This is a genomic window from Paraburkholderia panacisoli, assembly GCF_008369935.1.
GTDB lineage: Bacteria > Pseudomonadota > Gammaproteobacteria > Burkholderiales > Burkholderiaceae > Paraburkholderia > Paraburkholderia panacisoli.
On the sequence record NZ_VTUZ01000058.1, the window covers coordinates 1 to 48,206 of the forward strand.

General features: G+C 59.9%; 40 protein-coding genes and 7 pseudogenes. 21 read left to right on the forward strand and 26 right to left on the reverse strand.

Features of this window, described 5'->3' with window-relative positions:
• Positions 1 to 618: Kelch repeat-containing protein (locus tag FVF58_RS44445; RefSeq protein WP_281291357.1), on the forward strand; the 618-nt coding region annotated here is incomplete at its 5' end.
• Between the two features lie 1,558 nt (positions 619 to 2,176).
• Here the strand turns inward: FVF58_RS44445 and FVF58_RS44450 are convergent.
• Positions 2,177 to 2,317: pseudogene (locus FVF58_RS44450) on the reverse strand (IS110 family transposase); the annotation flags it as partial.
• Positions 2,318 to 2,499: 182 nt separating this feature from the next.
• On the opposite strand from FVF58_RS44450, the gene FVF58_RS44455 reads away from it, so the two are divergent.
• The 5 genes and pseudogenes from FVF58_RS44455 to FVF58_RS44475 all read left to right on the forward strand — a co-directional run.
• Positions 2,500 to 2,832, forward strand: coding sequence for a GntR family transcriptional regulator (locus FVF58_RS44455; RefSeq protein WP_149675949.1), 333 nt, complete (start codon positions 2,500 to 2,502; stop codon positions 2,830 to 2,832).
• Between the two features lie 125 nt (positions 2,833 to 2,957).
• The gene (mtnK, locus tag FVF58_RS44460) at positions 2,958 to 4,223 is read left to right on the forward strand and encodes an S-methyl-5-thioribose kinase (protein WP_149675950.1); all 1,266 of its coding nucleotides are present in this window, start codon (positions 2,958 to 2,960) and stop codon (positions 4,221 to 4,223) included.
• Positions 4,224 to 4,296: 73 nt separating this feature from the next.
• Positions 4,297 to 5,373, forward strand: a complete 1,077-nt coding sequence (mtnA, locus tag FVF58_RS44465) for an S-methyl-5-thioribose-1-phosphate isomerase (RefSeq protein ID WP_149675951.1) — start codon at positions 4,297 to 4,299, stop codon at positions 5,371 to 5,373.
• Positions 5,370 to 6,089, forward strand: a complete 720-nt coding sequence (locus tag FVF58_RS44470; protein ID WP_149675952.1) for a class II aldolase/adducin family protein — start codon at positions 5,370 to 5,372, stop codon at positions 6,087 to 6,089. Before mtnA ends, FVF58_RS44470 begins: the two co-directional genes overlap by 4 nt.
• Positions 6,090 to 6,531: 442 nt before the next feature.
• Positions 6,532 to 7,139 (forward strand): annotated as a pseudogene (locus FVF58_RS44475) (AMP-binding protein); the annotation flags it as partial.
• Positions 7,140 to 7,333: 194 nt separating this feature from the next.
• Here FVF58_RS44475 and FVF58_RS44480 read toward each other — a convergent pair.
• The 4 genes from FVF58_RS44480 to FVF58_RS52370 form a co-directional block, all read right to left on the reverse strand.
• A complete protein-coding gene (locus FVF58_RS44480; protein WP_149675953.1) occupies positions 7,334 to 7,561 on the reverse strand; it encodes a DUF4224 domain-containing protein in 228 nt (75 codons plus the stop codon).
• Positions 7,562 to 8,063: 502 nt separating this feature from the next.
• Entirely contained in the window at positions 8,064 to 8,231 is a 168-nt protein-coding gene (locus FVF58_RS44485) for a DUF1643 domain-containing protein (RefSeq protein ID WP_342802444.1), read from the reverse strand.
• A 56-nt stretch (positions 8,232 to 8,287) separates the two neighbouring features.
• Entirely contained in the window at positions 8,288 to 8,458 is a 171-nt protein-coding gene (locus FVF58_RS52020) for a hypothetical protein (protein WP_188131150.1), read from the reverse strand.
• A 216-nt stretch (positions 8,459 to 8,674) separates the two neighbouring features.
• Positions 8,675 to 8,806, reverse strand: a complete 132-nt coding sequence (locus FVF58_RS52370; RefSeq protein WP_223191221.1) for a Lar family restriction alleviation protein — start codon at positions 8,804 to 8,806, stop codon at positions 8,675 to 8,677.
• 387 nt (positions 8,807 to 9,193) lie between these two features.
• On the opposite strand from FVF58_RS52370, the gene FVF58_RS44490 reads away from it, so the two are divergent.
• Positions 9,194 to 9,685, forward strand: a complete 492-nt coding sequence (locus tag FVF58_RS44490; protein ID WP_188131151.1) for an SET domain-containing protein — start codon at positions 9,194 to 9,196, stop codon at positions 9,683 to 9,685.
• 337 nt (positions 9,686 to 10,022) lie between these two features.
• On the opposite strand, the gene acnB is transcribed toward FVF58_RS44490, so the two are convergent.
• On the reverse strand, positions 10,023 to 12,608 hold the full coding sequence (gene acnB, locus FVF58_RS44495) for a bifunctional aconitate hydratase 2/2-methylisocitrate dehydratase (RefSeq protein WP_149675954.1): 2,586 nt from the start codon (positions 12,606 to 12,608) through the stop codon (positions 10,023 to 10,025).
• A gap of 273 nt (positions 12,609 to 12,881) precedes the next feature.
• Here acnB and FVF58_RS44500 point away from each other — a divergent pair.
• The 3 genes and pseudogenes from FVF58_RS44500 to FVF58_RS44505 all read left to right on the forward strand — a co-directional run.
• Positions 12,882 to 13,040, forward strand: a pseudogene (locus FVF58_RS44500) (IS6 family transposase); the annotation flags it as partial.
• On the forward strand, positions 12,988 to 13,173 hold the full coding sequence (locus FVF58_RS52025; RefSeq protein WP_188131152.1) for a hypothetical protein: 186 nt from the start codon (positions 12,988 to 12,990) through the stop codon (positions 13,171 to 13,173). The pseudogene FVF58_RS44500 and the gene FVF58_RS52025, both read left to right, overlap by 53 nt.
• A 202-nt stretch (positions 13,174 to 13,375) precedes the next feature.
• Positions 13,376 to 15,613: an NADP-dependent isocitrate dehydrogenase gene (locus tag FVF58_RS44505; RefSeq protein ID WP_149675955.1), complete on the forward strand. Its 2,238-nt coding sequence runs from the start codon at positions 13,376 to 13,378 to the stop codon at positions 15,611 to 15,613.
• 169 nt (positions 15,614 to 15,782) lie between these two features.
• Here the strand turns inward: FVF58_RS44505 and FVF58_RS44510 are convergent, their stop codons facing one another.
• The gene (locus tag FVF58_RS44510; RefSeq protein ID WP_149675956.1) at positions 15,783 to 16,052 is read right to left on the reverse strand and encodes a hypothetical protein; all 270 of its coding nucleotides are present in this window, start codon (positions 16,050 to 16,052) and stop codon (positions 15,783 to 15,785) included.
• Between FVF58_RS44510 and FVF58_RS55060 the strand changes: the two are divergent.
• Positions 16,017 to 16,260: pseudogene (locus FVF58_RS55060) on the forward strand (IS6 family transposase); the annotation flags it as partial. The gene FVF58_RS44510 and the pseudogene FVF58_RS55060 sit on opposite strands and share 36 nt — an antisense overlap.
• Positions 16,261 to 16,578: 318 nt before the next feature.
• Here the strand turns inward: FVF58_RS55060 and FVF58_RS44520 are convergent.
• The 12 genes from FVF58_RS44520 to FVF58_RS44575 form a co-directional block, all read right to left on the reverse strand.
• Positions 16,579 to 17,007, reverse strand: coding sequence for a hypothetical protein (locus FVF58_RS44520; protein WP_149675957.1), 429 nt, complete (start codon positions 17,005 to 17,007; stop codon positions 16,579 to 16,581).
• A gap of 101 nt (positions 17,008 to 17,108) precedes the next feature.
• Positions 17,109 to 17,498 (reverse strand): hypothetical protein, encoded by a 390-nt coding sequence (locus FVF58_RS44525; protein WP_149675958.1) that lies wholly within the window; start codon positions 17,496 to 17,498, stop codon positions 17,109 to 17,111.
• Positions 17,499 to 17,520: 22 nt separating this feature from the next.
• Positions 17,521 to 17,853: a hypothetical protein gene (locus FVF58_RS44530; protein WP_149675959.1), complete on the reverse strand. Its 333-nt coding sequence runs from the start codon at positions 17,851 to 17,853 to the stop codon at positions 17,521 to 17,523.
• Positions 17,854 to 17,882: 29 nt separating this feature from the next.
• The gene (locus FVF58_RS44535) at positions 17,883 to 19,511 is read right to left on the reverse strand and encodes a hypothetical protein (protein WP_149675960.1); all 1,629 of its coding nucleotides are present in this window, start codon (positions 19,509 to 19,511) and stop codon (positions 17,883 to 17,885) included.
• A gap of 10 nt (positions 19,512 to 19,521) precedes the next feature.
• Positions 19,522 to 20,547, reverse strand: a complete 1,026-nt coding sequence (locus tag FVF58_RS44540) for a hypothetical protein (protein WP_149675961.1) — start codon at positions 20,545 to 20,547, stop codon at positions 19,522 to 19,524.
• Positions 20,548 to 20,573: 26 nt separating this feature from the next.
• Positions 20,574 to 22,751, reverse strand: a complete 2,178-nt coding sequence (locus tag FVF58_RS44545) for a hypothetical protein (protein ID WP_149675962.1) — start codon at positions 22,749 to 22,751, stop codon at positions 20,574 to 20,576.
• A 27-nt stretch (positions 22,752 to 22,778) separates the two neighbouring features.
• Positions 22,779 to 24,560: a hypothetical protein gene (locus FVF58_RS44550; protein ID WP_149675963.1), complete on the reverse strand. Its 1,782-nt coding sequence runs from the start codon at positions 24,558 to 24,560 to the stop codon at positions 22,779 to 22,781.
• 33 nt (positions 24,561 to 24,593) lie between these two features.
• Complete coding sequence (locus FVF58_RS44555) at positions 24,594 to 26,642, reverse strand: hypothetical protein (RefSeq protein ID WP_149675964.1); 2,049 nt, start codon at positions 26,640 to 26,642, stop codon at positions 24,594 to 24,596.
• 176 nt (positions 26,643 to 26,818) lie between these two features.
• On the reverse strand, positions 26,819 to 27,766 hold the full coding sequence (locus FVF58_RS44560; protein WP_149675965.1) for a hypothetical protein: 948 nt from the start codon (positions 27,764 to 27,766) through the stop codon (positions 26,819 to 26,821).
• Entirely contained in the window at positions 27,763 to 29,592 is a 1,830-nt protein-coding gene (locus tag FVF58_RS44565; RefSeq protein WP_149675966.1) for a hypothetical protein, read from the reverse strand. Before FVF58_RS44565 ends, FVF58_RS44560 begins: the two co-directional genes overlap by 4 nt.
• Before the next feature lie 452 nt (positions 29,593 to 30,044).
• The gene (locus tag FVF58_RS44570) at positions 30,045 to 30,488 is read right to left on the reverse strand and encodes a response regulator transcription factor (RefSeq protein ID WP_149675967.1); all 444 of its coding nucleotides are present in this window, start codon (positions 30,486 to 30,488) and stop codon (positions 30,045 to 30,047) included.
• 946 nt (positions 30,489 to 31,434) lie between these two features.
• Positions 31,435 to 32,070, reverse strand: a complete 636-nt coding sequence (locus FVF58_RS44575) for a glycoside hydrolase family 19 protein (RefSeq protein ID WP_149675968.1) — start codon at positions 32,068 to 32,070, stop codon at positions 31,435 to 31,437.
• Between the two features lie 583 nt (positions 32,071 to 32,653).
• On the opposite strand from FVF58_RS44575, the gene FVF58_RS44580 reads away from it, so the two are divergent.
• Together FVF58_RS44580 and FVF58_RS44585 are read left to right on the forward strand one after the other, a co-directional pair.
• Positions 32,654 to 33,853 carry a hypothetical protein gene (locus FVF58_RS44580; protein WP_149675969.1) on the forward strand — a complete coding sequence of 400 codons (1,200 nt, stop codon included), beginning with the start codon at positions 32,654 to 32,656 and terminating at the stop codon, positions 33,851 to 33,853.
• Positions 33,854 to 34,036: 183 nt separating this feature from the next.
• Positions 34,037 to 34,240 (forward strand): annotated as a pseudogene (locus tag FVF58_RS44585) (IS110 family transposase); the annotation flags it as partial.
• 466 nt (positions 34,241 to 34,706) lie between these two features.
• Here the strand turns inward: FVF58_RS44585 and FVF58_RS44590 are convergent.
• From FVF58_RS44590 to FVF58_RS44620, 7 genes are all read right to left on the reverse strand, one after another.
• Entirely contained in the window at positions 34,707 to 35,339 is a 633-nt protein-coding gene (locus FVF58_RS44590; protein ID WP_149675970.1) for a LysE family translocator, read from the reverse strand.
• Between the two features lie 336 nt (positions 35,340 to 35,675).
• Entirely contained in the window at positions 35,676 to 37,028 is a 1,353-nt protein-coding gene (locus FVF58_RS44595; protein ID WP_149675971.1) for an epoxide hydrolase, read from the reverse strand.
• Between the two features lie 22 nt (positions 37,029 to 37,050).
• Positions 37,051 to 37,983, reverse strand: coding sequence for an NmrA family NAD(P)-binding protein (locus FVF58_RS44600; RefSeq protein ID WP_149675972.1), 933 nt, complete (start codon positions 37,981 to 37,983; stop codon positions 37,051 to 37,053).
• Positions 37,984 to 38,090: 107 nt separating this feature from the next.
• Entirely contained in the window at positions 38,091 to 39,128 is a 1,038-nt protein-coding gene (locus tag FVF58_RS44605) for an alpha/beta fold hydrolase (RefSeq protein ID WP_246217503.1), read from the reverse strand.
• A 52-nt stretch (positions 39,129 to 39,180) separates the two neighbouring features.
• Positions 39,181 to 40,173 (reverse strand): carbon-nitrogen hydrolase family protein, encoded by a 993-nt coding sequence (locus FVF58_RS44610; RefSeq protein ID WP_149675973.1) that lies wholly within the window; start codon positions 40,171 to 40,173, stop codon positions 39,181 to 39,183.
• Positions 40,174 to 40,248: 75 nt separating this feature from the next.
• Entirely contained in the window at positions 40,249 to 40,731 is a 483-nt protein-coding gene (locus tag FVF58_RS44615; RefSeq protein ID WP_149675974.1) for a MarR family winged helix-turn-helix transcriptional regulator, read from the reverse strand.
• A gap of 219 nt (positions 40,732 to 40,950) precedes the next feature.
• Positions 40,951 to 41,988, reverse strand: a complete 1,038-nt coding sequence (locus FVF58_RS44620) for a GlxA family transcriptional regulator (RefSeq protein WP_149675975.1) — start codon at positions 41,986 to 41,988, stop codon at positions 40,951 to 40,953.
• Positions 41,989 to 42,094: 106 nt separating this feature from the next.
• Between FVF58_RS44620 and FVF58_RS44625 the strand changes: the two genes are divergently transcribed.
• From FVF58_RS44625 to FVF58_RS44660, 8 genes and pseudogenes are all read left to right on the forward strand, one after another.
• A complete protein-coding gene (locus tag FVF58_RS44625; RefSeq protein WP_149675976.1) occupies positions 42,095 to 42,649 on the forward strand; it encodes a tautomerase family protein in 555 nt (184 codons plus the stop codon).
• Positions 42,646 to 43,119, forward strand: coding sequence for a hypothetical protein (locus FVF58_RS44630; RefSeq protein ID WP_149675977.1), 474 nt, complete (start codon positions 42,646 to 42,648; stop codon positions 43,117 to 43,119). The genes FVF58_RS44625 and FVF58_RS44630 overlap by 4 nt, the downstream gene beginning before the upstream one ends.
• A gap of 138 nt (positions 43,120 to 43,257) precedes the next feature.
• The gene (locus FVF58_RS44635; protein ID WP_246217500.1) at positions 43,258 to 43,662 is read left to right on the forward strand and encodes a hypothetical protein; all 405 of its coding nucleotides are present in this window, start codon (positions 43,258 to 43,260) and stop codon (positions 43,660 to 43,662) included.
• A gap of 743 nt (positions 43,663 to 44,405) precedes the next feature.
• Positions 44,406 to 44,591, forward strand: a complete 186-nt coding sequence (locus tag FVF58_RS44640) for a hypothetical protein (protein ID WP_149675978.1) — start codon at positions 44,406 to 44,408, stop codon at positions 44,589 to 44,591.
• Between the two features lie 124 nt (positions 44,592 to 44,715).
• Positions 44,716 to 44,919: pseudogene (locus FVF58_RS44645) on the forward strand (IS5/IS1182 family transposase); the annotation flags it as partial.
• A gap of 882 nt (positions 44,920 to 45,801) precedes the next feature.
• On the forward strand, positions 45,802 to 45,951 hold the full coding sequence (locus tag FVF58_RS44650) for a DUF3563 family protein (RefSeq protein ID WP_149675983.1): 150 nt from the start codon (positions 45,802 to 45,804) through the stop codon (positions 45,949 to 45,951).
• 42 nt (positions 45,952 to 45,993) lie between these two features.
• Positions 45,994 to 46,416: pseudogene (locus tag FVF58_RS44655) on the forward strand (alpha/beta fold hydrolase); the annotation flags it as partial.
• 133 nt (positions 46,417 to 46,549) lie between these two features.
• Positions 46,550 to 47,920, forward strand: a complete 1,371-nt coding sequence (locus FVF58_RS44660; RefSeq protein ID WP_149675979.1) for an FAD-binding oxidoreductase — start codon at positions 46,550 to 46,552, stop codon at positions 47,918 to 47,920.
• The last annotated feature ends 286 nt before the right edge of the window (positions 47,921 to 48,206 follow it).

Below are 48,206 nucleotides of genomic sequence, written 5' to 3' on the forward strand. Positions count from 1 at the left end.
GCCTCAGGCGACGCACAGTCGTCAGTCGAACTGTACGATCCGGCCAACGGCACGTGGTTGCAGACCGGCTTCCTGAACCAGGCGCGTGACGCGCACACCGCCATACTGCTGCACAATGGCCAGGTGCTTGTGGCGGGCGGCGACGGCAAGGGCGGCGGCGCCCTGGCATCAGCCGAATTGTACGATCCAGCTACGAGCAAGTGGTCAGAGACCGGGAGCATGATCCAGGCTCGCGAGCATCATACCGCTACCTTGCTGCCCGACGGCCGCGTGCTCGTCGCGGGTGGCGAGGGCAACGCAGGGGCGCTGTCCTCAGCCGAACTATACGATCCGACTACGGGTACGTGGTCCCAAACCGGCTCCATGAGTCAGGCACGGGAAGAACATGCTGCCGTCCTGTTGCCCAATGGCAAGGTGCTCGCAACGGCGGGAATCGCGCAACTCGACCTGTTCTCCGACGAACTCTACGATCCTGCCACGGGCGGCTGGTCACAGACCGGCAGCCTCGCCCTGTCGCGCGACTCGCACACCGCTACCCTGCTGTCCGATGGCCGGGTGCTCGTTGCCGGGGGCCAGCTCAGGAACAAAGCCCTGTCCTCGGCAGAACTCTTCCACTGACAGTTCATGTCGCGTAGCCGCCTCACCCAAGCCGATACTTGAATGCCGACTGGCCGAGGAGCCGCTGCGACCTCGGTGCAATCGGATGGCGGTTTGACCTGGGAACCGGCCATTGAGTCGACGCAAGTTCGACCGACCGTTGTGGGTCAAGAGTACGCATCCGCGGACGGCGAGCGCGACATTCGCCGCTTCGGATGTCCGAATGACAGAAGAGCGACCTGAACCTGCCTCACGATCGACGAGGATCGAATGTCAACAACGGCCGATGAAGGAGTATTCGTCTTTGATAGTCCGATGGCCGGTTACCGAGCAAAGCTGACGCCTGAACGTCCGACCGAGAACTCATGCAAACGGCGGGTTTGGCCGATAAGCGGCGGCCAACCCCGGATGAGCGTATGGCCGTTGGACTTTGGAAACGGCCGTAGTTTTCGCGGCGAGCCGAACGCCGGCATCGGGGGCGTCAACAGTCGGAGAAAAGAAGGCTGGTCAACGTCGGGGCAGTGAACGTGAGCGATGGAATTCGCACGGACGCGCGTGGTGGCGGCAAAACAGAGTGTGCGGTATATGTGTTTGTCTGCTACGAAAATGTACTTTACTAGTGGGAAATGCTCCAACAGAGCGCGGGTGAGGGCGATTCTTCGGTGTACCTACGATGACGGTATCCGGTGTGCCACCATCAAGAAAGGCCTTTAAATTCAATGATGTTTCGATGCAAAGATAATAGAGTGGGAGTAGTAAGTAAAATCCTACTTATACATCTTGAAGCCTATTGACGCGGGTAATCAATAAGCGGAGGGTCCGCGTCATAGGTTACCCATAGCTGATCTGAAAGACTTCGGGGCAATGCTCCAGGCTGACGCGTTCGCGGGGGTACCACGCGATCCACGATGACGGCGGCGTGCGTGCGGCTGGACGCATGGCGCACGTGCTCTGCAAGTTCCATGACCTGTATACGTGAAAGTATCTGGAGCCGTGTGACAGGGGCTTGATTGGACGGTTGTTCCGGGTTCTAATCAGGAATACTAATTAAGGTGGAAAATGAAATTTTGCTCGATCCTCGATCTCCCCAACCCCGACTCAGCATCAGATTGAGGCTACGTCAACAGAAATAGGGCAGAGAGCGGCCACGAAGTGTCACTCGCATGTACCACTGGTTTGACGTTCAGACGTTGGGCCGGCATCTGCAAACGGGCATTGGACTGCAAAAGACGAACGTTACTTGATCGGCCATTGACGCCTTCTCCATCGCCGTCGTTCGCCGGTGACCGCTCTCGCGCGATCCCGAATTGGCGGCATGGACCTACTTCCGCCGGTCACACTGTCGGGGGTGCAACGACGGGTAACTGAGTGGTCCAGTCACCCAAGCCGGTTTACCGAGGGCAGCGGTTCGACCAATGCGGTCATCGACTGTATGATCAGTACTGCACTTGACGAGTGGCCGCTTCCGCGTGAAGCGGAGGCCCAGACTCGACCCGAAGCGGCTACCGGTGTTCGACGTGATAGCAGCCCTTCGGCTGCCGATGATGCAAGGGACCGCTTCACGCCCTGAGTCAGTCCGTCAAGCTTTTAGAGGAGGAAGCGAGACGCTTGCAAGAAGGGGGGAGCCTCGCTTGCTCAATGCGTTTAGATAGACGCTTTCGTCGTATCGGGTCCCGGTCCGCCAGCAACGATAGAGGATGCGTATCCATTTGAATGCAAGTCTCGCGGAGTCACCAGGTTACGCGGGCGAGAGCGCAGGCGCGTCACTGTTCGCGCTCCCGAATGGGTTCGCCGCGATGGCGAACGCCAATTGACGGGCGATGGGACCTCCCTGACAATCACGACGCTGCACCATGATCAAGGGAAATCCACAAGACAATAACATCAGACGTCTGATGTAAATTGACGCTCAACGTAGCCACCAAAGGCAACCATGCGGCTGAGCGTATGATCACCCACGGCTTACTCACGCGCGTGCATGGCAAGTGCGCCCTCGTCAGACAGATCGCGCTGAAGCTGCAAGGCGGGTTCGATGATCTGATGTCCGTGACGGACATGATCCGGAGCGTCGGCGCGGTGCCTTCCAAGAACCGTCTGCAGATGAAGATGATTGTAGCTTCCGGGAGTCTCCCACAGAAGCTCGGTCTCGCCGAGGACGAGCCCTACGGGTGGCTGGAGCGTATGCGCGGCGCGACTTGCCGGATCTGTAGGAGAGCCTCGTTCTCTTTCTGCTGATCAACGAAATGGATTTCCATGACACTGGGCGCGCGGTCTGCTACAACGCCAGCATCGTTAAGTTCGATCTCGTACGCAAACGATGTAAGACGGACCCGCGCGTCCACTTTCCGGACAGGAAAACTATGCACTTCGAGGCTTTCAGCTCTTCCGAACTGGCGGCATACCTGAGGGGTATTCCGGCCGTCAATGCACGGCTTGGCGACGACAGCGAACTGCAGGTCGTCGAAGTGGGCGATGGCAACCTGAACTACGTCTATTTCGTGAGCAGCGCGCGCGACCCGCGGCGCAGCGTGGTCGTCAAGCAGGCACCGCCGTTCCTGCGGCTCGTGGGCGAAGCCTGGCCCTTGCCGCGCGAGCGCATTGAGCGCGAAGTGGCTGCGTTACGCCGCTTCGGTGCGTTGTGCCCGCAGCACGTGCCGAGCGTCTATCACGCCGACAGCGAAAAGTACCTCATTGTGATGCAGCGGCTTGCCTCGCATCGTGTGTTGCGCCAAGGGCTGACCGAGGGCATCGTCTATCCGCACCTTGCCGATCACATCTCCACTTTTCTCGCGCGCACGCTCTTTCACGGCTCCGACTTGTATCTCTCGCCCGAGGCGAAGAAGGCGGCGGCAAGCGGCGGCATCAACACAGAGTTGTGCAAGATTACAGAAGATCTCGTCTTCACGTATCCGTTCGAAGACCATGCATCGAACGTGTACAGCCCTGCGCTGCCTGCGGTCGCAATCGAGCGGCTGCGCACGCACGAGCCGCTGCGTCGCGCGGCGGGCGAGATGAAATGGGCGTTCATGAACCATGCGGAGACGCTCGTGCACGGCGACCTGCATACGGGCTCGATCATGGCGAACGAGCACGAGACGTACGTGATCGACCCCGAGTTCGCGTTCTACGGGCCGATGGGCTTCGACACCGGCGCGTTTATCGCGAACCTGCTGCTCGCGTATTATCCGCGTGACTGGCACGATCGCATGGCCGGCCGCGAGCCGCTCGCGTTTCAGCGCTGGCTGCTCGAGCAGGTCGAAGCGGTGTGGAACGGCTTTGCGCAGAAGTTCGCGCAGCTCTGGCGCATGCATGAGCGCGAGGCGGGCCGTGCCTGGATCGGTGGACCCGCTGAGGCGCGCGCGGCCGAGGCGTTCCGCGAAGAATTCATGCGGCGGCTCCTCGCGGATACGCTAGGCTTCGCGGGCTGCAAGATGATCCGACGCATCGTCGGCATGGCGAAGGTCGCGGAGATCACCAGTATCAAGGACGAAGCGGTGCGCGCACGCGTGGAAGTGCGCTGCCTGCGCCTGGCCGAAGCGCTCCTCGTGCAGCGGCGCGAACTGGCTTCGGTCGAAGCGGTCACCGCGCTGGCCGCTCAGGTGCTCGCCCAGACGGTGGACGTCTGAGCGCGCCCGCGTAACTGACACAATCCGCCGCCCATGCGGCATGGTCCGGCTTACCGGAATCGACGGAGACCCTATGGCTTTGCAGCCACTCAATTCGAGTCTGCCACCCACCATCGAGTGGCGCGACGACACCCTTTATCTACTCGACCAGACGCGTCTGCCGCAGGTGTGCGTGGTCGAGGCGGCCGACAGTGTCGAGGCGGTGTGGCGAGCGATACATGAGTTGCGCGTGCGGGGCGCGCCCGCGATCGGCGTTGCGGCGGCGTACGGTCTGTGCGTGGCGATGCAGCATGAGCGGCAGGCATCGCGCGAAGCGTTCCTCGCGCGGCTCGAACATCACGCCGCCTATCTGGACAGCGCGCGGCCGACGGCCGTGAATTTGCGCTGGGCGCTCGAGCGGATGCGCGCGCACGCGCGTGGCGTTGCGGCCCAGACGAGCACAGAGGTCTACGACGCGCTCGTCGCCGAGGCAATGCGCATTCATCGTGAGGACGTCGAACTGTGCGCGCGGATCGGCGAACAGGGGCGCGCGCTGATTGCGCCCGGCAGTGGCGTACTCACGCATTGCAATGCCGGTGCGCTGGCGACAACGGGCATCGGCACCGCAACCGCGCCGCTATATTGCGCGCATCGCGACGGCGAATCCTTTCGCGTCTACGCGGACGAGACGCGCCCGCTCCTGCAAGGCGCGCGGCTCACCGCGTACGAGCTGCAGCAGGCCGGGCTCAACGTCACACTGATCACCGACAGCATGGCGCCCACGCTGATGGCGCAGGGGCTCATCGATCTCGTGATCGTCGGCACCGACCGCGTGGCCGCGAACGGCGACGTCGCCAACAAGATTGGCACGCTCGGCGTGGCGATCGCGGCGAAGCATTTCGGCATTCCGTTCTACGTGGCTTGTCCTTCGTCCACGCTGGATCTGCGCACCGCATGCGGCGTGGACATCGTGATCGAAGAGCGCGGCGCCGACGAAGTGGCGCAGCTCGCGGGCCGGCGTATCGCCCCGGAGGGCATCCAGGTGCGCAATCCGGCGTTCGATGTCACACCGCATGCGCTCGTCACGGGTATCGTGACGGAGCTGGGCATTGTGCGCGCGCCGTTCGAAGCCAATCTGGCAGCGCTCTTCGCGAAGGGAGAGGGCGCATGAGCGACACGAACGAGGGAGGCAGCCAGCGCCGTGTGAGCGAAGCGGCGTCGGGTGCACGCGAGGCGCGAGCCGAAGCCGAATTGCGTCAGGAGATCGTCGATACCGCTCTCGAAATGGAGCGCCTCGGCATCAATCAGGGGACCTCCGGCAACGTCAGTGCGCGCTGGCGTGACGGACTCCTGATCACGCCGAGCGGTGTGCCGTGCGCGGCGCTCACGCGCGATCGTATCGTCTGGATGCCGCTCGATGTGCGCGAGGACGATCCGCTCTTCGAGGCGGACCGCCCATCTTCGGAGTGGCGCTTCCATCGTGACATCCTGCGCGCGCGGCCCGATGTGAGCGCGGTCGTCCATACGCATTCGAATGCGGCGACGGCGCTCGCGATCCACGGCCGCGGCATTCCTGCGCATCACTACATGGTGGCCGCGGCGGGCGGTAATTCGATTCGCTGCGCGCAGTATGCGACCTTCGGCAGCCAGGCGCTCTCGGATCATGCGCTCGAAGCGCTGCGCGACCGGCTCGCGTGTCTGCTCGCGCATCACGGTGTGATCGCACTGGGGCGTGATCTCGCGCGGACCCTGTGGCTTGCGAACGAAGTCGAGGTGCTGGCGAAACAATACCTGCTCGCGTGCCAGCTTGGCGAGCCGCCGCTGCTCTCGGACGCGCAGATGGACGAGGTCATCGAGAAGTTCAAGGGCTACGGCCTGCGCAAATGATTCGCGGGACGGCCTCAAGACGGCGGACGCCTTGATTTCCGTGATCTCGGGCGCGACCGCCCGCGTGCGTTTTCTCAAAGCCTGGCGAGGGTGATTTCAAGGCGCTGCATCACGTTGCAATGTCAATAGTCCATGTGTGCCACCGGTCTTCCGGTACCCGCCAAGGGGAATCATGAGCGAGCAGAAGGGCGATTTGTTGGCGGCAGAAGGTTGCTCCACAGTCGTTGGACGACCGGTTACTTCGAACGACAGCTTTTCGCCTGCGGGAGGACAGCACTCGACCCAATATAGATAGTCCGTTCCAAGCGGCTTCCGATGGCCGCAATTCGACCAGAAACAGTCATTCTGATCGAGAGCGAAGCTGTCCCACGCCATTGACGGGCTGGAGCATAGCTTGCCATGACTATATCGAGGCTGATCAATCTCGGGCCTACGGAAAACGCCGTTTTCTTCGGTTCTCGACGAATCGCGTGCACCGTTCTATGAATGGTTCAGAGACGGTACGCTGAATGCATCGTATAACTGCCTCGACCGCCATGTTGAAGCAGGTAACGGCGATCATGTCGCCGTGAACTTCGAGGCCGACTTCGGTGCCGTCACGCAGGTGACCTATCGTGAGTTGCTCGAACGCGTGAGCCGCTTTGCTAACGCTTGACGAACTTGTGGCGTTAAAAAGGGCGATTGCGTGGTGAGCTATATGCCGATGTCGATCGAAGGCATTGTGGCGATGCAGGCCTGCGCCCGCATCGGCGCGACCCATTCAGTCGTATTCGGCGGTTTCTCGTCGAAGTCGCTCAATGAGCGGATCGTCAACGTGGGTGCCGTTGCGCTGGTCACCTGTGATGAACAGATGCGCGGTGGCAAGGCGTTGCCGCTGAAGAACATTGCGGACGAAGCCCTTGCAATGGGCGGATGCGAAGCAGTGAAGAGCGTGATTGTCTATCGGCGTACGGGCGGCAAGGTCGCGGGGCAAAAGGGACGCGTCCTGTGGATGCACGAACTCGCGCAAGCTGAGGCGGGCACTTGCGAGCCAAATGGGTCAGCGCGGAACGGCTTGAATGTCGAGCACCTTGCGCTTCGCACTGCACTCGGCGATAGCGATTTCGGCCCGGTCGCCGCGCGGTGCAGCCGTCAGCGTTTCGCTGCGGCCGTCGGGGTACTTGTACCAAAATGAAATCTTCCGCGCGCCGCATCGCTTGTCCAGCCGATCGATGCCGGTCGATTCGCTAGTGGCGACATGGTTTTCATGCGAAGGCTTGGAGGTTCGGACCGGCATCGTATTTCGCTGACTTCGTTTCGATGGTGAGGCCGAGCTTGCGGTCTCGGTATTCGCGCGCCACCTTCGGCAGGCCATTCTTGTCGACGACGAATTGCCAGTGGTTATCAGCGAGCCAGTGCGCCATCGCGGCACGCTGGTTCGGTTTGCAGCCGACGAGGTCGGCCAGCTCATGCGCGGTAAGGTATTCGCTCATTGACGCCCCAGTGTTTTCTCGTGGTTTCGGATTATTGTTTCGCTGCTGCTGCTGCTGCTGCTGCCGCTGCCGCTTAATCGATCACTGACGTTCTGAGATCGGCTCTGCTCCGGACCCACCTGTATGGTCTATGCTTATGGCGTAGGTCAGGTGTTCCCGGGAGTGAGGACGAAATGGAAAGCTGCCTTGCTTGTGAGAGGTTGATCGGAAAAGCCTCAACAGTCTTTCCGCACGAAAAACTCCAGTGCTCTGGAGCGGGCGTTTTTGGTACGCCAAAAAAGCCGATAACACGTTACGTCCTGTACCGATGCACGTCTTGCGGTTGCTGGATGAAACAGAACACATCCCATGGATCACCGGCCGGCCATTGGTCGGCATGCGAGTCGAGCATTCCCGCCGAGCCAGTCCCTGAGCGCAAGCCTGCTGAATATAATGACTGGAGGAGGGCGCCACTGACAGTGCTGGGTCGCCCCCGATAGCCCCGTACAGCGAGCGTTTGTTGCTATTCATGTACGTCGGTCGATCGGACGGCAAACACATTGCCGACGATGAGGCGCCTGCCGCCGTTAGGCTTCGTGAAGCCGATGCACTTTCGAGCGGTCGCGTCGTCGAGCGTGGCATCCGTTGTCGAAGGATTGACGCCGAAGAAGGCGAAGGTCAGGCCATTTATTGGGACGTCACGCTACGGTCGGTAGCGATAGTGCCCGCACGGGCTGATAACGGCGCTCATGCCTGATCCCCGGCAGATAAACCGGGGGCAACGAGGCATTCGCGCATGTCTTTGAGCGAGAGCACGTCGTTCAGTGTTTTCAAGAGATGCTCAAGATGGTCGCGGTTTGCTGTGCTGTTGCCCGTGCAGTACTCATCCAGAAGCCGTGCGGCTTGGCGTGTGCGCACGTCTTTCCGGTCGAACTCCGTCGTGATATTCAGCAGTCACCACAGAGCGTTGATGCCGCCGAATACACTCTTTGCAACCGCTTTGCACGCGTCTGCCTGAACTTCGGGCGTGGGGGCGCGGCGGTTCCATGCGGCGATTGCTGATTCCTCGTCGCGGCCAACGCGTTCGATTCGGCGCGAGGGCTGGCCGTCGATCTCCGGGCACCAGTGGATTACCTAGACGCTCGACGGTTCGCTGTAGCGCATCCCCATCCAGACCTTCCGGTTCTCTTTGATACTCGTCGCACCGTTGCCGCAAAACGGGCACGGCAGCAGGCTCGGCACGGCGTCTGTATTAGTGGTCTGCATCTCAATCTCCGTTATCAAGCCATCGCCCGGACTTCCCGCAGTTCGACGGCATTCGCGTTTCATCTTCGCCGCCAACGTTCTATGAGATTCGGCAAGCAGGAACACGGGGTATTCGTCGAACAGGTCGGCCCGGAGGTTCTTCGGATGCCGGCATTTCGACGCGTCGCCCCTCGTGCTGTGTATACAATCCGAGCAATCTCACTTCATATTCGTATGACGGATATTTGTGGTTTATTCGTCTGGGCAGATATTCGGTACTCTCGCTCGTCCTATCCGCTCAGCGGTGCGACCTGTTTGCGGACCGCTGCTGCTGTCGCTTGTGAGGGTTGTGGTGCAATTCCGGCGAACGCTCCTTTGCCGTGGACATCACGACCCGTTCACTTTGGCATGAATGTCTCGCCGTTTAGCGGGAGTCGTCCATCACATCACAACCTGCGGCGCATGACGGTCAGGAAGTCGTTGGTCCATGGGCGGGGCGTCTTCGCGCTGCAGGCGATTCCTGCTGGCCAGCGGATCTTTGAATGTCGCGGGGAGGTGACATCATGGCGGCGGGCATCGGCCCGGTACCGGCGATCCGGGTTACCCGGTCACACGTTCATTTTTGGACTGGCTGACGGGCGCGTGATCGACGGCAGCGTCGGGGGTAACAGCGCCCGCTGGCTGAACCACTCCTGCGAACCGAACTGCGAGGCGATCGAGGACGAGAGGGGGCGGGTTTTTATCGAGACGCTCGGAGACGTGATGCCGGGCGACGAGCTTTTTATCACCTATGGACTCGCGACCGATGAGGCACTGACTCCCGAATTAGCCGCCGCATATTCTTGCCACTGCGGGGCCAGGTGGTGTAACGGTTCGATGCTGGCCTTGGCAAACAGATAACTGGCGCGCAGCCGACAGGCGCATCCTGGTCGGGCGATCGCTGCTAGCCAAAGTGCGGGCCGAGCTGATTCAGAACCGGGGGCCTGGTTGCTCCCGAGCCAGACCCATTGTCGGCGCTGCGGCGCGGCGTTGAGCCACAGGGACAGTCGATCAAGGTGCGCCTCCCCGTCTGCGGCGATGCAAGAGCATAGGAAGCTATTCAGCGACGCGACTCTTCGAGAGGCAGCCAAGTGGTCCCCTCAGGCGCAGCGAAAAAAATGGCCCCGGAGGCACGCAGCCTGCGGCGCCATTCCGTAATGCTACGACTAGAACAATACGCCGTAGTCCGACCGCACGCTTACATGTCCACGGCGTCGGCCACTTCCTTGAAGTCTTCGATCTGGTCGAAGTTCATGTATTGGTAGATCTTGTCGCTGTTGGCGGTGAGCACGCCCATGTCGGCCATGTATTCGTCTTTGGTCGGGATCTTGCCCAGACGCGAGCAGATCGCCGCCAATTCCGCCGAGCCGAGGTACACGTTCGTGTTCTTGCCCAGGCGGTTCGGGAAGTTACGCGTCGAGGTCGACATGACCGTCGCGCCTTCGCGCACCTGTGCCTGGTTGCCCATGCACAGCGAGCAACCCGGCATTTCGGTACGGGCACCGGCTGTGCCGAACACACCGTAGTGACCTTCCTCGGTCAACTGTTTCTGGTCCATCTTGGTCGGCGGGGCCACCCACAGCTTGACCGGAATGTCGCGCTTGCCTTCCAGCAGCTTCGACGCGGCGCGGAAGTGGCCGATGTTGGTCATGCACGAGCCGATGAACACTTCGTCGATCCTGGCGCCGGCCACGTCGGACAGCGTCTTCACGTCGTCCGGATCATTCGGGCAGGCCACGATCGGCTCGTGGATGTCGGCCAGGTCGATCTCGATGACGGCCGCGTATTCGGCGTCGGCATCCGGTTGCAGCAGTTGCGGGTCGGCCAGCCACTGCTCCATTGCCGTGATGCGGCGTTGCAGGCTGCGCGGGTCCTGGTAGCCCTGGGCGATCATCCACTTCAACAGCGTGACGTTGCTGTTAAGGTACTCGATGATCGGCTCCTTGTTCAGATGGACCGTGCAACCGGCGGCCGAGCGCTCGGCAGAAGCATCTGACAGTTCGAAGGCCTGCTCGACCTTCAGCTGGGGCAGGCCTTCGATTTCGAGAATGCGGCCGGAGAAGATGTTCTTCTTGCCTTGTTTGGCGACCGTCAGCATGCCTTGCTTGATGGCGTAAAGCGGAATCGCGTTGACGAGGTCACGCAGTGTCACGCCCGGCTGCATCTTGCCCTTGAAACGGACCAGCACCGATTCCGGCATGTCCAGCGGCATCGTGCCGGTGGCAGCCGCAAAGGCGACGAGGCCCGAACCGGCCGGGAAGCTGATACCGATCGGGAAACGGGTGTGGGAGTCGCCGCCCGTGCCCACGGTGTCGGGCAGCAGCATGCGGTTCAGCCACGAGTGGATCACGCCGTCGCCGGGGCGCAGCGCGATGCCGCCACGATTGCTGATGAAGTTCGGCAGAGTCTGGTGGGTCTTCACGTCCACCGGCTTCGGATAGGCGGCGGTGTGGCAGAACGACTGCATCACGAGATCGGCCGAGAAGCCCAGGCACGCCAGATCTTTGAGTTCGTCGCGGGTCATGGGGCCTGTGGTGTCCTGCGAGCCGACCGAGGTCATCTTCGGCTCGCAGTACGTGCCCGGTCGGACGCCCTGGCCTTCCGGCAGGCCGCAGGCACGGCCGACCATCTTCTGGGCCAGCGAGAAGCCTTTGCCGCTGTCGGCCGGCTGCTGCGGCAGGCGGAACAGGGGCGACGGGGCCAGGCCCAGAGCTTCACGTGCCTTGGCGGTCAATCCGCGACCGATGATCAGGGGAATGCGGCCGCCGGCGCGCACTTCATCGAACAGCACGTCGGACTTGACCTGAAACTCGGCGATCACTTCGCCGTTCTTCAGGGCCTTGCCTTCGTACGGACGCAGTTCGACCACGTCGCCCATTTCCATCTTCGACACGTCGAGTTCGATCGGCAGGGCACCGGCATCTTCCATCGTGTTGTAGAAGATCGGGGCGATCTTGCCGCCCAGGCACACGCCGCCGAAACGCTTGTTCGGGATGAAGGGGATGTCTTCACCCGTGAACCACAGCACCGAGTTGGTGGCCGACTTGCGCGAGGAGCCGGTGCCGACCACGTCGCCCACGTACGCGACGAGGTGGCCCTTTTCCTTCAGCGACTCGATGAACTTGACCGGGCCGCGCTTGCCGTCTTCTTCCGGGGTGATACCGGGACGGGCGTTCTTCAGCATCGCCAGCGCGTGCATCGGAATGTCCGGGCGGGTGGTGGCATCCGGAGCCGGCGACAGGTCGTCGGTGTTGGTTTCGCCTGTCACCTTGAAGACGGTGACGGTCAGGCTTTGCGGGACTTCCGGACGGCTGGTGAACCATTCGGCATCGGCCCAGCTTTGCAGCACGGCCCGGGCGTGGGCGTTGCCCTTTTCGGCCAGTTCCTTGACGTCGTGGAACTGGTCGAACATCAGGAGGGTTTTCTTCAGTGCACCCGCGGCCACGGCTGCCACTTCGGCGTCGGACAGCAGCTCGATCAGCGGCTGGATGTTGTAGCCGCCCAGCATCGTGCCGAGCAGTTCGGTGGCGCGGGCGCGCGAGATCAGCGCACAGGCGATCTCGCCTTTGGCCACGGCGGCCAGGAAGCCCGCCTTCACGCGGGCGGCTTCGTCCACGCCGGCAGGCACGCGGTGGGTGATCAGGTCGAGCAGAGTCTGCTCTTCGCCAGCGGGCGGATTCGCCAGCAGTTCGACCAGTTCGGCGGTCTGCTGAGCCGTGAGCGGCAGGGGAGGAATACCGAGCGCGCCGCGTGCGGCCACGTGAGCACGAAAGTTTTCAAGCATGGGGGACCTGCTGATATTGCGTTTCAGGAGAGGCTTTTCAGGCCGTCGAGGCTGTTCCAGGTGCTGCTTTAATCGTGATTTTAATCGCGATAGCCCCGCAACGTCAAATGTCTTATGTCTTATATAAGAGTTGGCGCCAAAACATCGAGAATGAAGGCCGCGAGAGAGAATTGCGCTTGCGTGCGAAATTCTGCGTTTTAGCCGAGAGCCTTGTCATATAAGACGTTCTGGACAGATCTCACATCGGCACCTGGAGCATGGACGATCTGCGGTAAGCGACGCCCGCGACCCATGCCAGGTTTCAAGACTTTCCGCTGCGTTCGGATTCTCCTTGCCGGAATCGAACTGACGCGCAGGATCGCGAAAGGACAGATGAAGTGTGCTCGCGGAACCTATCCGTCCGCTGCTCGTCAATTCCACGACCTCGCAATACAAGTTGTACTTTGCATATGGATCTCGCTCGTCCCTCTATCGTTACCGCGACAAAGCGCTGATCAGCCTGGGCGATGCGTTGGCGAACCTGGCGGCCGGCAACGGTTGCCAACAGCGCGAGTTCATGTCGTAATCGTAAGATCACGAACTGACGCGATCCACGTACAGAAAGGTTCGCTTGTAATCGGATATTCCATTCTGCGATTGCAATGCATGCGTAATGTGAAAGGGGCGTGCGGTTCAGCCCGCTGGAGCGCGAAGTCGGGCAGAATCCCAGCATTGATGTCGGTCTGTGACGCAGTTCGCCAATCCACTTCACTTTCTTGGGGCAATGAATGGCTACCCAGCAATCTACCATCATCTACACCCTGACCGACGAGGCTCCGCTGCTTGCAACGAGTGCCTTCCTGCCCATCATCCGCACGTTTACCGCGTCGGCCGGAATCCATGTCACCGCGACCGACATCTCCGTGGCTAGCCGCATCCTGGGGGAATTTCCAGAATTTCTGACCGAGGAGCAACGGGTGCCCGACAACCTGGCTGAACTCGGTCGTCTGACGTTGCTGCCCGATACCAACATCATCAAGCTGCCCAACATTAGCGCCTCAGTTCATCAGCTGGTCGGAGCGATCAAGGAGTTGCAGGAGAAGGGCTACCACGTGCCGGATTTCCCCGAGGAACCGAAGACCGAAGCCGAGAAGACCATCCGTCAGCGTTACTCCAGGTGCCTGGGCAGTGCCGTTAATCCCGTGCTGCGCGAGGGCAACTCGGACCGCCGCGCACCCGCCGCCGTGAAGAATTACGCTCGCAAGAATCCGCACAGCATGGGCGAGTGGAGCATGGCTTCGCGCACCCACGTGGCTCACATGAAGCATGGCGATTTTTACCACGGTGAAAAGTCCATGACTTTGGAGCGCGCACGCGACGTCAAGATGGAACTGCTTACCCGCAGCGGCAGGACAATCGTGCTCAAGCCTAAGGTCTCGTTGCTCGACGGCGAGATCATCGACAGCATGTTTATGAGCAAGAAAGCGCTCTGCGACTTCTACGAAGAGCAGATGGAAGATGCCCGCAAGACCGATGTGATGCTGTCGCTGCACGTGAAGGCGACGATGATGAAGGTCTCGCATCCGATCGTATTCGGTCACGCAGTGAAAATCTTCTACAAAGAGGCTTTTGAGAAACATGGCGAACTGTTCGACGAACTGGGCGTGAACGTCAACAACGGCCTCGTGAATCTCTATGACAAGCTGGAGAGCCTGCCTTCCTCGAAGCGCGAAGAAATCATCCGCGACCTGCACGCATGCCACGAGCGCCGCCCCGAACTAGCGATGGTGGACTCGGCCAAGGGAATCTCGAACCTGCACGCGCCCAACGACGTGATCGTGGATGCTTCGATGCCGGCCATGATCCGCATTGGCGGCAAAATGTGGGGCGCCGATGGCCGTCCGAAGGACACCAAGGCGGTGATTCCGGAAAGCACCTTCGCACGTATCTATCAGGAGATCATCAACTTCTGCAAAACCAATGGTAACTTCGACCCGGCCACCATGGGCACCGTCCCCAACGTCGGGCTGATGGCCCAGCAGGCTGAGGAATACGGCTCGCACGACAAGACTTTTGAAGTGCCCGAAGCGGGCGAAGCCCGCATCGTCGATATTGCCACGGGCGAAGTGCTGCTCGTGCAGAACGTCGAAGAAGGCGACATCTGGCGCATGTGTCAGGTCAAGGACGCGCCGATTCGCGATTGGGTCAAGTTGGCGGTCACCCGCACCCGCAACTCCGGCATGCCGGCCATTTTCTGGCTGGACCCGTATCGTCCGCACGAGGCCGAGGTGATCAAGAAGGTCGAGACCTACCTCAGGGATCACGACACTACCGGTTTGGACATTCAGATCATGTCACAGGTGCGAGCCATGCGTTACACGCTGGAGCGCGTTATTCGCGGGTTGGACACCATCTCGGTCACGGGCAATATCCTGCGCGACTATCTGACCGATCTGTTTCCCATCATGGAGTTGGGTACCAGCGCCAAGATGCTCTCCATCGTGCCGCTGATGGCCGGCGGCGGCATGTACGAAACCGGGGCGGGAGGCTCGGCTCCCAAGCACGTCAAGCAGCTGGTGGAAGAAAATCACCTGCGTTGGGACTCGCTGGGTGAATTCCTTGCGCTGGCGGTGTCACTTGAAGAACTGGGGATCAAGACCGGCAATGCCAAGGCCAAAATACTGGCAAAGACGCTGGATGCCGCTACGGGCAAGCTACTGGAAAACAACAAGAACCCGTCTCCAAAGACAGGACAACTGGACAATCGTGGCAGTCAGTTTTATCTCGCCATGTACTGGGCCCAGGGATTGGCCGCGCAAACCGAAGACGCCGCTCTTGCCGCGCATTTCGCGCGGTTGGCGAAGCAACTGACTGAGAACGAGCAGGTCATTGTGGCCGAATTTTCGGCCGTGCAAGGCCAGCCGGTAGACATCGGTGGTTATTACAAGCCCGACACCGAAAAGCTCGACGCCGTGATGCGTCCGAGCAAGACGTTGAATGCGGCGCTTTCGGCGACTCAGGCTTAGGGAACTTCGGCTGCCCTGTCGGTCAGGGTAGCCTATGCTTTGTCGCTCGTTGACCGCTAATTTCCTGAAGAAGTGGTGCGCAGATTCGGGTAATCGTACCTTCCATGCCAATTCTGTCGGTGGCAGGCCTCAAAAGCTTACGCAGCAAGCATCTGCCGGTCTCTGAATGTCAGCCAGTTGCGAGATATGCAAACCACTGATCTACTGGAGCTTTCTCAAGCAGACCGCCAGAATTGGCACGATTCGGACGATTACCCCAAGACAGGCGCACCGCTGACTGGCGCATCCGGTTATTCCTTCGGCACAGATCGGCCCGCGATGCGCCGAGGATCGAATCCGCCAGAGCAATGGTGACATTCGCAGAAACTAACTGAGGGACGGGGATGGATCGATTAGCGAAATAGCTGTACGGGTCAACAATCGCGCCGAGAATAGCCATCAACCAACCCGCAGGCGCGAGCGCCAAATGTGCGGTTTTCGCGACGCGCGTCGCACGCAGGCTTTTCTCTCATGCTTCGGCCCGATCCGGCGGCACCTCGCGTTACCCAGGCATCGGACGAACGGAATGTCACCGCGCCATACTGAAAGAACGCCTCGTCACATGGCATGGCTGGACTGTCTCAGTCGCAGATGAGCGAGTTATCTAATAAAGATAACTACGTTTTAGCCAGACGCGTAGCCGGCGCTCTTCAACTTGACAGTGCCCTTCGAACGCCCATGTGAAAGCATGGTCGAGCGACCGGAGATGGCCCGTTGCACGCGTTGAAGTAGGTGCGCGGTGCAAGCCCTTTACGACTTGCATCGCACAGCACGCACGACACGAAGCAAGATAGCGAGCCGGAAAACCACAAACCTATCCAGCGGATACCTCATCGCACCAGGCCGCACCCGCACTCAAAACTCAATCGACGCAGACAGCGTCGAATGACAGGCATACCGGCCGGCGTCGAAATTCCCACGCGAATCTACTTCGTGCCAGCGCTGCAGCAGTAGGCGAGGAGAAATGTATGCTTGCCCCCGGGCTTGCTCGTCACGATCGTGCGGATGTCCGTGTTCAGCTTCGCCATTGCCGCAGTCACGTAGTCGGGCGCCGGCAGCTTGTTGGTATTGAAGTCATGGACGGCCACGGCGACTGTCTTGTTGTCCTTCGTCTTCGGGTTGGCGAGAGACCGGTCTTCTGCGGCGAACTTCTGCTCGCGTGACGCGACGGCGCCGACCTGCCCGCTACAGTAGCCATGTGTGCCCGACATCACATGGATCGTGTTGCCGTCGCCGCTCAACCCTGCCGCGATCTTGTTCAGAGCCGCTGCGACGTCCCTGACGGTGCATGGATCGTGGAATCCCCAGATCTGCACGGCCTCCTTGCTGGGGCTGATGTTCACAAGTGTAGCCATAACGTTCTCCTGGTTGCGTAAGGGCCCCGACCATTGATCGGGGGGTGAAAACAGTTCGTCACGGTGCGACGGGCCATCCATGTTGAAACCATGAAAGTGGCTCACTGCTCCGAGGCATACGTGAAAGGCTTATCGTCGGAGTTGCTGGCGGACACGAGGACCTGGTGCCCGTCATAGAGGAACTCGATGGTGTCGTTGGTATTGAGCTGGTCGTCGAATGCCGAGCCGCGTTCGACGACGACTTCACGCTTGCCCATGGCCGCGCCCTTCGAGATCAATGTGGTTTCGATGCCGTTGAGGTAAATGTCGACATCATCGCCGTAGGTCACGACCCGCCGGCTACCGTCTTCGCCGCTCGCCTCATCAGGGCCGGCGGCCAGACGCACGTCGACGCTTCCGGCGTTTCCCTCCGGACGGTCACCCTTGCGCACAATCAGGGTGACCTTGAGATCATTGCCCGTGCGATTGATGAGAGTCTTCATTCCTGCCATGACTTTCTCCTCGATGAGGTTGTCAGTTGACCTGCCGGGTGGAAAGCGTGAAGTTGCCGCTCGTGAATGCGAAGTCGACGCCATTGCGCGTGTTCAACTGGTTGTCGAGCGATGACCCGCGCACGATCACGATGTACTGCTGGCCAAGCATCTGTCCGTTGAACATGGCGGCCAGCTTGATGCCGTTGAGATAAATGTTGATGTTGTCGCCGTAGTCCTGCCACTGCGACTGGTTCGAGTTCAACGTGAACTCCTTCGTGCCGGCCTGATTGCGCGGATCCTCGCTGGCGCGGATCACCAGCGAGATCGCCATCGAATAGGGGCTGGCATTGGTAAACAGCTTCCTTCCTGCCATGAGATCGCTCCTTTGAGTGGGGGATGTCGTTACGAACACGGACCGGCGCACCTTTCGATCATGGCCGGCATGATCCAAAGATCTGGGTCACCGGTGTCTGCCGCGAGACTGCAGCAGTTCATGGTGCCGTCCTCACGCACCACGCGCATCCGGTAGGGATACGCATCAGGTGGCTGATTGCCCAGGATGATGTCCCGGATGGAGCGCTCGAGGCTCACGGTCACCTTGGTTTTTTCAGGTTCCAGCGTCACCTGTGTCTTGCCTGAGAAGTTCAGTCCGATCTGCAGCACGGCCGGCGTGCCCTGAAAGACCTTCGCGACCGTTTGAATGGTGAATTGCGCAGGGTAGGTGTTCTTGCTCGACGTATCCTGGATATCGTCAAAGAAGGAGGCCTGCGTTTCCTTGGGAAGTCTGCCGTTGAACTCGATGCGGTCCTTGTATCTGCCATCGGCCAGCTCCACGTCGATCCAGCCCCGGAACAGCGTCTTCTCCGGAGCATCGCTGAAGATCGCGGCCCAGAGCGCGCGGAACTGGTTGAAATTGAGGTCGAGTTCGTTGCGCAGCCCCTTGACCAGATCGATGCTCGCATTGGGCTGCACGGTCGGGTTTCCGGCCTCGCTGCTGGCCTCGGCGTTGGGCAGGTATTGGGTGAAGGTTTTCTTCACGCCATGCCCGTCCTCGATGGAGAGCATCTGCGGAACCGCGCCGATCCGCTCGCGCAGGGCTTGCGAAGCGTCCTGGATCCTGGCCGCGTCTACCACGGCGTTGCCGAAATTGCGGAAGAGGGCGCGTGTCTGCGTCACCGAGCTTGCGTCGGTCGGTACCGAGAACTGCAGCAGCGACACTGTGGGCGAGCCGCTCGGGCCTTTGGCAAATTCGAACCTGTCCGGCACATAGAACACGCGCGAGCGTTCCCTGTTGTCCTGGTAGTAGTTGTAGGCGCGGCCCTTCCAGTTGACCTGCCACTGGATGTAGCCGAGGAGCGGCGGCACGCCCACAGTCGACGTGTAGGTGCATGCGAGCACGAGGTACTGGTTCGGAAAATCCGGATCGCCACCGCTTGCCATCTGGAAGTAGGTCGAGGCCGAATCGAAGGGAATTCCGCCGAACTGGTCCAGCAGGCCTTGTCGAATCGTGTCGTTGGACCAGTTGCGCTGGATGAAGTCACTCGTTTGGCGTGCTGCCAGCTTGACCCGCTGCGTCACGCGAACGGCAACGTTCGGATCGATGTCGAACAGCGCAGCACGGGCGCGCGTGAGGTCGTCGTCCGCGAGCTTCACCGATAGCTCGACATTGCCGCCTTTGCGTAGGTACTGGAGCGCAAAGCGCGAACCGCCTCCACTGGCTGCGATCACCAGCTCGAACGAGGTGCCGTCGACGATAGGAGCCGCGCCGCTTGCGTCGCCGGAGAGACCGTCCGGAATTGCAGTCTCGAGAAAGATGGTGAGGGTTCCGTCATCCGTGATGGTCGTGGAGAACGCTTCGTGTCCACCTGCCTGTTGTGCGGCGGACCGGTAGGCGGGCAGGTAGGACTTCGCACCCGACGCGCTCACGAGAACGCCGGGCGCGGAAAGGTCCGAGGACGGCGCGATCAGCGCAGCTCCCAATTCATTCTTGTGCGCGCGTCCTTTTTCTACGGATACGGAAGGGTTGGACATCTGGGGCCTCTCAGTTTTGATCGATCGAAGGGGGCGGCGGGCTCAGGGAAACCTGCAGTCCAGCGGGGGCATTTTCATCGACAGAGAACGTGACCATGTTGTGCGACGAACAGCAGACATGGCGCTCGGAGAACGACTCGGTCATGGCTGCGTAGCTGCGCAGCTCGCTCTGCCTGCGGCGCGACGCGAGTATCTGGTGGCGCACCCAGGCATCGCCGCCCGCGAGATCCGCTGCGAAGATGAATACGGAGAAGATCGGCTCGCCGCCGCCCGGCAATACTGAATAGCTAAACCCGTACTGCGCGTTGGGCAGCGCATCGGACGCACGTCCATGTCGAAACTCAAACGAACCGATCAGCGAAGCGAGATCATCGAGTCTGCGCGCCAGTCCGACGCGGTCGAGAAGCGCGCTCAGGTAAGACCGTGTGACGGTTCGACTGCCGATCTCGAAATAGAACTCACATCGCTGCGATCCTGGCGCCGCTCCAACCACGACGAGTTGCGCACACGGACCGGCACGAAGTGGCTGCACACCCAGATACCGCTGGAGCAGGGACGACGTCTCAGCGTTCGAGTCGTACGGAACTTCGGCGTAGATCTTGTACCGGTTCGCCGCGGCATGCGCGTTCTGGAATGGTTGGCGGGCCCCGAGCCATGCGCCCCACGCGAGCCGACGTTCGTTCTGCAACACCGGGAACTCCCGAGCGACGCCATCCCAATCCGGATCGACGCCAAGCATGGCCAGCAGGCCTTTGATGCGATCCAGGCGGCACGCCGGCGGAGTCTCGCTCCCGCCCACCTCCATCGTGTAGCGCAGATCATCGGACGATGTACTGAACGAGAATTCCAGGGGTGAGCCAGTCTGGTTGAGCAACCTGGACGTCCGCGCGGCAAGCTCGGTTTCGTCGCCGAGGACGACACCCGTCACGCGGGCAAACTCACGCGCGGCAGCAGGATCGAGCCCTTCGATGATATGAAGGGCGCGTTTGAGCGCGTGGCGCTGCGCGCTGTCGATGGCGAGAATAGGTGCGTTCACCGGGAGATCCATTCAGGAAGTCGTTGTTACGCCGAGGTCTTGATGACCTTTGTCATGCCGCCCTTGATCGTTCCTTTGAACGAATCCCCCGACTCGGGCGTGACTTCGTACTGTGCTTCGAGTTCGCTTTTGAGCTTGATGTCCTTCAGGGTCGGGATGATCCTTTGCACTTTCTTCTCACCGGCTTCGAGCGAGAACTGATCTTCCCAGACGTAGTCGCCGTCCTGATAGGTCAGCGTGATGTCGACGCTTTCGTCCTTGAATCCAGCCGTGAAGTACACGGGAATATGGTTGGCGTAGGGGTCGACGACAGTGATTTGCTTGTCCATCACCTGCAGCGGTCCATACGCATACACGCTCTTGTTTGCCTTGCGCAGATCGACGCTGTATTGAACTGGTTCGGACTGGAACCTGGCGTCGCTGCGGAGCTTGATGACCTTTACGTCCATCGCATCCTTCGCGCCCTTCTGGAAGACCACGCGCTTTTCGCCCTTCCACTTCGCGCTGGTGAGCGTGACCACGGCCTGATCGACGTTCCAGACGAAATCCGTGCCGAGCGCGACGCTGATCGTGAGGAATTCGACGACGGATTCGGCCATCGCCGTAATCAAGCCTTTTTCGCTGGTGCCCTTTAGCGAATACTGGAACGCATCGCTCTCCCAGTCCGAGCTCGGCTTGAAGACGAAATCGGCGGTGTACTCGACCTCCGCGCTTCCCTTGGCGTCGTACTGAAACGGCAGGGGATTCTGTCCCGTCGTCTTTCCTGCGTTGACGGTCAGATTGAACGGCGTTTGCTTGCTCGTTGGGGCGCTGGCTGGATAGCGAGCCTGCACGTTCAGCGCCTGCAGGCCTACCTTGGCCTGATCCGTTTCGTCTGGAATCGACACCACCACGTTGTATGCACGACCGAACGGGGTCCCCGCACGGTTCAACTTGGTGACGTATTCATCGACGTTGTCGCTGGCGTCCAGGGCGACGAGGGCCTGTGGCAACACCGGCATCGACTTTGCCTTCTTTTCCGAATACATGAAGTCGATCGAATTGACCTGGCTGCCGTGGTAGTACGAGGCCCGCACGCTGACCTTGGGAATGAATGGCGCAGCAGCCTTGATCAGTTGCTTGACGGCGCTGTCCTTTTCCGTCGTGGCATTGTCCTTCCCGGTGTCCTCGTCCTTCTTTGGATCGGTGTCCTTTTCGGCGTCTGTGTCCTTCTCCGCGTCTGTGTCCTTGTCAGCAGGTTTGTCCTTGTCGTTATCCGTCGTTTCTTTGTCCGCCACCTTGTCGGAGGCGGCGAGTTCGACGTCCTTGGCCTTCTGCACGGTCGCTTCGACGTCCGGTGCCTTCGACAATGGGCTCCAGGCATCCTTCTCCGCGCCGAGTTGAACTTCGAAGAAGTTCTTCAACACGTAGTCGAGCAGAACCTGTTGCGCCCACTTGAGACCGTCCTGTTCGTTCTCCCCCGTGTAGTTCACGACTTCGATCTTCAGGTCCGTGTTCTGCATGATCTTCTGCCACTGGGCCTGGACACCGATGTCGAGCAGCAGCACTTCCAGCGGGATCGACGCTCCGATGCTGGCCTTGAAGTCCTGGATGGTCTTCTCGAACGTACCCTTCACGGTGAAGGTGACCGATGGCCGCATCGCGAGGAACTCCAGGCGATACAGCGCGGCGATGTTATGCAGCTTGTTCTCCAGCACCGCATTCATGGCCCCTGCGAGCTTGCCTTCCTTGCTGAACCTCACCGAGCAGACGGCCGCGTTGTCGCCGACGAGCGACGAGGAGCCCGCGTTCCAGACCAGTTGTTCCTTGCTCTGGTACACGACGGAGGGGTCTTTAGAGAGGTCGCCGGCCTTCGCGACATCCACGCCGCCCCCGCCGAGCACAGAGAAGCTCACGCTGCCCGTGTGATAGGGCACCGTCGAGAGCGTGATCTTCCCCTCAGGTTTCCACTTCGCGATGATCTGCTTCTCGATCTCCTCGAGCGTAGCCTTTGGCACAGCCGTGTTGACCTCGAAATTCAGGAAGCCTATGCCTTCGTTGTCGGTTTCCGAATCCGTGTACCAGAGGTACGAAAGCACTTTCCTGTTGTTGCGCTGCGCGAGCCGGATCGTGCCCGGGATATACCAGAACTGCGTTTGGGAGATATGGTCAGGATAGACGTCGACGCCGTCCACCGTGAGCTTCTTCTGGTCGATGTAGATCATGCTTGACTCCTTGGAGTTGGGAGATTTTTATGGCGCCGAAAGGATCACGTCCGACTGGCGCGTATTCATCGGCGCGGTCTTCATGTCTTTCCCGTTCTTCCGGAAGAAGACGGCGTAGTACGAGAACTGTTTGTCGATCGGATACCAGTAGGTGGCCTTGATCTGCGGGGTGTCTCGAGACAGCAGAAGTTTTCGGGTCTCCCACAACTGAGGGCTGTCGTCGGAGACAACGATCGCGATGCCGATTTGGGTGATGCTTGCCCAGTCGAAGTCCGCGGCGGCGCGGAAGGTCACGACCCGACGGCTGAACGGATTCAGAAAGATCGATGTCCCCGCAGGCAGTAGGACCAACTCGAATGGCGTGCCTGCCCCTGCCACGGGCGTGTAGGTCGCGCTGACTGACACGGCATCGAGGTCGACCCGCGACGGTGCAAAGGCTTTGATCGAACCCGTTGGTGTGTCGGGCTTGAGTGTGAGTTGACCGGGTTGAAACACCAGTGAGTCGGGGCCGCGCAGCGCGAGTCCGATCGTCTTCACGAGCTTCCAGGGAAAATCGTCGGCGACACTGGCCGCGTAGCGGCGGTACGTGTAGAGCGCCGACGGCACGATGTCGAGATACGTCTGGTCGCGGCTGATGCTCACTGCGGCGGTCGGAATCGCGGCGCGCTCGCGGAAGTAGAGATCGCAGGTGTACGCGTACCCGGAGCCACTGCCTGGCGGGTCAACGAGCGTGACAGCCCACTCTGTCGCGGAGTCCTTGAACTCGCGCGTGAGAGGGTTTGCGTTGGCGCACCGGATGGCGACGTTGGCTGCATCGAGAGGGCTGCCGCCGAACGCGTCGTGGCAGCGCACGGTCAGCGTCCGCGTGAAGCTCGCCCCGGTGGTGAGCTCGATATCGGGCCGGGAAGCGAGAGCCTCGTTCAATCCCGCGATGGCGCCCTGGATGAACGCCTTGCGCGCGACGACGCCGCTCACCTGCATGTTGGTATCGAGCCGCTTCGAGATGTTCTGGACATCGCGCACGGCGCCGCAGTCGAAGCCGACCAGCCAGTTTCCGCTTCCCGCTTCAGGTGCCGGCGCGAATCGGGGCAGCGGAACCAGTATGCTCTTCAGACTCCTGAGAAACGCTTCGCGAAAGCCGTCTGGCGGCGCTTCGCCCGTCAGGTTCTCGGAGACGACTCGAATCACGCCGCTCTGGCGGAGTTCTTCGAACGTCTCCAGCTTTTCCACGCTGATGAACAGGAAGTTCGCCGAACACTTCTTCTGAATCCAGTCACGAAACTTCGATTCGTCGAACTGGACCGAGAAGCTGAACTTCGGCCGGAACGCCTCATAGGAGAGGTCGTACACGATCGATATCGGTGATGCTGCAGTGTTGTTCTCCTTCGCGCGGAGCATCAGATACTGATCGACCGTCAGTCCTATCGACAGGACCGCCGTGTTCTCGCCGAGCAGCGAAGGCGTGCTGAACACGGGGTTGCCGCCAATCACAGCAGTGGCGACCTTGCCCGAGATCCACGGGATGGGCCGCAATTCCAGGACTTTGTCTTGATTCCTTTCCTGGAGTTCTTTGCGCGCGTTGTCCATCTCCGTGTCGTCCGGTTGAAGATTGACGACGAGCGACAACATGCCGGCGTTCCCATTGACCGGCTTGTCGTAGTGCACGAGGGTGAGCTGATACCCGGCGTCGCTGCGCGCGAGAGTGGGCCGGGTCGATGCGTAGTAGAAGATCGTGGGGAAGGAAGCATCCTGGTACACCAGGACGCTTCGCGCGCTCTCCAGATCAATTTTCAGATCGTCGCCGAGCATCGGGAGTCACCGTTCGAGGATAAATTCAATTCACTAGAAATTCGACAGGCCGTCGGCCAGCACGGTGATCGATGCCTGAGTGTCGAGCGGGTCCAGCGCGCCCTGGCTCAGGTCCGTGAGGTCTTTGACACCGGCGGCAGAGGTCACGCGTGCCTTCGTGACCCGCATCGCGGGGGGCCTGTTGCTCTGCCGGGGTACGTTCCAGACGAACTTCCCCGAATCCTTGGAACTGTCGAGCTGGACGAGCTGGTTGAAGATGCGATCCGGCGTGCCGCTGCTCCGAAGGGTGTATTCCACGCGAAGCTGGGCCTTGGTCACGCCTGCTTCGAGCGTGAAAGTGATCGGATCGATCATGTTGCCGAGCGGGTTCTGCAGCGTGATTTCTGCGTGGCCGTGCTTCGGCATGACCTCAACGACCTCGCCGACGATCGGCATACCGGCCGTGAGCGTCAGCGTCACCTTGTAACTCAAGGGCTGGCTCATCGTCTGCCCGAATGGCTTGGTGATGAGCACGGGGGCCGAGTCTTTCTTGAGCGCGATCGACTTTTCCCAATCGGCGTATCGAAGGTCGACCTTGGCGCTGCTGATGACATCCCATGGCAGACCGGTTGCATCCAGTGACACGCTCAGGACGCCAATGTCCACGCCGCCGAGATCCAGATAGTTGTTGTCGGTCTGGCTGGCGGCCGACACGCGGAACGGCGGTGTGCCGTCGTTGTAGGAGACCAGGTAGCTGTACTGGATCGTCTTGTCTTTGGTATCCCTGCCGAAGACGCCGTTGAGTATCTCGCTGTTCGGCTGATCTTTGCTCATCAGATATTCGATGCTGGCGACTTCCTTGGCATCCTTGTTCAGGAGCTTCTGCCCGGCAAACGTCAGCTGTGTCACGACGAAGCGATCGATCTGCCTGGTCTTCATGTAGTCGATGTTCGGCGGCCTGACCGTCAGATCCACCTTGATGTGCGGGACATCATTGAGATTGATGAGCTGGAACACGTTCCTGACGGTCTTCTCATCGACGAGGGCATTGATTTTCGACAACTGCGCCTGTGGCGATTTCGGCAAGGTCACAGCTTGCGTCAGCTTGTAGGTCCTTGCCTGCTCCTGGACCGTTTTGATTTGACGCACGTCTTCGATCCTGAGGTCGGCGAGACTCACCGACGGAAGTTGCGCCTGCGTCATGACCTCGAGCTGCTTTGCAGCCCAGTCGGTCAGCAACTCTTGAACGTTTTTCTTGTCATTGGGGGACGCGACGGCGGGAAGCACGATTTCGGTGGCGCTGTTGATCGCATCGTTGAATTCCTTGCCGCGCACGACCTCCTGCCGATAGGTGCGTCCCCATGCTCCCGTCTTGACCTGTTCTTCGATATTCAGCTTTGCGAGAACTTCATGCTTGAGGGAGACGGTGGCCCTGGCCTCAGGCAACAGGCCGTCGAAGGTGACGGTGTAGACGACTGTAAGGACACTGCTGGCGCCGGCAGCGACATCATATGCCTCAGGCTTGGTGGGCTGATCGAATGCCCAGCCGCCTAGACCATGCCAGAAAAGGTTGGCGCCAAGATCGCTCAGATTGAAGGTGATCACGGCCGCGTTGCTGTTGAACTGCGAAGGCGTGGTCTCGAAGGCACCCGTGAATGTCGGCGTGTGACCGTCATAGGCTTCCTTGTTGGCGAACGCCTGCACCACGACCTTTCCCGACGTATAGAGAATCGGTGCGATCTTGATGTTGCTGTCCGGCAGGAACTGCTCCCACTGGTCGCTTCCGTCCCACGTCGCCTTCCTCTTCGCGGCGGCTTCATCGTTAAAGCCAAGTTCTGCCTTCAGCGATGCCACCTTGGTCGCGTCGTTCGCGTCCATGGCCTTGCACAGCGCCAGGGTCGTTTTCGCGATCGTGGAAGTGCTTGTATCTCCCCGGATGGCATCCACGAACTTGCTCTTCACTTGCGGATTGTCCGTGTCGGGCATTGGCAGCGCGACGGTCATCGTGCAGATGCCGCCCGCTTTCACGCCTGAACCGAAATACCACGTGAGGTTGAAGCTGGGGGTGCCCTTGTCGGAAAGGTAGGTCGGCTTCTCGGCCATTGCGTAGAACGTGTTCTTGTCCTCGCTGTCGGGAAAGACGATGTAGCTATTGACCGAGTCCTTGAAAGCGCCGGGAACGTTGTTCACCGTTACAGCAGGCGAAAGCTTGAGCATGGGTCTACTCCTTTGTGCGAAAGGGTTGCCGCGAAGTTGTCTTGACGATCCCGTGACCTCGTCTATCGCGGTGGTTCAGGAATTGGCGCGCCCGCCTCTGCGACGAGGCGAGCACCACCGTTCTGCGCGAACCACATACCCAGATCTACCGTACGGCTGATCTGGAACGTCACGCTTTCAGGGATGGACTTCCTCAGCCTGACCGGGAACGAGGACAGGTAGATTGCATCTGCACCCATCTGCTGAAGTTTGTCGAAGAGCATCTTCGCGAGCGTCGCGCGGAGTTCGTCAGTCGCTTTGTCGCGTACGCGGGACGAGACATTGGGTGTGTCCATGTTGACAATGTGCAGACGCCCGCTCGCGATCGCATCGTTCAACGCGACGGCGCACATGTCGAGCGTTGGCGGCTCGGGGGGAGGCGGATCCTTCTTTCTTGAGAAGAAGCCGCCGGACTTCTCTTCGACAGGCTTGGGTGCGAGGGACTTCACGATGTCGACGAGGTCGCCCGCGATCTCGACAGTCGCGCTTTCGTCCAGGGAGAGCGTGCCTGCATAGTCGAGCACCAGCACACCTGGTTTGCCGCGAAACGCGTTGATGGTCTCCAGCTTCTCTGCCGCTGTCAGCGTTTCGCTGAAGACCACGCGGTTAGAGGGCATCCCTGAAGCCTGATTGGGTCCGACCGTGTGCAGCACACCGCTCGCGCTTCCAATCGTGAGGGTTGCCGTCACGTCCGAGAGTGGCGCAGCGTCGAGCCGGATTTCATCGGCATCCGGGTAGTGGGTCGCGATGTCGGCGCGGGCTGATTCCAGCGCGCTCTCGTCGGCCTGCCAGACGGCCTGTACGGAGACCATGGCCCCACCGGGGCTTGAGAGGAGGCTGGCCTTGACGGCTCCCTGCTCGATCTCGATGCCTGGCGATCCGGGTACGAAGACGAAATCTCCGTCCTTGGGCGACCCGACCGGGAGGTAGTAGAGTTCGCCAACATAGTGGCCTTTCGGAAGATCAGTCATTCGGAAGCCCCTTGACGGGCGGGCGCAGGTTCCTGACGCGCTCCGCCGCGATACATGCCAATGTGGAGGTCCTGTCCGGGCGCGAGGAATGCCGACCACGCGGTCGAGGAGTCGTCCTCGCCTGTGTACTCCCGGAAGCGATAGCGACGCCTGAAGAGACTGGCGGCGAAGTAGTTGAACTGGCCTTCAGGCGTGGCAGGCGTAAAACCCAGCACGACGCGCTCCGCATCGTCCGACTCCACTGCGAACTCCAGCCTCGCCAAGGTGGTGTCATCGTGGAACTGCACGACGATGCGGACGCTCTGCGTGCCGTACTCGTGAAATGACGTCATATCCAGTTCGACCGGGCGGCAGGGCAGGTCGAGCTTGATCACGTTCGCAAGATTCGCGGGGTCGCGCGCGGAAATCGAGAGGCGCATTGGCGCGTCCGTAGCGCCAAGGAGGTAGGTGGCCTCCGGGTGCGCAGCGTCCAGCGCGCCGGACATGCGCGTTTGGTCCGGCGCTACCGTGAATGCGAACGAGATCTCCGCATCCTGGAGCAACTCGATGGTGGCGCGTACCGTGACATAGGTCACTGACAGTTGGCTTGCATCGACGAAGAGGTAGTCGTCGGTCCTGTCGGACCATGGTCCGTCAGTGACGTCGCTTTCGCCGACCACCTTCACGCTGGTGCTGTAGGGCTTGGCCGAATTGATCTTCGCGTACTTCAGGTCGAGGGTGGTAGATCGAGGCTGCGCCGGGTAAAGCACGATGGACCGCGCTTCCGTGCTGCCTGATGCCGAGACGTCCTTGTTCACCCGCACGGTCACAGCGATCTGATTACAATTCACGAAACTCTGGGGAAGTCCCGAGGCAACCGTGAGATGGCGGGTTCGCAATTCGTCCGGCAGCAGCGGGACAGGTGTGAACGCAGTCACGCGATCTCGCGTCGTGCGTCCCGCGACAAAACCGAACGGGTCGTAGCGCAGGAATACCGGCACGCCTGTCATCAGTGGCGTGCGCAAATCCCAGGTCGTCGAATCGGGAATTGCATCTGCGGACTGATCGAGCGTGATGTGCGGGCCGTCGTCGATCCGCGGGCAAGGCGCAAAGCGCCCGAAGAAATGACGGAAGCGGCCGGCCAGCGCGAGCCCGAGCCCGATTCCTGCGGGCACGGGCTCGCCGTCGAACCGAAACAGCGCAGTCGGAGGATTGTCCAGAAACCGGACCAACGCATCGAACGCAAGGCTTGCTCCCACAGGATTGAGCGCCGTGCGCAGCGCGTCGGGAACATCGCGCGCATTGAAACGAATGGTCGCCTCGAGGCGAGGCAGGACGGCGGGCACTTCGCATTCGATCGCGGCACGTGCAATGGTGACTCCGCCTGTCGCGAGCGCACCAAAGAGCAGCCGCGCGGTGAGTAGCGAGATACGTGCATTGATCGTGGCGCGCCTCGCGCTTTCCCAGGCAAACGGCGCCGACGCGTGCGAATCGCCGCATTCCACGTGAACGTAGCTTCCGGTGGTGAACGTAAGCGGAAGCAGGGTAGTGCCACTGCGGACCTTGCTGAGGATGTCGTATGCATCGGAGAGGTCACCGTCCTGCTCCAACGCCATTTCGATCATCGCGTATAAGCTGTTGTCGATATTGGGATCATTCTTGTCGGAGAAGAACTCCAGAAAGAACACCGGAGAGCCGTCCAGCCTTGTCGCAAGACTCGCCGCCTTTGGAACGGCGAAGTAAAGATGCGGGTTGTCGTACGCCGAAAGCAGATCGAAGTTCTCCGTCCGAATGACACTTTGCCAACACGGCGTACCTTGCGCGGCAATGATCGGTAACGAGGGCATGGCTTTCTTCACCTCACACAAGACAGCGTTCTCATCCTTAGGGCGCGAACGTCATCAAAAACATCGAAACAAAATTCGGTGTTTAAATAGGAAGACGTATTTGCTAATTCAATCCATTTTGGATATTCAACATCCTTGCTGTGAGTGAGCCTGGAGAACGGCTCGTCAGAAAGCCTTCAGAAAACTGAAAAGAAATCGAGATCGATACGTGTATGCGGCAAATTTACGAGCGTCATCCACGAGCCGATGTTGCCGTCGACGCGTGACTTGCAGAAAGTCCTGCTACGCCTTAAGTGGATACAACGCCCGGCCTGCATTACACCGGGGGACACTTCAGTCAACCGCAATGTCCGAATCCGAATAATTGAAAAATTCAAAATTATGCTGAGTGCATAAACATGAATTTCTCATCTTTTTAGTGTCGATTCGATTGTCGCGGCGTTAGATACACATTAGGATTCGTCCGATCTTTTTCCTATGCCACATTTCGCGTATCGGCTGGCAATCCATGCTGTAAGTTGTCTTGTTGATTGCAGCCCAAACTTGCGCAGCAAACGCTCCCGATGCTTGTCCACGGTGCGAGGACTGACCTGAAGAACACGCCCGATATGCTTGCTACTATGTCCGCGGCATAGAAGGCGCAGCACCCGCATTTCGGTTTCGCTTATCCGAACTCCGCCCAGATCGAGCTCACCCGGCCAGTCGGATTCGTCCGGAAGGTCGAAACACGGCAGTGCGAAAGTGGACGGAACACCAGTTTTCTGCTTGACGCGGCTGGTATAACGTCGTGCTGTATCAAGGCCGATTTCGAGGCGCGAAGCAATTGCCCTGTTACTTAACCCGAGGCGTAACAGATCCAGGACTTCTTTCTCTCGGGGCGTGAGACTTGAGTCCATTGAATCCGTCGGGTGATTTTCATGATCGTGACGTAGAGCGCATCAAAACTGTTAGCTTTGCGACAGTGCACCCGGAGACCTGCAAGGAGTAAAAAGGGGAAGTCGTTTGATATCGAAGGCCTGAGAGTTTGTCGGAGCTCGGTCGAAAACGGCTATCCGAAGGATAAGGTTGTGCGTTGGCGGGGCAACAAGTTGCCGAGAGCATATAGATGAGTCGCTTTGTGCGCGTTGATCGTCAAACCGGTTATCTGTTTCCACCGTCGGTGGAGGACTGGTTGCCGGATTACCAGGAGAAGGCGTTTGTGTAGGTGCTGCTGCTCGCCAACGAAATGATGCTGATCAAGCTAGACCGCATTGCCTTGGGCGGCACGAAGGTCAAAGCCAACGCGAGTAAGTAGCGCGCGCTGTCGCACGGACACATCGGCCGGATCGAAGCGCAGTTGCGCGAAGAAGTGCAGCAGTTGAGGCGCGAGCGCAGGAGCGATTCGCGGACGGGCAGAAGGATTACGAAGCCAGGGTGACGCGTCGCGAGGCACAGCGCAAAGAGCCAAGAAGTCGCCGGGCAAGGACCCGAAACCGCTGCAAGGCGCTGCCACGGAACGCGACCAGATCAACACCGGTGTTCGGCATCATCAAGCCTGTGATCGGATTCCGACATAAATTTGCGTGGCTTTTCAGTCATTACGATGCGCGTCGGTTAAGGAGTCGAGCAGCACCAGGACTTCGCCGAGGTCTCGCTGGAAGAACTGTTGTTCGCCGGAGGCTTTCATGAAGGAGGCGTCGGATCGGTTTCGACCGGTGGCGGAACTGTGTTCGCCGAATTCGCCGCCGAAGTGATCGGAGCGGCATCGACAGCATGATCTGAATCGGGCGGCGTGGCGGCTTCGAGCGTAGCGGGCGGGGATCTTATGACCTTTCCCTTTGACACAGATCGGCATCGAGCTCCCTATTTGAGCAAGACGTCGCAGCATAGCTTGTAGCGCGCGTCGCGCTCCGACTTGCCGTCCATGGCAGGATTGATTGCCCGTGTGCACGCGTCAAAGTCGCGTCGGTCAGCGGCCTCGTTGCAGCCGCGAGACTTCCAGTACCAGCCGGCGCTGCGCGCTGCGAGCCGATCGTCCGTCGCGAGCTGATCCGGGTCATTCACGAGGTCGACGCCGAGCGCGCGGCCGGCGTCCCGGTAGTTATCCTTGAACGTAACCTGCTTGAGCCCGCGCCCCCGATAGCGCCAGCCGTCTCCGCTCGCGGTGTCGCCGTTACCAAATCGGCGGCCGTAGGCCAGGTTGGCAATCTGCTGTTGCCTTGCGATAGGGACCGTCTTTTCGCCTGGCTGTCGTCCGAGTTGCGAACGCATGCCGGAGGGAATGCGCGAGAAAATTTTCAGTGCATCCGGTGCATAGTTGAAGCTCTCGCTCAGCAGCCTGAATCCGCCGCTCTCATGCCCCATCTGCGCAAGCCACGCGGCAAGACGCGCGGGGGTGTTGATGTCGAACTCGTCGGCGGCCGCCGTGATCGGTGAGATCCAGCGTTCGGCGAGTGCCGACGAAAGGTTCGCCGCGCGGTGGAATGTCTCAGTGTCCATACGATCTCCAAAGAAGAAACCGTCAGAATGCCGCGCACTTGTCTGCAATGCTGACAAATGAGATCTAACGACCGGCCGCCGCGCTTTATATGATAGAAGGTCTGGCCATGCAACGGTGTGGATTACGTAAATCCACCTTTCGAAAGACCCTAGCTCACACGAGTAATCAACGCTGTCGGGCGTCGACTCGAACTTCATCGCGCTTGAATCGCCGGGCCACGATTTGAGTCGATTGTCAATACGCAATAAGTGGCATACCGATCACGTCTGAATAATCCTAAGTTAAATACGTCACCCTACGCTTCGTTCACCGAGTGGCGGCGCTCAAGAACTTCGACATAGCGCTCGCGTCTGCAGATCCGTAAGCAATCTGGACGGGTTAGCCGAACCGCGTTCGAGCAATCGCAGTTGCACGAGCGCCCGGGTGGACCTTCAATTACCTCACTCGGTTTTCGCGGGGGTCGTAATCGGATCGTGTGCTCGGACGCCTGGGATCACGTATGACGCCGCGCAATCACATCGTGTGCATCCAGACGATGATGCTTGATCGTTTTGCTGATCGATTAATAGATATGAGTTACTTATGATGACGCCGACCCAAAGTGCTTCGATGGGACCACAACAGAGCTCACCGGCAATTATCCGGACATGGTACGTCGAGGTCGTTACGATGATATTCCTGCTGCTGGGCATACAGTCAGCATCGACCGAGGCGCAGACCGCTCCCGATTCGGGCAATCCGGTTGTCACCACGGTGTCCGATAGTCCCGAAGTTGACGCGGTCATCGCCGTATCGGTTTCGAACCTGGAAAAGTGGAGCACTATCAAAGGCAATGATCCATGGAAGCTCGTGCCCTATATGAACGACCTTGCATTGAAGGGCAACTATCCGCTTGGCGTCAATCTTTCTCGAGGTCGTCTCGTCTATCATCTCCAGATCACAGATAAGAACAAGCAGGAATGGATCGACTTGCTCGGACCGCTTGCATTGAACCGTCCCGTGACGCTTACCGTCGGTCTGGAGAAGGGCGCCCCCTTCACCTCCATGCTCGACGAACAGCATCCCGCCACACTGATAGTGGTGGAGAAGCAATGGGCCATTATCACGGTTGGGCTTATTATCTCTATCACCGCTCTGTGCATATGGCTGGCGGTCACCACCGACATTTTTCGTGAAGACGAGTCACGTGAGACGGTGCACGGTCGGAAAAAATTCAGTCTCGCCAAAATTCAGATGGGTTTCTGGTTTTTAGTAATCTTCGATTCATTTCTTGGAATATGGGTAGCGACAGGCGAGGCAAATTCGCTGAATCCTTCGGTTCTAGTGCTGCTGGGCATCAGTGCGGGGACGGCACTGGGCGACTTACTGATTTCGCAAAACAAATCCGTAAAGCCGAACTTGCCTGTCGCCGCCGAAGCCAATCCAAGTCAAGCAGGGGAAGTCACATCAGGCCCCGTCCTTTCATCTCCGGATCCTGCCCCTGACTCACCATCGCCCCAACTAGCAGCCGCGAAATCAAGCCAAACCATCGGCCGCGGCATAAATAGTTTCTTGCGCGATCTACTGTCCGACGAGCATGGCGTGTCCTTTCATCGCTTGCAAATGCTGGCGTGGACTATTGTCTTGGGATTAATCTTTATCTCGGATGTCTACTACGATCTGACGATGCCTGACCTGAACTCCAACCTGCTGGCGCTAATGGGCCTCAGTTCAGGTACCTATCTCAGCTTTCGCGTACCCGAGGCAAGGCAGCCGTCAAGCTCCAGCCCGCAAGCTACATAAGGACATGACCAGCACCGAAGACTGATAGCGTGGTGGGTTATAAATTCATTGCGTTGTCATTCGGGGTAGTCGAATGAACACGACGTCCCCCCGTCCCGAGGCTGCGGCGGAAGCCGCGAATCGGCATCAAAGTGCCATGATGGAGTGTCGAGCCTTCATCAACGCCAGCAGGAGAGGAAGTCCATGTCCACTGTGACCGTCGGAATCGATCTTGCCAAAAGTGTGTTTGCCATCCATGGTGTGGATGAAATCGGCAGGGCGGTATTGGTCAAGCCGAAAGTCACCCGTGATCAACTCGGAGCGCTGATTGCGCAACTGCCGCCGTCGTGTCTGATTGGTATGGAGGCCTGTTCGGGTGTGCATCACTGGGCCCGCGTGTATCGTCGGGGCGCGCAAGGGTCTCTTCGGTTTCGAACGAGTGGAGACCCCATAACCCACTCGCCACGGCGATTGGAATATCAACGTCCTTCTGGAAGATCGCAAGCTGTATGCAGCGCAAACGGTTCGACGACCGTGAGTCAACTGCGCTTGTCGATCTTTTTCCCACCGAACCTAGGGACGCATTCTCCACGCTGATGAGGCTCGGACGCAACCGTCGCTCGAGGACAAGTCATCGGCGATTCCAGCAAACTATTGCATCCACCGGTTGAATCCGCCATTGCCCAGCCGCCGTTCGCGCACGCTCAACGCCTTCCATCTGTTGGCCCCTGCCGACATTCAGTCGGCTTCCTGATAGTCCCGCCTCTATCGCCATGAAAGTCATGGCTTCACTCCATTCGGATGCGTACTTTCGACCGAAATAGCAGGACTCCCCCGCGGTATGACGTTGGACAAACGAAGGTACTGAAACTAGCTAGACACGCGAGGCGAGGAGCCTGATGCCGGCAATCCCGAATACTATGGCCAGGCATCCTTCCAGGGCGCGACGGGTCCGAACGTACATCCTGCGAGCCGAGTCCGTCGAAAACAGTACTGCATAACCGCCGAACACCAGACATCCGATGGCCGCACAGCCTGCAATTAGAGCGCTATGGGCAGATCCCGTGCTGTTCGACGATAGAGCAACAATTGAAACCCACACGAGGATAGCTTTTGGATTAGTGAGATGGAGCATCATTCCGCGGGAGTAGACGCTCGTCAATGTCGGTGTTCGCTCCACCTTCAGTGCGGATGCCGCTGCTGTCGCAAGCGCATTGCGTCCGGATTTGAAGGCTAGCCACAAGAGATATAGACCACCAAAAATCTTGACTGCAATGATGAATTGCGAATAGGCGATCAGGGCAGCCGACACGCCTAGCGTTGCCACCGTCGCCCAAAACATTGACCCCGAGATGACACCGAGTGCGAACATCAACGCCGCTTTCCGACCGTGACTGGCCGCTATGGACATAATTGCGAGGTTGCTCGGCCCTGGACTCGCGGTGCCAACGAAATACGCTGCATAGGCAAGCAGCAGGTTTGTCGAGAGATAGGCGTTTCCAGTCATGTTTGGGTTCCAGAAATCGAAAGTCGCCTAATTGTCGGGCTTTGCCGAAACGAACGGGAGTGGCAATATTGCCATCTTTCGAGGAATATCAGACATGCGCGCCAGTGATCGTCGAACGAGGCGGGCGGACGGCGCCGCATGGCCGAAGCAAGTCAAACGCCCGGGCCGCCTTCATGAATGCCGCAGTCCGACCTGTTTCGTCGAAAACCCGCGTTTCGAAAGCGGACCCGGGGCCGAACCAAACGGCCGATCAATGTGAACAACATTGCATGGACCCGACTAACACGATTACATCGAGGAGCGCTCCGACGCATGCGCGTCGGAGCGCTTCGCACTTTAGGCGCGCAAGGGCCTCAATCCCGTACGCACTTCGTTCGCGAAGATCATCGGTTCTTCCCATGCCGCAAAGTGCCCGCCTGTTTCAGGCTTGTTGAAGTAAATCAGGTTGTGATAGGCCTTTTCGGTCCAGGTCTTCGGCGCCTGGTAGTTTTCTCCCGGAAAAGCGCTCACAGCGGCAGGCACGCTGACATCGGCCGCCAGGAAGAAATTCGCGTGCGACTCCCAATAGAAGCGCGCCGCCGAGATGCCGGTGTTGGTCAGCCAGTAAAGCGTGATGTCGTCGAGTATGTCGTCTCGCGTCAGCGCGCCTGCTGAATGACCGTTGACGGGATGACCGAGCACGGCTGCGCTCAACGCCGCCGCGGGCTGGCCGTAGCCGTCGCCATGGTCGAGTAGCCAGGAAGCCAGCGCGACGGGCGAGTCGGCGAGTCCGTACAGCGTCTGAGGGCGCGTGCCCATTTCGAAAGCGTAGCCGCGCTTCTTTTTGAAGTTGGCACTCAACTGCTCATACGCGTGCTTTTCCTCGTCCGATAAGCCGGCAGGCATCGCGTCGCCCGCGGCCAGCGACTTCAGAATCTCCGCCGGAACGGAGGCAGGGAAGTTCACATGAATGCCGATCAGTTCGGGCGGCGCCTGTTTGGCCATGATGTTCGTGACAATCCCGCCGAGATCGCCGCCCTGCGAAGCAAAGCGCTCATAGCCGAGGCGTTTCATCAATGTGACCCACGCGCGCGCGGTGCGCTCCGGTCCCCAGCCCGTTGTGGTAGGTCTCGCCGAAAAGCCGTAACCGGGCAATGATGGAATCACGAGATGAAAGGCATCCGAAGCCGGCGCGCCGTACGCAGTCGGATTGACGAGGGGGTCGATGATCTTGAACTGTTCGATGACCGAGCCGGGCCAGCCGTGGGTCACGATCAGCGGCATCGCGTTTTCGTGCTTCGACCGCACGTGGATGAAATGGATATCGAGTCCGTCAATCTTGGTGATGAACTGCGGATACGAATTCAGCCGCGCTTCACATTTGCGCCAGTCGTAGCCGGTTGCCCAATATTGCGCGAGTCCCTGAATGGTAGCGAGCTGAATGCCCTGGGATTCGTCGGGCACCGTCTCGCGATCCGGCCAGCGCGTGACCTTGATGCGGCGCCGCATGTCGACGAGCTGCGAGTCGGGGGCGTGAACGTGGAACGGCCGGATCGCCGTCTTCTCGCCGTTCGCGGGTTCGGTGATCTTGCCGATTGCCGGGCTCGTCTCCGCAAAGGCGAGCCGACTCAGCGAGCCTGCCGCGAGCGCCGCGGCGGCCATACCGACAAAGTGCCGGCGCGATGAGGATTGGGGCGTGTCTTTTGACATGGGATCAGTCTCCTGCCTAGGATCAGCGTGTTGCCTTGCGCGTGAAGTCTGCGATGTGCAGTCTCACGAAGTCGTACATGCTCATGGGTTTGCGGCCCGTGAGTTCGAACAGGTCGTTCGTCATGCGGTCGTATCGTCCCTGAGCGTGCAGGTCGGCCATCACGGCCAGATGATCGACGACGTGAGCGGGAATGCCGAGTTCGCGCAAGTTGTCCGACCACGGCGCGACAGGCACATTCCGGTAACGGATGGGCCGGCCGAGCGCGTCCGAAAAGACGCGCGCGGCCTGCTCGAGATCATTTGATTCGAGGCCCGTCAGGTTATAGATCTTGCCGATATGCGGCGCCGGATTCTCGAGAATCACCGAAACCGCATTCGCGACGTCAACGGCTGAAATGGGCGAGGTCCTGCTGTTGCCGAGCGGCAGTGCAAGTTCGTCGTTGTCGCGCACGCCGGCTGCGCCAAGCGTCAGGAAGAAGCTCTCGAGAAACGCCGTGGGCCGTACCGTGACGACGGGCAGCCCCGACCACTGCAAGACCTGCTCGGCAAGCCAGTGCAGCTTATGCTGGGGGCTGTCGGTCGTCTCCGTGATGCTCATTTCCGTGACTGTCATCTGCGACATGTTCACGATGGCTTCGACGCCATGATGACGCGCCACCGCAGCAAAATTGACGCTTGCTTCGAGATAGGCCGCAGAGACGGACATGCCGAAATAGACGCGCGAACAGCCTTCGATTGCGCGGTGCATCGCAGTGAGATCGGTCAGATCGCCGACCACGACTTCGGCGCCAAGGCGACGCAACTCGTTCGCGCGATCGTCTTCCTTGCGGACCAGCGCCCGCACTTTATAGCCCTTCGCGAGCAATGACGTTGTTACGTTGCGGCCAATTCCACCAATCGCGCCTCCGGCACCCGTCACGAGAATGGGGCCATCATGAGCAGGTTTCGTTGTCATATCACATACCTTTCAATGAGAGACTTCACTTTATTTATATATGCATATACACACTTATGGGTGAAAATGTGCGCGTGCATACGTCGATCAACGCGCCGACCGGGTCATCATTCGCGTGCGCCTTGCAGAAAGCCGAGCATTGTCTTCGTAACGAGTTCGGGCTGCTCCTCCTGGATAAAGTGCCCACTGTTCTCTACGTCGACGGCGCTCATCTTGACTGCCTTTTCTCCGACGACCATTTTCATCCACTTGTATGCGGGACCGCCCATCACGAGAACGGGCATTTGCAGCTGGCCGTAATCCTTGTTGTCGCTGACGTCCTGAGGGAAGGCCTGATACCACGCGTTGCCTGCGCGGATCGCGGCGGCGCTGTCATAGGCGTGCTCGTACACGGCGCGGTCGCGCGCGTCGACGGCTTTCTCATTCACAAGAAAGTAGTGGAAGAGCCAGTCCTGTTCAAGCCGGACGCGGCCTGCCAGCAGCTTCTCCGGCAAACCTCTGACCTGATTGAACGCGAACCACCACAGGTTCGGGCGCGCCGAACCCAGCCTGTCGCCGTATGCGCCTTGGGCGGGTAGAAGCGGAAACGTCTGCAGGCTATCGTCGGGATGAGGAAACTCCATCATCACCAGCTTGTCGGTGGCTTCCGGATAGTTCTCCGCGTAGGAGAACGCCACAGCCGAGCCGATGTCGTGTCCCGCAATCGCAACCTTGTCGTATCCAAGCGATTGCGTCAGTTCATGGATATCAGCGGCCATCGTTTTCTTGTCATAGCCGTCAGCGGGTTTCGACGACGCGCCCATGCCGCGCAGGTCCACCACGATCACGGTGTAATGCCCGGCGAGCGCCGGCATGATCTTGTGGAAGGTCCACCACGTTTCGGGCCAACCGGGCAGCAACACGAGCGGCTCGCCCTTGCCGCCGACCACATAATGCAGCCGTACGCCGTTCACGGTTGCATAGCCATTTCTGAATCCGGGCAGCGACTTCACCAGCGTACCGTCCGAGATGTCGGTCTTTGCGACCGCAGGCTTGCGCGCATGCATTGCGACGGGTGCATCCGTTGCGGACGTCTGCGTGTAGGCGGGCGAGGCGGTCGCCATCAGCGCCGCAACGACGATGCTCGCGCAGCCGGTCCTGATCATTGCTTTCAAAGCAAATCCTCCTTCGATAGAGGGGCAATTCGACGTTCGCAGGTCATGCAGCCTGGGTGCGCAGATCGTCGGAACCCTGGTCGTTGACGATCGTCGGGTGCGAAGCGCGTTCGTGAAGATGCGCGGTCGGCGTACGGTCGATCATCAGACTCAGCAATTCGGGGCGGTTGTAGTGGCCGGCCGAGTCCATCAGCATCTTGCGGCGGTCGATTTGCGTGAAGTCGAGATCGACGATCACTTCGCCTTCACCCGAGCGAAGCGGCTCGGCCATCAGCATGCCGTCAGGAGCGACGATCGTGGTGAAGCAGCCGCCCGAGATCGGACCGATTCCACAACCGGTATCTTTCATGATTTGCGCCTGCTGGTCCGCGTCCAGCCAGGCGGTTGCATTGACGACGAACGCGCCGGATTCGAGCGCATGCTGGCGGATGTTGATTTCCATGCGCTGGGTAAAGCCCTCGCCAAAGGCGGAACCCGGGTACATCGCCGAATGGATCTGCTCGCCGTCGGCGATCATCGCGTAGCGGGCGAGCGGGTTGTTGTGCTCGAAGCATGCGAGCTGGCCGATGCGGCCGACTGCGCTGTCGACTGCACGCAAGCCCGAGCCATCTCCCTGGCCCCAGATCATGCGTTCGAAATGCGTCGGCGTGATCTTCCGGCGGCGCTGGATCAGCGTACCGTCGGCATCGAAGAGCAATTGTGTGTTGTACAGCGTGCCGCCATCGCGCTCATTGACGCCAATCGACACGACCATGCCGGCCTTTCGCGCGGCTTCGCCGATCGCGTCGGTAGCAGCGGACGGCACAGTCACGGCCTGTTCGAGCAGGCGTAGATGTTCGGTGCCCGACAGAAGCTCGATGCCGGTCTGGACGGCCGCAAAGTAAGGGTAATAAGGCACGACCGTTTCGGGGAAGGTGGCGAACTGCACGCCTTTCTGGCCGAGTTCGTGGATCTTCTGCGCGACCTTGGCGACGGTTGCTTCACGGCTATAGAGCACCGGGCTGAACTGGACGGCGGCGGCTTTGACGACTTTCATGACAAACTCCTTGACGAGGGGGGAGGGGTACCAGGCGTTGGTCAATCTTGCATATGCAACATCGACCGAAAAACTTCAGACCATGCGCAGCGGCAATTTCCGCGCGATATTCATGAGCTCATGGGCGCCGCCTTCGCCGAGGAGGCGCGTGGCGTGGCTCTGTGCAGCCGACCACGCGCTCGCGGCGGTTTTGAGCAGCGCCTTGCCTTCGTGCGTGAGCGAGAGAGGGCGGCTTCGACCATCGCGTGCCGGGACGCCCTCGGCAACCCAGCCCTGCGCGATCAGCGGCTGCAGATTCCTTGTCAGTGTCGAGCGCTCGTGATGATTCCGTCGGCTCAGATCTGAGCGGCTAATAGGCTCGAACTCCGCGATCAGGACGAGCAATGAGAACTGCGGCGCCACGATGCCGAACGGACGCAACGCATCGTCATAGACGGAAGTCAAGACGCGGGAGAGCTGCCGAGCGCGCGTCAGCAGACAATTGCGCGCGATCTGGCTGCTCAGCGGTTCATCCGCGGCGCGGTCCAGTTCAACGGTTCCGTTCGACTCGTGTTGCATATGCACTATCTCGGTAAGCCCAGTTTTTTGCGGTGCGGTGTTTTGCTCGCGATGGGCGTATTTGAGCGGATGAACGTATCTCGCTCGTGTCCGAAAATCGTTTTTGTGTAAGCGTGCGTATCCCTATCTGTTCTAGATACGTTGAGATACAAAAACGTACAGTGCGGGGAAAGAGGGAGGGAAATGACGAGCGCTGCGGCGTGATGATCTCGCGAGGCCTCAGCCGCCGTTGCGGCCTGACTCGGCTTCTATATTCTCCGCCGCGGCACGCGAGAACCGCATTTGATATTCACTCGGCGACAACCCGGTCTTGCGCTTGAACAATTGCCGAAATGTGCTGATATCGCCATAACCGACCCGCTGACTCACCGCCTCGAGCCCAATTGGCCGCGTTTCCAGCAACCTTTTCGCGACCTCGATGCGCAGATTCTGCAGATACGTCAACGGTGCCAGCCCGACGGCTTCCTTGAACCGGCGATTGAGCGTGCGTTCACTGACAGCAAGCGACGCCGCCAGATCGCTCAACCGGAATCCCTGCTGCAACGTAGCCTCCATCTGTTGCTGGGCGCGCGCGACGAGCGTGTCGGTATGCCCATGTTCGTCGAGAAGCGTTGCAAAGGAAGCCTGCGAAGTCCGGTTCATGTCGATCAACAGCGCCTTCGCGGTCATCGTGGCGAGTTCTTCGCCGGCGAATGTTTCGACGAGCCGCACCGCGAGATTCAGATACGACGTCACGGAACCGCCCGAGATGATGCCGTCTTGCGCGATCAGCAATTCCTGTGCGCGAACTTCGACACGCGGATAGCGGCGCGCGAAGTCCGCGGCTCTCGCCCAGTGCGTCGTTGCGGCGCGGCCATCCAGCAGGCCCGCCTCGGCGAGCAGGTAGTTGGCCGTGCAATAGGCCGCCAGCACGGCACCTGTCTTGCGTTGACGCCGCAGTGCGGAAGACAGCGCGTTCAACTGCTCGCGGCGCCCGATGAACTCGTCGATGTTCGAGAAAAATGGTGCCGTCAGCAGAACGGCGTCCGCCCGTTTGCGCGGGTCGATCTTGCCGTCGACGTGAATGGTCTGGCCCGACGCAGCCGTGACGGCTTGCCCGTCGAGAGATTCCACGCGCCATGCAAACACGGGCGCGGATGTCGTGCCCCGTGCAGCCTTGCGCGCATGGAACTGATTGGCCGCGCTGAAGACGTCAACAGGGCCCGCGACGCCGGACGCGAGGATTCCGTCATAGACCCAGATGCGGACGATGGCCATTTGCGTGTCTGAAATTCCTTGAATAATGGCGATGCTGCCACTTCCGGTCGCACGAGTAAACCCCGATCATGGCCACATCCAACGACCTGAAAGCAGGAGCCGCACCATGCCAATGATCGATGCACTGTGGCCCGAAGACGCCTTGACACCCGAGGCCGAAGCGCGCCTCGTCAAGGAACTGACCGACATCCTCATCAAGGCGGAAGGGTACGATCCCGCCAATCCGATCGCACAGCGTGTCACCGTGTTCCATCTTCATCGGCCCGCCGCGATCTACATCGGCGGCGAACGCACGAACACAGTACGCTACCGGATCATTCCGTCTGCACCCGAAGGGCAATACACCGACGAATCGCGTCGCTCGCTTGTCAGAAACGTCACGGAAGCGGTGGCGCGCGCGGAGAACCGGCCGTTCGATGACGTCGCGCCGCGCGTCTGGGTCTTCCCGACCGAGATTCCGGATGGCGCCTGGGGGACGCGCGGCGCGATCTGGATGCTGCCCGATATTCATGCGCTGCTGGCGGGCGAGTCTGAGCGCGGCGTGGGCGTTGGACGCCTCGCGCGACGCCGCCTCGAGAAGGCGCGCATCACGCTCGAAGCAACGCTCGATGCCGCTAGCGCGGGCATGACGAGCAAACTGCAACTGGAGCGCCCAGCATGAAATTCAACGACACAGCCCCCGTGCTGGCGCCCGCAGGCGGTCCGCCGCTCTGGCTGGCGAGGCTTGCCGAAAACGCGACGCTCGAAGCCACCGTCCTGAAGCGTCCGATCGAGGGACGAGCCGATATTCTCTCCGTGATCCAACACGCGGTCTCGCTCTACGAATTCCAGCATCACAGCTACAAGGGCGAGATCGGCAACGGTTTGTACATGGAATCCTATCGGTCGCAGATCCAGGGCGTGCCGATCGAAACGGTGGTCGTCGCGCATCTGAACGAACAGGGCGAGACGGATTCCGTGGTCATCAATCATCGCCCGCTCAACGCAGCGCTGCTGTTTTCGAAACGGATGTGCGAACGCGTCGATGAGCGCTTCCGCGATTGCTATCTGACGGGACCAGAAGCCGCAGCGCTGAATACGGCATCTGGTGTGGCCTCGCGCCAGCCTCCTTGTATTGACGAATTGCCGTAACGAACGATCTATCGATCGAAGCAGTGAGGATTTTGCAATGACTGATGCACTTGATGGCCTACGCGAACACTATCGCGCGATGCATAAACCAGGCGGAGGCTCGCGGCAGCCTTCAGGCTAATGCGAAAAGAACAGGACATGATGAAACGCCTTCTTCTTAATTTGACAACAGCCTCTGTGCTGGTCGCCTCTGCTGGAGTCTCCATGGCGCAAACCACTCCGATGCCAACCACGCCAACCACGAAGATATTGGCGATTGGCACCTTTCCGCCGGGCACGGACATGCAACTTGTCCAACACATTCTTCCGACCGAAGTTCGCGAGACGGCGCAGCTCTACCTCGAGGGCAAGATTGACCAGTGGTATTCATTGCAAGACCGGGCTGGGGTGGCGTTCCTCCTGAACGTTACGGACGTAAGTCAAGCGCATGAAATGCTTGAGGCACTTCCCTTGGGGAAAGCGCACTTAATGACGTTCTCGCTCCTCCCAATAGGCCCACTGAAGCCGTTGAGTAAGCTTTTGAATCCGCCTTCCCCCCAGTAGAAAGCGCTAGAGCGTTCGGGGCTGCTGCGTCGCCGGTTATCTTGGAGAGGCAGGCAACGTGAGCAGACTGTCTCGCCGTTGTGGCGATGAAGGCGGTGGTAGACACAGACGGGCAACGTCATGACGCGCATGAGCCGTTTGACCAGCCCACGGCCTCAATGACGGGCCTCGGTAGGCCCGCCTGTGCGAGTCCACCACGAAGCTGGGCTTGTGTGATGATCGCGAAGTCGAACGGCTTCCCAGTGAGATTCCGTGACCAACGCGGTGCGTTCGACTCCTGTCACCACGGATGATCCTGTCGCGTTGTAAAAGGCCCCTTCTGAATGGCCTTCACCGACTAGCGCACGGGGCTTGCGTTTCGACTGACTCGTCGAATACTCACCGGACGTCCGCTCTGCAGCGAGACGTGGGGCCGGAGTCGGACCCGTTGCTGCCGGTCGAGCCGTCGGAGTAGCAAGGGCAGGTATCAGAGTGGAACAGTCATTCCGTATCCGTAGGCGGACCGCATGTGTCGTGATCTAACCCACAGCGCCAGACGAAGAGTTGGATCCGACCCACCGGCCGCAGCGCGCACGTCTGTCGACGAATTCGCACTGGTCGCTATTTTCAACTAGTTGTGCGATCGCTTACCGCGGCGCCACCCTTTGGCACGCACTTTGCCTTAATCCTCATCGAGGAGTGGAGACACCCTCAAAACAAGCTCCGACATTCCTAACTGACTGATTTGCCCTTGGAGAATCGAAATGAACACGCTGGTAATCAAAGACCTCCCCGTAGCCGTTGAGATGGATCGTACTGCAATGAGTGCCGTCAGCGGCGGCAGGTTGCCGCAGCAGCTGGTGAACATCATCCAGGCCGTTTCCGACTATGCAAACGACTCTCCGGTCCAGCACAGTTTTACTGGCAGTGGGGCTTCTGTGACGTACTAACCGAAACACGGTGATTTCGTAGCTCAAGGCCCCCTCCAACGAGGGGCCTCTTTGAATTCGCTTCCGGTGAGTTTATCTGCGCTGCCCCGATACCGACCGTTCCGCTTCAACTCGACGGGTTGTTAGCACGATTCTCCAGTTCCGCCATCTGCTCGAAACGCATGGTCTGGCGGCGCAAATACTCGCGCTGGTCAATCAGATCCTGACGGAGAAAGGCTTGACGTTAAAGGCTGGATCCGCAGTCGACGCCACCCTGATTGCCGCGCCCAGTTCTACAAAGAACGGTTCCGGTACCCGGGATCCAGAAATGCAATCGACGCAGAAAGGCGGCCACTCTAACGCTAAAAAAGCTGCCGTCCGGCTAATCGATGCCGCCACCGTCAGTGATCAACCGCAGTTCTGACGTAGAACTCGGCTGGCCCCAAAGTCAACTAAGGCCGATGTCGAAGCATCCATCTTAGACAACCGGACGGCCGGTTGCGAGGGCGGAGCCGACGCCTAAACGTCTGATCGACGACGCATGTGAACGGCAGGTCGTGGCCGAAAGCACCAGTTCGGCAAACGCTCTCCAGAGCGGACGTTGGAGTCATCAACAGCAGCCTCCGGCAGGCTGGGTGAATGCGTATTTCCGGCCAGTTGCAGACATCGGCTACATCGTTGGACAGTCATTCGAAGGGCCGCCGCACGTGCGAAAGCGGCCGTCCCCTGTCGCGCGGCCGAGGCGTTGCGCTTATCTGAGTTTGCGAGCTAGTGTCGCCACTTCAACTGACCGTGCTGGCGCAAGTTCTGCCAGCAAATCCATCATCCACGCCGTGTCGTTGCCGCCGATAAATTCGGACGCCAGGTCAAATTCGATGGCGTCGTGGGTATTTCTTGATGTAGGCGGATGACTGAAACTGGTTACCATCGCGCAGCACGCCGCGGCCGATTCAGAAAAGTCCCCGCCACCATCAAAGGAGTCTCCAGATGCCACTCATCAATGTAGAGTGTTTGGCCATGGACGTCTTTCAGAATGAAAGCGTTGGCGCGTACCCGACACTTCGTATGGGCCGATTTCGGGTAACTTCGACGAAAGCCGCACGGCGCAAGGCATCCGCAAAATTGGCGCGGAAGATGCAAAGGTAGTCGACACGCGCGGATCCACCCGGCGCTCTGGAGTCCGCAGCATCAAACTCCAGTGGAGGACACGATGTTGATATATCTAATTTCGATGGGTCATGTTTTATTCGCATACCTAAGTGAGTGTGCCGGGATACTCCTGAATCGTGCGGAGCACGGCCGGCGCGATGCATATCTCGCGTCCTGCGCCGATATCGGCGAGCTCGAGCGGCGCATGCGCGCGATCGAAAGTGACGCCTGACGCACGTCTATCGAACACGGACAAACGATACGGAATTCCGACATGCCGTCGAGCTTGACTTCGAACAATGCGCGCACATCCGTCATCGCCTTGCATTGCTCGGGCGCTGGCGCAAATCAATGGCGTGCGCTCGATGAACTGCTCGATGGGCGCTATGCGCTGATCGCCCCTGAGCATTACGGCTGCGACAGGGTCGGACCGTGGAGCGGTGAGCGCGCGTTCACACTCGCGGACCAAGCAGCACGCACGGTCGAAATAATCGATCGGCAGCGCAGCAAGATACATCTCGTCGGTCATTCGTATGGCGGCGGCGTCGGGTTGCGCGTGGCGCTCGAACGACCGCACGGCGTGGCGAGCATCACGCTGTACGAGCCTTCGGCATTCCATCTGCTTAAAGGGATGGGAACACGCGGCGCGCGCGAATTTGCGGAGATTCTGGGCATCGCGACGCGGACGGCGCAGGGGTTCCATCGAAGCACCAAGCTTTTGATCAAGTGAGGGGCGAGGCTAAGGCACGCGTACGGCGCGAAGCCTCCCGGTACGGCAGCCCCGCGGCGGGCGTACGCAAAATGGATTTACTCTTCAAGGAGACAGCGTCATGGGCGAATTTGCGATTCAGGAATTTCGCGGAAGGCTGATTGGTCCGTCAGACAAGGACTACGACGAGGCGCGCGCGCTATACAACGGTATGATCGATAAGCGGCCCAAGGTGATCGCTCGCTGCACCGACGCCGCCGATGTCATTGCGGCGGTCAACTACGCACGCGATAACAACCTGCTTCTCGCAATCCGCGGAGGGGGACACAACGGCCCTGGGTTAGGCAGTTGCGACGGTGGGCTAGTCATCGACTTGTCGCAGATGCGCAGCGTACGCGTCGACCCAGCGAGCCGCACCGTGCGTGTCGATCCAGGCTGCACTGCAGCGGATCTCGATCATGCGACCCACGCCTTTGGCCTCGCCGTACCGCTCGGCATCGTGGGCAGCACGGGCGTCTCAGGTCTGACCTTGGGCGGAGGAACTGGCTATCTCACACGCAAGCACGGCCTCACGGTCGACAATTTGCTCGAAGTGGATGTTGTGCTGGCCGACGGCTCTTTCGTCACCGCTAGCAAGGACAAGCACGCAGACCTCTTCTGGGCGGTGCGCGGGGGCGGCGGTAACTTCGGCGTGGCCACGAGCTTTCTATTTCAGGCCCACCACGCCAAAATGGTGTTCGCCGGTCCGATCTTCTGGGACGCTAGGGACGCCAAACAGGTTATGGCGATGTACCGCGACTTCATCCCCAACGCCCCCGAAGACCTTGGCCTGTTTGTCGGCCTCAAAACCGTGCCTCCAACCGATCCCTTCCCTAAGGAGCACTGGAACAAACGCGCCTGTGCTCTGATCGGCGCTTTCAACGGGCCGATCCCAGACGGTCAGAAGCTCATGTCCTCTCTGCTCGAGAAGCTGCCCGCCCCGCTGTTCAACTGGATGGGCGAGATGCCGTGGACTGCGATCAACAGTCTGTTCGACCCGTTCTTCCCTAAGGGCTTGCAGTGGTACTGGAAGGGCGACTTTGTCAAGGCGCTGCCTGACGAGGCGATCGACGTGCACATCGCCAACGCGCTCAAGGCACCGACCCCCTTCTGCCTGATGCACCTTTACCCTATAGACGGCGCCGTTCGGCGGGTTCCCAAGGATGCCACGCCGTGGAGCGCGCGGGACGCGTCTTTTTCGATGGTAATTGCCGCGGTCAGCCCCGATCCCCAGGACGCCGAGGCGCTTAAGACCTGGGGCCGTGCCTACTGGGAGGCCATTCACCCGTTCAATCTGGAAGGCGCCTACGTCAATTTCATGGACGTCGACGAGGCCGAGAACCGCGTCGAACTAAGCTATGGCGACAACTACAAGCGCCTCGCCTCGATCAAGGCGAAGTACGATCCCAACAACCTGTTTCGAGTCAACCAGAACGTTAAACCGAAAGCGTGAATCTACGCGCGCGGCCTCGCGCGACCGCGCCGCGTGACGGTCGCGAATGCGCCGCCGACATTGCCGTCGTCGTTGCTGGCTAACTTGCTTGTGTCGCGCGCAGCTTGTAGAGCGTCGAACCAGTACATCTGGTCGGGTAGCAGCGGCGCATCACTGCGCCGCCGCCCCCTTCTATGAGCAGGAAGTTGTCAAGGCCTTTCACGACCTGTCTCACGAATCATTGGCCAGGTCCCATCGGGCGGCTCCGTAAAGAAGCGCCGTAGCGGGGGTCAAGGGCAGGCGAAGC

What these genes read in the sequence shown, in the direction of transcription:
- mtnK (WP_149675950.1), top strand. Translation starts at nt 2,958, where the DNA reads ATGCACTTCGAGGCTTTCAGCTCTTCCGAACTGGCGGCATACCTGAGG.
- mtnA (WP_149675951.1), top strand. Translation starts at nt 4,297, where the DNA reads ATGGCTTTGCAGCCACTCAATTCGAGTCTGCCACCCACCATCGAGTGG.
- FVF58_RS44470 (WP_149675952.1), top strand. Translation starts at nt 5,370, where the DNA reads ATGAGCGACACGAACGAGGGAGGCAGCCAGCGCCGTGTGAGCGAAGCG.
- FVF58_RS44480 (WP_149675953.1), bottom strand. Translation starts at nt 7,561, where the DNA reads ATGAGCGAATACCTTACCGCGCATGAGCTGGCCGACCTCGTCGGCTGC.
- FVF58_RS52370 (WP_223191221.1), bottom strand. Translation starts at nt 8,806, where the DNA reads ATGCAGACCACTAATACAGACGCCGTGCCGAGCCTGCTGCCGTGCCCG.
- FVF58_RS44490 (WP_188131151.1), top strand. Translation starts at nt 9,194, where the DNA reads ATGAATGTCTCGCCGTTTAGCGGGAGTCGTCCATCACATCACAACCTG.
- acnB (WP_149675954.1), bottom strand. Translation starts at nt 12,608, where the DNA reads ATGCTTGAAAACTTTCGTGCTCACGTGGCCGCACGCGGCGCGCTCGGT.
- FVF58_RS44505 (WP_149675955.1), top strand. Translation starts at nt 13,376, where the DNA reads ATGGCTACCCAGCAATCTACCATCATCTACACCCTGACCGACGAGGCT.
- FVF58_RS44510 (WP_149675956.1), bottom strand. Translation starts at nt 16,052, where the DNA reads ATGGCTATTCTCGGCGCGATTGTTGACCCGTACAGCTATTTCGCTAAT.
- FVF58_RS44520 (WP_149675957.1), bottom strand. Translation starts at nt 17,007, where the DNA reads ATGGCTACACTTGTGAACATCAGCCCCAGCAAGGAGGCCGTGCAGATC.
- FVF58_RS44525 (WP_149675958.1), bottom strand. Translation starts at nt 17,498, where the DNA reads ATGGCAGGAATGAAGACTCTCATCAATCGCACGGGCAATGATCTCAAG.
- FVF58_RS44530 (WP_149675959.1), bottom strand. Translation starts at nt 17,853, where the DNA reads ATGGCAGGAAGGAAGCTGTTTACCAATGCCAGCCCCTATTCGATGGCG.
- FVF58_RS44535 (WP_149675960.1), bottom strand. Translation starts at nt 19,511, where the DNA reads ATGTCCAACCCTTCCGTATCCGTAGAAAAAGGACGCGCGCACAAGAAT.
- FVF58_RS44545 (WP_149675962.1), bottom strand. Translation starts at nt 22,751, where the DNA reads ATGATCTACATCGACCAGAAGAAGCTCACGGTGGACGGCGTCGACGTC.
- FVF58_RS44550 (WP_149675963.1), bottom strand. Translation starts at nt 24,560, where the DNA reads ATGCTCGGCGACGATCTGAAAATTGATCTGGAGAGCGCGCGAAGCGTC.
- FVF58_RS44555 (WP_149675964.1), bottom strand. Translation starts at nt 26,642, where the DNA reads ATGGCCGAGAAGCCGACCTACCTTTCCGACAAGGGCACCCCCAGCTTC.
- FVF58_RS44560 (WP_149675965.1), bottom strand. Translation starts at nt 27,766, where the DNA reads ATGACTGATCTTCCGAAAGGCCACTATGTTGGCGAACTCTACTACCTC.
- FVF58_RS44565 (WP_149675966.1), bottom strand. Translation starts at nt 29,592, where the DNA reads ATGCCCTCGTTACCGATCATTGCCGCGCAAGGTACGCCGTGTTGGCAA.
- FVF58_RS44570 (WP_149675967.1), bottom strand. Translation starts at nt 30,488, where the DNA reads ATGGACTCAAGTCTCACGCCCCGAGAGAAAGAAGTCCTGGATCTGTTA.
- FVF58_RS44575 (WP_149675968.1), bottom strand. Translation starts at nt 32,070, where the DNA reads ATGGACACTGAGACATTCCACCGCGCGGCGAACCTTTCGTCGGCACTC.
- FVF58_RS44580 (WP_149675969.1), top strand. Translation starts at nt 32,654, where the DNA reads ATGATGACGCCGACCCAAAGTGCTTCGATGGGACCACAACAGAGCTCA.
- FVF58_RS44590 (WP_149675970.1), bottom strand. Translation starts at nt 35,339, where the DNA reads ATGACTGGAAACGCCTATCTCTCGACAAACCTGCTGCTTGCCTATGCA.
- FVF58_RS44595 (WP_149675971.1), bottom strand. Translation starts at nt 37,028, where the DNA reads ATGTCAAAAGACACGCCCCAATCCTCATCGCGCCGGCACTTTGTCGGT.
- FVF58_RS44600 (WP_149675972.1), bottom strand. Translation starts at nt 37,983, where the DNA reads ATGACAACGAAACCTGCTCATGATGGCCCCATTCTCGTGACGGGTGCC.
- FVF58_RS44605 (WP_246217503.1), bottom strand. Translation starts at nt 39,128, where the DNA reads ATGATCAGGACCGGCTGCGCGAGCATCGTCGTTGCGGCGCTGATGGCG.
- FVF58_RS44610 (WP_149675973.1), bottom strand. Translation starts at nt 40,173, where the DNA reads ATGAAAGTCGTCAAAGCCGCCGCCGTCCAGTTCAGCCCGGTGCTCTAT.
- FVF58_RS44615 (WP_149675974.1), bottom strand. Translation starts at nt 40,731, where the DNA reads ATGCAACACGAGTCGAACGGAACCGTTGAACTGGACCGCGCCGCGGAT.
- FVF58_RS44620 (WP_149675975.1), bottom strand. Translation starts at nt 41,988, where the DNA reads ATGGCCATCGTCCGCATCTGGGTCTATGACGGAATCCTCGCGTCCGGC.
- FVF58_RS44625 (WP_149675976.1), top strand. Translation starts at nt 42,095, where the DNA reads ATGCCAATGATCGATGCACTGTGGCCCGAAGACGCCTTGACACCCGAG.
- FVF58_RS44630 (WP_149675977.1), top strand. Translation starts at nt 42,646, where the DNA reads ATGAAATTCAACGACACAGCCCCCGTGCTGGCGCCCGCAGGCGGTCCG.
- FVF58_RS44635 (WP_246217500.1), top strand. Translation starts at nt 43,258, where the DNA reads ATGATGAAACGCCTTCTTCTTAATTTGACAACAGCCTCTGTGCTGGTC.
- FVF58_RS44640 (WP_149675978.1), top strand. Translation starts at nt 44,406, where the DNA reads ATGAACACGCTGGTAATCAAAGACCTCCCCGTAGCCGTTGAGATGGAT.
- FVF58_RS44650 (WP_149675983.1), top strand. Translation starts at nt 45,802, where the DNA reads ATGGGTCATGTTTTATTCGCATACCTAAGTGAGTGTGCCGGGATACTC.
- FVF58_RS44660 (WP_149675979.1), top strand. Translation starts at nt 46,550, where the DNA reads ATGGGCGAATTTGCGATTCAGGAATTTCGCGGAAGGCTGATTGGTCCG.